Annotated in this window: 56 protein-coding genes and 1 tRNA gene (2 of these 57 only partly in view); 29 read left to right on the plus strand and 28 right to left on the minus strand. The window is 72.1% G+C overall.

The genetic code is table 11. From position 1 onward, the window contains the following. Nucleotides 1-612: the final stretch of an APC family permease gene (locus ACULK4_RS02130; RefSeq protein ID WP_445964810.1), read on the plus strand. Its footprint begins 939 nt before the window's first position; the window shows 612 of its 1,551 coding nt (coding positions 940-1,551); its start codon lies beyond the left edge, outside the window; its stop codon occupies nt 610-612. Nucleotides 613-756: 144 nt separating this feature from the next. Here the strand turns inward: ACULK4_RS02130 and ACULK4_RS02135 are convergent, their stop codons facing one another. After that, nucleotides 757-1,407, minus strand: a complete 651-nt coding sequence (locus tag ACULK4_RS02135; protein WP_445964811.1) for an SRPBCC family protein — start codon at nt 1,405-1,407, stop codon at nt 757-759. A 1-nt stretch (nt 1,408) separates the two neighbouring features. Next, entirely contained in the window at nt 1,409-1,768 is a 360-nt protein-coding gene (locus ACULK4_RS02140; protein WP_445964812.1) for an ArsR/SmtB family transcription factor, read from the minus strand. 366 nt (nt 1,769-2,134) lie between these two features. On the opposite strand from ACULK4_RS02140, the gene ACULK4_RS02145 reads away from it, so the two are divergent. The 5 genes from ACULK4_RS02145 to ACULK4_RS02165 all read left to right on the plus strand — a co-directional run bounded on the left by ACULK4_RS02145 (nt 2,135) and on the right by ACULK4_RS02165 (nt 5,352). After that, nucleotides 2,135-2,509, plus strand: coding sequence for a hypothetical protein (locus ACULK4_RS02145; protein WP_445964813.1), 375 nt, complete (start codon nt 2,135-2,137; stop codon nt 2,507-2,509). 103 nt (nt 2,510-2,612) lie between these two features. Further along, nucleotides 2,613-3,185 (plus strand): DUF937 domain-containing protein, encoded by a 573-nt coding sequence (locus ACULK4_RS02150; protein ID WP_445964814.1) that lies wholly within the window; start codon nt 2,613-2,615, stop codon nt 3,183-3,185. 70 nt (nt 3,186-3,255) lie between these two features. Beyond that, a complete protein-coding gene (locus ACULK4_RS02155; RefSeq protein WP_445964815.1) occupies nt 3,256-3,702 on the plus strand; it encodes an FAS1-like dehydratase domain-containing protein in 447 nt (148 codons plus the stop codon). Next, nucleotides 3,702-4,139, plus strand: coding sequence for a MaoC family dehydratase (locus tag ACULK4_RS02160; protein WP_445964816.1), 438 nt, complete (start codon nt 3,702-3,704; stop codon nt 4,137-4,139). The genes ACULK4_RS02155 and ACULK4_RS02160 overlap by 1 nt, the downstream gene beginning before the upstream one ends. 1 nt (nt 4,140) lies before the next feature. Beyond that, on the plus strand, nt 4,141-5,352 hold the full coding sequence (locus tag ACULK4_RS02165) for a UDP-N-acetylmuramate dehydrogenase (protein WP_445964817.1): 1,212 nt from the start codon (nt 4,141-4,143) through the stop codon (nt 5,350-5,352). 37 nt (nt 5,353-5,389) lie between these two features. On the opposite strand, the gene ACULK4_RS02170 is transcribed toward ACULK4_RS02165, so the two are convergent. The 6 genes from ACULK4_RS02170 to ACULK4_RS02195 all read right to left on the minus strand — a co-directional run bounded on the left by ACULK4_RS02170 (nt 5,390) and on the right by ACULK4_RS02195 (nt 12,552). After that, nucleotides 5,390-7,096 carry a long-chain-fatty-acid--CoA ligase gene (locus ACULK4_RS02170; protein ID WP_445964818.1) on the minus strand — a complete coding sequence of 569 codons (1,707 nt, stop codon included), beginning with the start codon at nt 7,094-7,096 and terminating at the stop codon, nt 5,390-5,392. After that, on the minus strand, nt 7,093-8,709 hold the full coding sequence (locus ACULK4_RS02175; RefSeq protein WP_445964819.1) for a bifunctional phosphatase PAP2/diacylglycerol kinase family protein: 1,617 nt from the start codon (nt 8,707-8,709) through the stop codon (nt 7,093-7,095). Before ACULK4_RS02175 ends, ACULK4_RS02170 begins: the two co-directional genes overlap by 4 nt. Before the next feature lie 95 nt (nt 8,710-8,804). Continuing rightward, nucleotides 8,805-9,548, minus strand: coding sequence for a response regulator (locus ACULK4_RS02180; protein WP_445964820.1), 744 nt, complete (start codon nt 9,546-9,548; stop codon nt 8,805-8,807). After that, complete coding sequence (locus tag ACULK4_RS02185; RefSeq protein ID WP_445964821.1) at nt 9,545-10,741, minus strand: sensor histidine kinase; 1,197 nt, start codon at nt 10,739-10,741, stop codon at nt 9,545-9,547. The genes ACULK4_RS02180 and ACULK4_RS02185 overlap by 4 nt, the downstream gene beginning before the upstream one ends. A gap of 21 nt (nt 10,742-10,762) precedes the next feature. Next, the gene (locus tag ACULK4_RS02190) at nt 10,763-11,656 is read right to left on the minus strand and encodes an ABC transporter permease (protein ID WP_445964822.1); all 894 of its coding nucleotides are present in this window, start codon (nt 11,654-11,656) and stop codon (nt 10,763-10,765) included. Beyond that, nucleotides 11,653-12,552, minus strand: a complete 900-nt coding sequence (locus tag ACULK4_RS02195) for an ABC transporter ATP-binding protein (RefSeq protein ID WP_445964823.1) — start codon at nt 12,550-12,552, stop codon at nt 11,653-11,655. The genes ACULK4_RS02190 and ACULK4_RS02195 overlap by 4 nt, the downstream gene beginning before the upstream one ends. 131 nt (nt 12,553-12,683) lie before the next feature. On the opposite strand from ACULK4_RS02195, the gene ACULK4_RS02200 reads away from it, so the two are divergent. The 7 genes from ACULK4_RS02200 to ACULK4_RS02230 all read left to right on the plus strand — a co-directional run bounded on the left by ACULK4_RS02200 (nt 12,684) and on the right by ACULK4_RS02230 (nt 20,752). Continuing rightward, complete coding sequence (locus ACULK4_RS02200) at nt 12,684-13,559, plus strand: PaaX family transcriptional regulator (protein ID WP_445964824.1); 876 nt, start codon at nt 12,684-12,686, stop codon at nt 13,557-13,559. A gap of 108 nt (nt 13,560-13,667) precedes the next feature. Beyond that, nucleotides 13,668-16,040, plus strand: a complete 2,373-nt coding sequence (locus ACULK4_RS02205; RefSeq protein ID WP_445964825.1) for a DUF6351 family protein — start codon at nt 13,668-13,670, stop codon at nt 16,038-16,040. Nucleotides 16,041-16,316: 276 nt separating this feature from the next. Next, complete coding sequence (locus tag ACULK4_RS02210; protein ID WP_445964826.1) at nt 16,317-17,300, plus strand: ABC transporter substrate-binding protein; 984 nt, start codon at nt 16,317-16,319, stop codon at nt 17,298-17,300. A gap of 93 nt (nt 17,301-17,393) precedes the next feature. Then, nucleotides 17,394-18,281, plus strand: coding sequence for an ABC transporter permease (locus ACULK4_RS02215; protein WP_445964827.1), 888 nt, complete (start codon nt 17,394-17,396; stop codon nt 18,279-18,281). Beyond that, on the plus strand, nt 18,278-19,102 hold the full coding sequence (locus ACULK4_RS02220) for an ABC transporter permease (protein ID WP_445964828.1): 825 nt from the start codon (nt 18,278-18,280) through the stop codon (nt 19,100-19,102). Before ACULK4_RS02215 ends, ACULK4_RS02220 begins: the two co-directional genes overlap by 4 nt. Then, on the plus strand, nt 19,095-19,904 hold the full coding sequence (locus tag ACULK4_RS02225; protein ID WP_445964829.1) for an ABC transporter ATP-binding protein: 810 nt from the start codon (nt 19,095-19,097) through the stop codon (nt 19,902-19,904). The genes ACULK4_RS02220 and ACULK4_RS02225 overlap by 8 nt, the downstream gene beginning before the upstream one ends. After that, on the plus strand, nt 19,904-20,752 hold the full coding sequence (locus tag ACULK4_RS02230) for a PaaX family transcriptional regulator (protein WP_445964830.1): 849 nt from the start codon (nt 19,904-19,906) through the stop codon (nt 20,750-20,752). The genes ACULK4_RS02225 and ACULK4_RS02230 overlap by 1 nt, the downstream gene beginning before the upstream one ends. Nucleotides 20,753-20,773: 21 nt before the next feature. Here the strand turns inward: ACULK4_RS02230 and menE are convergent, their stop codons facing one another. The 5 genes from menE to ACULK4_RS02255 are packed head-to-tail and all read right to left on the minus strand — an operon-like array spanning nt 20,774 to nt 25,861. After that, complete coding sequence (menE, locus tag ACULK4_RS02235) at nt 20,774-22,294, minus strand: o-succinylbenzoate--CoA ligase (RefSeq protein ID WP_445964831.1); 1,521 nt, start codon at nt 22,292-22,294, stop codon at nt 20,774-20,776. Nucleotides 22,295-22,353: 59 nt separating this feature from the next. Beyond that, the gene (locus tag ACULK4_RS02240) at nt 22,354-22,806 is read right to left on the minus strand and encodes a MaoC family dehydratase (protein ID WP_445964832.1); all 453 of its coding nucleotides are present in this window, start codon (nt 22,804-22,806) and stop codon (nt 22,354-22,356) included. Between the two features lie 29 nt (nt 22,807-22,835). After that, nucleotides 22,836-24,032: an acyl-CoA dehydrogenase family protein gene (locus ACULK4_RS02245; RefSeq protein WP_445964833.1), complete on the minus strand. Its 1,197-nt coding sequence runs from the start codon at nt 24,030-24,032 to the stop codon at nt 22,836-22,838. Beyond that, nucleotides 24,029-24,916, minus strand: coding sequence for an amidohydrolase family protein (locus ACULK4_RS02250; RefSeq protein WP_445964834.1), 888 nt, complete (start codon nt 24,914-24,916; stop codon nt 24,029-24,031). The genes ACULK4_RS02245 and ACULK4_RS02250 overlap by 4 nt, the downstream gene beginning before the upstream one ends. A gap of 15 nt (nt 24,917-24,931) precedes the next feature. Continuing rightward, nucleotides 24,932-25,861: an SDR family oxidoreductase gene (locus ACULK4_RS02255; RefSeq protein ID WP_445964835.1), complete on the minus strand. Its 930-nt coding sequence runs from the start codon at nt 25,859-25,861 to the stop codon at nt 24,932-24,934. A gap of 94 nt (nt 25,862-25,955) precedes the next feature. Between ACULK4_RS02255 and ACULK4_RS02260 the strand changes: the two genes are divergently transcribed. Continuing rightward, entirely contained in the window at nt 25,956-26,423 is a 468-nt protein-coding gene (locus ACULK4_RS02260; RefSeq protein ID WP_445964836.1) for a MarR family winged helix-turn-helix transcriptional regulator, read from the plus strand. Here the strand turns inward: ACULK4_RS02260 and ACULK4_RS02265 are convergent. From ACULK4_RS02265 to ACULK4_RS02295, 7 genes are all read right to left on the minus strand, one after another. Next, entirely contained in the window at nt 26,383-27,672 is a 1,290-nt protein-coding gene (locus ACULK4_RS02265; RefSeq protein WP_445964837.1) for an RNA polymerase sigma factor, read from the minus strand. The genes ACULK4_RS02260 and ACULK4_RS02265 overlap by 41 nt on opposite strands. A gap of 68 nt (nt 27,673-27,740) precedes the next feature. Next, nucleotides 27,741-28,574, minus strand: a complete 834-nt coding sequence (locus ACULK4_RS02270) for a YciI family protein (RefSeq protein WP_445964838.1) — start codon at nt 28,572-28,574, stop codon at nt 27,741-27,743. An 89-nt stretch (nt 28,575-28,663) separates the two neighbouring features. Continuing rightward, nucleotides 28,664-29,185 (minus strand): DUF488 domain-containing protein, encoded by a 522-nt coding sequence (locus ACULK4_RS02275; RefSeq protein ID WP_445964839.1) that lies wholly within the window; start codon nt 29,183-29,185, stop codon nt 28,664-28,666. 184 nt (nt 29,186-29,369) lie between these two features. Further along, the gene (locus ACULK4_RS02280) at nt 29,370-29,939 is read right to left on the minus strand and encodes a dihydrofolate reductase family protein (RefSeq protein ID WP_445964840.1); all 570 of its coding nucleotides are present in this window, start codon (nt 29,937-29,939) and stop codon (nt 29,370-29,372) included. Between the two features lie 169 nt (nt 29,940-30,108). Next, nucleotides 30,109-31,113 carry an isopenicillin N synthase family dioxygenase gene (locus tag ACULK4_RS02285; RefSeq protein WP_445964841.1) on the minus strand — a complete coding sequence of 335 codons (1,005 nt, stop codon included), beginning with the start codon at nt 31,111-31,113 and terminating at the stop codon, nt 30,109-30,111. Between the two features lie 314 nt (nt 31,114-31,427). Beyond that, nucleotides 31,428-31,994 carry an SRPBCC family protein gene (locus ACULK4_RS02290; RefSeq protein ID WP_445964842.1) on the minus strand — a complete coding sequence of 189 codons (567 nt, stop codon included), beginning with the start codon at nt 31,992-31,994 and terminating at the stop codon, nt 31,428-31,430. A gap of 108 nt (nt 31,995-32,102) precedes the next feature. Then, the gene (locus tag ACULK4_RS02295; protein WP_445964843.1) at nt 32,103-32,840 is read right to left on the minus strand and encodes a LysE/ArgO family amino acid transporter; all 738 of its coding nucleotides are present in this window, start codon (nt 32,838-32,840) and stop codon (nt 32,103-32,105) included. Between the two features lie 70 nt (nt 32,841-32,910). Here ACULK4_RS02295 and ACULK4_RS02300 point away from each other — a divergent pair, with 70 nt between their 5' ends. After that, the gene (locus ACULK4_RS02300; RefSeq protein ID WP_445964844.1) at nt 32,911-33,801 is read left to right on the plus strand and encodes a LysR family transcriptional regulator ArgP; all 891 of its coding nucleotides are present in this window, start codon (nt 32,911-32,913) and stop codon (nt 33,799-33,801) included. A 57-nt stretch (nt 33,802-33,858) separates the two neighbouring features. On the opposite strand, the gene ACULK4_RS02305 is transcribed toward ACULK4_RS02300, so the two are convergent. The 3 genes from ACULK4_RS02305 to ACULK4_RS02315 all read right to left on the minus strand — a co-directional run bounded on the left by ACULK4_RS02305 (nt 33,859) and on the right by ACULK4_RS02315 (nt 37,130). Continuing rightward, nucleotides 33,859-35,373, minus strand: a complete 1,515-nt coding sequence (locus tag ACULK4_RS02305; RefSeq protein WP_445964845.1) for a deoxyguanosinetriphosphate triphosphohydrolase family protein — start codon at nt 35,371-35,373, stop codon at nt 33,859-33,861. Nucleotides 35,374-35,387: 14 nt separating this feature from the next. Then, nucleotides 35,388-36,605, minus strand: coding sequence for a pyridoxal phosphate-dependent aminotransferase (locus ACULK4_RS02310; RefSeq protein ID WP_445964846.1), 1,218 nt, complete (start codon nt 36,603-36,605; stop codon nt 35,388-35,390). A 99-nt stretch (nt 36,606-36,704) separates the two neighbouring features. Beyond that, nucleotides 36,705-37,130: a DUF7144 family membrane protein gene (locus tag ACULK4_RS02315; RefSeq protein WP_445964847.1), complete on the minus strand. Its 426-nt coding sequence runs from the start codon at nt 37,128-37,130 to the stop codon at nt 36,705-36,707. 279 nt (nt 37,131-37,409) lie between these two features. Here ACULK4_RS02315 and ACULK4_RS02320 point away from each other — a divergent pair. From ACULK4_RS02320 to ACULK4_RS02360, 9 genes are all read left to right on the plus strand, one after another. Beyond that, a tRNA-Trp gene (locus ACULK4_RS02320) sits at nt 37,410-37,482 on the plus strand. A gap of 40 nt (nt 37,483-37,522) precedes the next feature. Further along, entirely contained in the window at nt 37,523-37,798 is a 276-nt protein-coding gene (secE, locus tag ACULK4_RS02325; RefSeq protein WP_445964848.1) for a preprotein translocase subunit SecE, read from the plus strand. A gap of 70 nt (nt 37,799-37,868) precedes the next feature. Continuing rightward, nucleotides 37,869-38,792: a transcription termination/antitermination protein NusG gene (gene nusG / locus ACULK4_RS02330; RefSeq protein ID WP_445964849.1), complete on the plus strand. Its 924-nt coding sequence runs from the start codon at nt 37,869-37,871 to the stop codon at nt 38,790-38,792. A 224-nt stretch (nt 38,793-39,016) separates the two neighbouring features. Beyond that, nucleotides 39,017-39,445, plus strand: a complete 429-nt coding sequence (rplK, locus tag ACULK4_RS02335; RefSeq protein ID WP_445964850.1) for a 50S ribosomal protein L11 — start codon at nt 39,017-39,019, stop codon at nt 39,443-39,445. Nucleotides 39,446-39,591: 146 nt separating this feature from the next. After that, nucleotides 39,592-40,281, plus strand: coding sequence for a 50S ribosomal protein L1 (rplA, locus tag ACULK4_RS02340; protein WP_445964851.1), 690 nt, complete (start codon nt 39,592-39,594; stop codon nt 40,279-40,281). Nucleotides 40,282-40,464: 183 nt separating this feature from the next. Beyond that, on the plus strand, nt 40,465-42,096 hold the full coding sequence (locus ACULK4_RS02345; RefSeq protein ID WP_445964852.1) for a helix-turn-helix transcriptional regulator: 1,632 nt from the start codon (nt 40,465-40,467) through the stop codon (nt 42,094-42,096). A gap of 110 nt (nt 42,097-42,206) precedes the next feature. Continuing rightward, nucleotides 42,207-43,454, plus strand: a complete 1,248-nt coding sequence (locus ACULK4_RS02350; protein WP_501043352.1) for an NAD(P)-binding domain-containing protein — start codon at nt 42,207-42,209, stop codon at nt 43,452-43,454. Between the two features lie 120 nt (nt 43,455-43,574). After that, nucleotides 43,575-45,206: a helix-turn-helix transcriptional regulator gene (locus ACULK4_RS02355; protein WP_445964854.1), complete on the plus strand. Its 1,632-nt coding sequence runs from the start codon at nt 43,575-43,577 to the stop codon at nt 45,204-45,206. Nucleotides 45,207-45,311: 105 nt separating this feature from the next. Further along, nucleotides 45,312-45,713, plus strand: coding sequence for a hypothetical protein (locus ACULK4_RS02360; protein WP_445964855.1), 402 nt, complete (start codon nt 45,312-45,314; stop codon nt 45,711-45,713). On the opposite strand, the gene ACULK4_RS02365 is transcribed toward ACULK4_RS02360, so the two are convergent. Further along, nucleotides 45,706-45,975 carry an acylphosphatase gene (locus ACULK4_RS02365; RefSeq protein WP_445964856.1) on the minus strand — a complete coding sequence of 90 codons (270 nt, stop codon included), beginning with the start codon at nt 45,973-45,975 and terminating at the stop codon, nt 45,706-45,708. The two genes, ACULK4_RS02360 and ACULK4_RS02365, sit on opposite strands and share 8 nt — an antisense overlap. Nucleotides 45,976-46,060: 85 nt before the next feature. Here ACULK4_RS02365 and ACULK4_RS02370 point away from each other — a divergent pair, with 85 nt between their 5' ends. Both ACULK4_RS02370 and glsA read left to right on the plus strand, forming a co-directional pair. Next, on the plus strand, nt 46,061-46,423 hold the full coding sequence (locus ACULK4_RS02370) for an iron chaperone (protein WP_445964857.1): 363 nt from the start codon (nt 46,061-46,063) through the stop codon (nt 46,421-46,423). Then, nucleotides 46,420-47,667 carry a glutaminase A gene (gene glsA / locus ACULK4_RS02375; protein WP_445964858.1) on the plus strand — a complete coding sequence of 416 codons (1,248 nt, stop codon included), beginning with the start codon at nt 46,420-46,422 and terminating at the stop codon, nt 47,665-47,667. The genes ACULK4_RS02370 and glsA overlap by 4 nt, the downstream gene beginning before the upstream one ends. Nucleotides 47,668-47,753: 86 nt before the next feature. Here glsA and ACULK4_RS02380 read toward each other — a convergent pair whose 3' ends face one another. Continuing rightward, nucleotides 47,754-49,121, minus strand: coding sequence for an NAD-dependent succinate-semialdehyde dehydrogenase (locus tag ACULK4_RS02380; RefSeq protein ID WP_445964859.1), 1,368 nt, complete (start codon nt 49,119-49,121; stop codon nt 47,754-47,756). Between the two features lie 218 nt (nt 49,122-49,339). Between ACULK4_RS02380 and ACULK4_RS02385 the strand changes: the two genes are divergently transcribed. Then, nucleotides 49,340-50,539 carry a CaiB/BaiF CoA transferase family protein gene (locus tag ACULK4_RS02385; protein WP_445964860.1) on the plus strand — a complete coding sequence of 400 codons (1,200 nt, stop codon included), beginning with the start codon at nt 49,340-49,342 and terminating at the stop codon, nt 50,537-50,539. Nucleotides 50,540-50,590: 51 nt separating this feature from the next. Then, a complete protein-coding gene (locus ACULK4_RS02390) occupies nt 50,591-51,796 on the plus strand; it encodes an acyl-CoA dehydrogenase family protein (protein ID WP_445964861.1) in 1,206 nt (401 codons plus the stop codon). Nucleotides 51,797-51,904: 108 nt separating this feature from the next. On the opposite strand, the gene ACULK4_RS02395 is transcribed toward ACULK4_RS02390, so the two are convergent. Continuing rightward, nucleotides 51,905-52,240, minus strand: coding sequence for a hypothetical protein (locus tag ACULK4_RS02395; protein ID WP_445964862.1), 336 nt, complete (start codon nt 52,238-52,240; stop codon nt 51,905-51,907). 214 nt (nt 52,241-52,454) lie between these two features. On the opposite strand from ACULK4_RS02395, the gene ACULK4_RS02400 reads away from it, so the two are divergent. Continuing rightward, on the plus strand, nt 52,455-53,249 hold the full coding sequence (locus tag ACULK4_RS02400) for a Pr6Pr family membrane protein (RefSeq protein ID WP_445964863.1): 795 nt from the start codon (nt 52,455-52,457) through the stop codon (nt 53,247-53,249). Here the strand turns inward: ACULK4_RS02400 and ACULK4_RS02405 are convergent. Continuing rightward, nucleotides 53,246-54,733: a flavin monoamine oxidase family protein gene (locus tag ACULK4_RS02405; protein WP_445964864.1), complete on the minus strand. Its 1,488-nt coding sequence runs from the start codon at nt 54,731-54,733 to the stop codon at nt 53,246-53,248. The genes ACULK4_RS02400 and ACULK4_RS02405 overlap by 4 nt on opposite strands. 376 nt (nt 54,734-55,109) lie before the next feature. Further along, nucleotides 55,110-55,320: the end of an aspartate aminotransferase family protein gene (locus ACULK4_RS02410; protein ID WP_445964865.1), read on the minus strand. Its footprint extends 1,241 nt past the window's final position; the window shows 211 of its 1,452 coding nt (coding positions 1,242-1,452); its start codon lies off the right edge, out of view; the stop codon is at nt 55,110-55,112.

Raw genomic sequence — 55,320 nt, forward strand, 5'->3', positions numbered from 1 at the left:
TTCGCGCTCGCCGGTCCCGTGCTCGGCCCGCTCGCGATCCTCGTGTCGCTCGCGGTGCTCACGAGCTCCGCGTCCAGCCTGCAGTCGACGTTCGTGTCGCCCGCGCGCACGCTCCTCGCGATGGGCCACTACGGCGCGCTGCCGAAGAGGTTCGCGCAGGTGAGCCCGCGGTTCTTCACGCCCGGGTACGCGACGATCGTGTCCGCGGTCGTGGCATCCGCCTTCTACGCGGTCATGCGCTTCGTGAGCGAGAACGTCCTGTGGGACACCATCACCGCGCTGGGCATGATGATCTGCTTCTACTACGGCATCACGGCGTTCGCGGCGGTGTGGTTCTTCCGGAAGACCTGGTTCCGCACGGTGCGGGAGTTCTTCTTCACCCTGCTGTTCCCGCTCGTCGGCGGCGTCATCCTGTCGGTGCTGTTCGTCACGACATTGGTCGACAGCATGGACCCGGACTACGGCAGCGGCTCGAACGTCTTCGGCCTCGGCCTCGTGTTCATCCTCGGCATGGTCGTGCTGCTCACGGGCGTCGTGATCATGATCTGGCAGGCGATCACGCGGCCCGCGTTCTTCCGCGGCGAGACCCTCTCGCGCGCAGCGGCCGACTGAGACCGCCCGGGCCGTGCGGCGTACCGCGCGGACCCGGTGCGACACCGCGAACCGCCCCGCCGGCGACACCCGGCGGGGCGGTTCCGCGTCTTCGTCCCTCTGTGCGGGTCGAGGCGCCTCGAGACCACGGATGCCGCGGACGCGTCAGCCGTCGGCGTGTTCCGGAGCCCCGGTGTATGCCGCATACGTGGTGTCGGCCGCACGGCGGGCGGTCGCGGCATCCGCCCCGCTCGCCTCGTGCGCCTCGGCCCACCGGTCGGCGCTCATGCGCTGGAACCGCCGGCCCTCGTCGGTCTGCAGCCACTCGGCGGAGTTGTCGGGGCGCACCTCGCGCGTGGTGAAGTGCAGGGCGAGGCCGAGCAGCGCACCGTCCCAGCCCATGCCGGTCGCGGCGGGGCCGAACTGCTCCCACATCTCGGCGCCGATGTCGTCGGCGAGCGCGACGTGCTCGAGTTCGACACGGGTGTGCACGTCGTCGACCGCGGCGAGGCGCACGGTGAGCCAGGTGACGCCGCCGCCGAACTCCCACGTCACGCCGTACGAGGCGGGCGGGTCGCACGACTCGATCGTGCCGCTCGCGTTGCCCTCCACCTGGTACCGCCCGCCGAGCCGGAGGTCGCCGCTGACCGGCAGGAACCAGCGGGGGATCCGCTCGGCCGAGGTGAGCGCGTCCCACACGTCGCCGATCGGGGCGGGGTAGGTCTGGGCGAGTGTCTGCACGTGGGTGGCGGCGCCGTCGCGGGTGCCGCCCGTGAGGCCGCGGTCGACCGCGTCGATCTGGGCGTCGATGTCCATGTCAGGTCTCCTTCGTCGGTGAAGCGGATGCCGCGAGCCGGCGCGCCCGCGCCGAACGGGCGAGCTCGGTGCCGAGCGCGTCGAGTCGCGGGCGCCAGAACCGCTCGAACGGCGTGAACCACTCGGCGGCCTCGGCGATCGGCTCGGGGTCGAGCGCGTACAGGCGCCGCGTGCCCTCGGCGCGCACGGTCGCGAACCCGGACTCGCGCAGCACCCGCAGGTGCTGCGACACGGCGGGCTGGCTGATGCCGAACTCGCCCTGCACGACGCGCCCGACCTCGCCGGCGGCGAGCTCCCCGTCGGCGAGCAGTTCGACGATCCGGCGTCGGACCGGGTCGCCGAGGATGTCGAGCGCGTGCATGTCTCCATCATTCACTCAAGACTTATATAAGTCAAGACTAAATCTGCTGAGGCACGGCGGCCATGGGCCGAGCGTCCGCGGCGCGAGCCGCTTCCCGGGAATTCCCCGATCGATGCGGGCGCGCGGCTCGCCCGCCCGCACGACTCACGCCATACGGCCCCGACGGGGGCGAAATCGCGTGAGTCGCTGGCCCGCCCGCACGACTCACGCCATACGGCCCCGACGGGGGCGAATTCGCGTGAGTCGCTGGCCCGCCGGCGCGACTCACGCCATACGGCCCCGACGGGGGCGAAATCGCGTGAGTCGTGCGAACGGATGCCGCAGCGCGGGGGTACCGTGACGGCAGGCCGATCACCGGGAGGGCGCATGTCCGAGCACGATCTCATCGCGGCGTGGCGGGCGAGTCGCTGGCACATCATCGCATCGCAGCTGGGGCCGACGTTCCTGCTCACGCTCACGATCTGGTTCCTGCTGCTCGGGCTGGGCGACGCCGAGCCGCCCGTGAAGGTCGCCGCCGCCGGCATCCTGCTCGCGTCGGGCATCCTCGGGGCGGTCGCGCAGGTCAGCGCCGCCGACGAGGGCCTCGCGATCATCGAGGAGTTGCAGGCGCTGCCGGCGGCGACGCCGCTCGGGCGCAGGATCGCGGCATCCGCCAACTGGATGCAGGTCGTGAAGTGGGTGACGCCCACGATCTTCGTGCTGATCTACCTGGCGCTGCTCTGGGCGATCTTCCTCGGCTGACGGCCGCCGCTGGATGTTCGCCGAATGCGCCTTCCGCGGCCGTGACCCGCCCGATAGCGTGAGCCTGGGCGCCCGACGGCGGGCGCGAAGGGGGACCGCACCAATGGCCGCGTACGACGACATCATCGCCAACATCCCGATCTCCGACCTCGCGAGGCGCCTCGGCGTCGACGAGGGCACTGCCCGGCAGGCGGTCGACGAGGCACTGCCGGCCCTGCTCGGCGGCATGGGCGCGAACGCCCAGGACCCGGCCGGCGCCGCGTCGCTCGAGCGCGCGGTCCAGCATCATCCGCCGCAGCTGTTCGAGGGCGGGGTCGACCTCGACGAGGTCGACGAGCAGGACGGCGACAAGATCGTGCACAACGTGTTCGGCTCCAACACCGACCAGGTCGTGCAGAAGCTGGGCGCGTCGGGCGGCGCCGACCAGGGCCTGATCCAGAAGCTCCTGCCGATCCTCGCGCCGATCGTGCTCAGCTTCCTCGCGAGCCAGTTCACCAAGCGCCAGCAGAACCCGGCGCAGGCGGATGCCGGGCCCACGGGCGGCGGCGGCATCGGCGACATCCTCGGCGGACTGCTCGGCGGCGGCGGCGGTGGCGGTGCAGGTGGCGGTGGCGGTGGCATGTTCGGCGGCATCGGCGACGTCCTCGGCGGCCTGCTCGGCGGCGGCAAGCGCTGACCTCGGCGGTCGGCCGGGCGAGCGGATGCGTCATCCGCTCGGCGGACGGACGCCTGCGTAGACTGGCACGGTGCCAGTGAACCCCGAGCTGCAGGGGCGCGACTTCGCGCCCGCCGCGCCGTACCTCGTCGGCCGCGAGAAGGTGCGCGAATTCGCGCGCGCCGTGTTCGCGACCAACCCGATCAACCTCGACGTCGAGGCCGCGCGCGCCGCGGGCCACTCCGACGTCGTCGCGCCGCCGACCTTCGCGGTGGTCGTGCAGGAGCACACGCTCGCGCAGCTGCTCGCCGAGCCCGACGCGGGCATCGACTTCTCCCGGGTCGTGCACGGCGACCAGCGCTTCACCTCGTCGCGCCCCATCGTCGCGGGCGACGAGCTGACCGCGAAGCTGACCGTGTCGAGCGTGAAGACCCTCGGCGCGCATTCGATGGTGACCGCCGAGTCGGTGATCACGGATGCCGCGGGCGCGCACGTCGTGACCGCCATCTCCACCCTCGTCGTGCGAGGAGACGACTGATGCCCGCCGCCACCCTCGCCCCCGACTTCGACGCGCTCGCCGTCGGCGACGTGGTCGCCGAGCGCGAGTTCCACCTCACGCGCGACTCGCTCGTCCGCTACGCGGGCGCATCGGGCGACTTCAACCCGATCCACTACCGCGACGACGTCGCCGCGTCGGTGGGGCTGCCGGGCGTGCTCGCGCACGGCATGCTCACGATGGGCCTCGCCGTGCAGCCCGTCGTCGACTGGGCCGGCGACCCCGGCCGCGTCGCCGACTACCAGGTGCGCTTCACGCGTCCCGTCGTCGTCGACCCGGAGACCGGCGCCGACGTCGCCGTCGTCGCGAAGGTCGGGCAGCTCGACGCCGAGGCGCGCACGGCGCGCGTCGACCTCACCGTGACCTTCGAGGGCGCGACCGTGCTCGGCAAGGCCCAGGTGCGGGTGGTGCTCGCCTGACATGAGCGATCCCGCCACCACGGAGGAGCGCGGCATCCGCTTCGCCGACCTCACCACGCTGCGCGTCGGCGGCCCCGTCGACCGTCTCGTGACCGCCACCACGCCGGCCGAGCTCGTCGGCCTCGTCCGCGAGGCGGAGGCGTCGGGCGAGCCGTGGATGGTGCTCGGCGGCGGATCGAACCTGCTCGTCGCCGACGACGGATTCCCCGGCACGGTCGTGCGCATCGCGACGAGGGGCATCGACGTGCTGCCCGGCGCCGAGGAGGGCACGGTCCACCTCCGCGTGCAGGCCGGTGAGAACTGGGACGATCTCGTTGCCTACACGGTCGAGCACGGCTACTCGGGGCTCGAGGCGCTGTCGGGAATCCCCGGTTCGGTCGGCGCGTCGCCCGTGCAGAACATCGGCGCGTACGGGCAGGAGCTCGCCGACGTCCTCGTCGGGATCGAGTTCCTCGACGAGGGGGCAGACGAGCCGCGCACCATGTCCGCAGACGAGCTCGGGCTGGGCTACCGCACATCGGTGCTGAAGCAGGGGCTTCGCGGCGTGGTGGTCTCGGTCGAGCTCGCGCTGCACGACACGGCCGCCGAGCGCGAGGTGCTCGGCGAGGCGGTGGGTCGCCCGGTCGCGTACGCGCAGCTGGCGCAGGCGCTCGGCGTCCAGCTGGGCGATCGCGTGCCCGTCGCGCGCGTGCGCGAGGCGGTGCTCGCGCTCCGCTCGGGCAAGGGCATGGTGCTCGACCCCGGCGACGCCGACTCGGTGAGCGCCGGCTCGTTCTTCACCAACCCGATCGTCACCGAGCACGTCGCGCGCACCCTGCCCGGCGACGCGCCGCGCTGGTACGTCGAGCCCGACGAGCCCGACGAGGTGATCCCGCTCGCGGAGCTCGAGGCGGCCTCGCCGCTCGATGCCTTCCTCGCGCACCAGGCCGAGCTCGAGCGCGCCGAGCAGCAGGCGACGGATGCAACGCCGGGGGAGCCGCTCGTGAAGCTCTCGGCCGCGTGGCTGATCGAGCACAGCGGCATCCGACGCGGGTTCGCCCTGCCCGGCTCGCGGGCCGGCATCTCGACGAAGCACACCCTCGCGCTCACCAACCGGGGCGGCGCCTCGGCCGAGGAGGTCGCGCAGCTGGCGCGCTTCGTGCAGGGTCGCGTGCAGGCCGAGTTCGGCATCACGCTGCATCCCGAGCCGATGCTCGTCGGCCTCGAGCTCTAGGAGGCCGGCTCCGCCGCGGACTCGATCGCGTCGACGGTCAGCCCGCGTCGCGCTGCGCCAGGAGCTCGTCGCGCACCTGTCGCCGCAGCACCTTGCCGATGAGCGAGCGCGGCAGCTCGTCGACCTGCACGACGCTCCTCGGCACCTTGTAGGGGGTGAGGCTCTCGCGGCAGAAGTCGCGCATCGCGCCGGCGTCGAACACGGCGCCCTCGCGCAGCTCCACGGCCGCCGTGACCTCCTCGCCGCCCGATTCCCGCGGCAGGCCGACGACGGCGGCGCCGCGCACGTCCGGGTGGCCGAGCAGCACGCCCTCGACCTCCGACGGCGAGACGTTGAAGCCGCCCGTGATGATGAGCTCCTTGAGCCGGTCGACGATCGTGACGAACCCGTCGTCGGAGACCCGCACGATGTCGCCCGTGCGAAGCCATCCGCCCGGCAGCAGCGTCTCGGCCGTCTCGGAGGGTCGCCGCCAGTAGCCCTCGAACACCTGCGGACCGCGGAGGAGGAGCTCGCCCTCCTCGCCCATCGGCCGGTCCTCGGTCGGCTGCTCGGGATCCACGACGCGGATCTCGGTGCTGGGGAACGGCACGCCCACCGTGCCGGGCCGGCGGGTCGGCCCCATGGGGTTGCCGATCGCGACCGGTGAGGATTCGGTCATGCCGTAGCCCTCGACGAGGAGGCCGCCGGTCACCCCCTCCCAGCGGTCGACCGTCGCGGTGGGCAGCGCCATCGCACCGGAGATCGCGAACCGGATGCTCCGCAGCGGCGCCGTCCCCCGCTCCTCGGCGGCGCGAGCCAGCGCATCGTAGATGGGCGGCACCGCCGGAAGGAACGTCGGCGGCGAGTGCTTCGCCGCACCGAAGACGAGGTCGACGTCGAACTTGGGGAAGAGCACGAGGCGTGCGCCGATGCTCATCGCGAACGTGAGGCAGAGGGTCATTCCGTAGGCATGGAAGAGCGGCAGCACCCCGTAGAACACCTCGTCGCCCTCCCGGAGGCCGGGCACCCATGCGCGCCCCTGCATGGCGTTGGCCCGCAGGTTGCGATGGGTGAGCACGGCGCCCTTCGGCACGCCCGTGGTGCCGCTCGTGTACTGCAGCAGGGCGGTATCGGTGAGCGCGGGCCGCGGATGCCGCTTCGAGAGCGGGCGCGAGTCCTGCACGTCGTCCCACTCGAGGACCCCCCGTGCGGTCGGCCTGGTCGTGAGCGCTGCACGCGACGCGCGCGCCTTCGGGATCGGCAGCCGCAGCGCGATCCGCTTCGCGAGGGGCAGCGCGCGGGTGAGGTCGACCGCGATGATGCGAGCCGGGCGGATGTCGCGGGGGAAGTCGGCGACCGTGTCGGCGACCGCGTCCCACACGATCGCCACCGTCGCGCCGTGGTCCTCGAACTGGTGGCGGAGCTCGCGCGCCGTGTACAGCGGGTTGTGCTCCACGACGACGGCCCCGAGCCGGAGCACGGCGTAGAACGCGACGACGTGCTGCGGGCAGTTCGGCAGCACGATGCCGACCCGGTCGCCGGCGGCGACGCCGAGGCGACGGAGCCCCTCGGCGGCCCTGGCGATCTGCTCGCCGAGCTCCCGGTAGCTCGTCTCGGCACCGAAGAACTCGAGCGCCGTGCGTCGTCCGAACCGGGCGATCGCGTCGTCGATCAGGTCGACGAGCGTCTGCGTCGGCTCCTCGATCTCGTGCGGAACGCCCGTGGCGTAGTGCTCGAGCCACGGCCGCTGCTCGTACGGGTTCATCGGGTTCCTCCCATCGGCTGGGCCGCGGTTCGCACCGCCGGCCGGTAGACGTCGACCGCGCCGGGCACGATCCGCACCGTCGTGCGGTAGCCGGGGGCCGACAGGTCGGCGGATGCCGCCGTCGGGCCCTCCAGCGCGACCTCGCCGTCGTGCGCGAACCCGGGCGCCTGGCCCCGGCGGGGCCGCACGTCGACGCTGAGCTCGGTCGCGGTGAACGCCTCGACGCGCTCGGGGATGAGCCGCAGGCGCCGGAGCAGTCCGGCCGATCGACGGCCGAACGCCAGCGACGCGACCGCCCGGATGTGCGACCCGGCGTGGAGCACCCGCACCTCGAGCAGTCCGTCGTCGAGGTACTGGCGCTGCAGCGGCGCAGGGGTGTCGTGGTCGTTGCGCCCGACGCCGACGAAGAGCGTCCACACCTGCGTGCGGCGTCCGTCGATCACCACGGCGGTCGGAGCGGCCCGGCGCAGCACGCCCTCTGCGGCGACCACGCCCGCGAGCCACTTGTTCCGCAGGCGCCGCTGCAGCGCATCGCGCGCGGCGACGAAGTCGGGGTAGACGCCGACGGATGCCGCGTTGATGACCGTGATCGGCTCGGCGTCGCCGAAGACGAGCTCCGCGACATCCGCGCGCACGCCCTCGCCTCGCTGCAGCGCCTCGACGGCGACCTCGGGGGAGGAGATGCCCGCCGTGCGGGCGAAGTGGTTGAACGTGCCGCCGGGCACGATCAGCAGCGGCAGGCCCGCGCGCCGTGCCTCGTGCGCGACGGACGCGACCGATCCGTCTCCGCCGCAGACGCCGAGGATACGCGGCGGAACGGGACGGGCGAGCGCCTCGCGCACGACCGCGCCGAGGTCCTCGCCGTCGTCGAGGATGCGGACCTCGGCGCGTGGCAGCCGCTGCTCGATCACCTCGATCGGGTCGGCGCGCACGACGCTGGTGCCCGAGGAGCGGTTGACGACGACGAACGCACCCTCGCCGTCGGGTGATGCCGGCAACTGCCGGTCCGAGCCCGCGGGCAGCGGCGGAGGCGGAGGGCCGGGTCGTGGGCGCACCGCCGCGGCCCCGACGGCCGCGACGCCCGCGCCGAGCGCGAGCCCGCCGAGGACGTCGGAGAGCCAGTGGGCGCCGACGTGCAGGCGCGAGTAGGCGACCCCGACTGCGACGGGCGCGATCGCGGCGCCCAGGCGCGGCGCCTCGAAGGCGACGCCGGTCGCGAAGGCCGCGGCGCTCGCGGAGTGCCCCGACGGGAACGTGCGGCTCGACGGCTGCACCGGCAGGCGCCGCCCGATCGGGACGTCCTCGAGCGTCGGCCGGTCGCCGCCGAACACGCGCTTGGCGATGAGGTTGGTGAGCGCGCTCGCCGCGACGAGCGAGAGGATGCCGCGTGCCGCAGCCCGGCGACGCCCGACCACCGCGAGCACGCCCGCGATCGTGAACCACAGCACGCCCTTGTCGGCGAATCCGGTGAGCCGCGACCAGAACCGGTCGACGTTGGGATGCGAGTGCCATCCGTTCACGCGACGCGCGGCCGCGGCATCCGCTCGCTGCGCCCATGCCGGCAGCAGGCGCGCGCGGCGAACGGCGACGCGTACGCCGGTGACGACCCCCATCAGCCCAGCGTACGACCCATGGTCGAGGCTCGCCGCAGGCGCGGCTCGCGACCGCGGTCTCGAGACGGCGGTCGCGCCTCCTCGCCCACCGGGTGTCAGAGCAGCCCGAGTTCCATCGCGCGGGTGACCGCGCGAGTACGGTCGCTCACCTCGAGCTTCGCGAACGCGTTGATGAGGTGCGTCTTCACGGTCGCCTCGCCGATGTGCAGCAGCCGTGCGATCTCGGGGTTGGAGCGTCCGTCGGCGACGAGTCGCAGCACGTCGAGCTCGCGGGGCGACAACGCCGGCGCAGGCCGGGCCGCGGCTGCCGCGCCCCGACGCACCCGCGAGACGAGCTTCGCCGCGATCGACGGCGCGAGCACGGTCTCGCCCGCGGCGACCGAGCGGATGCCGGCGAGGATCTCCTCCTGCGGCGCCGCCTTGAGGAGGTAGCCGCTCGCGCCGGCCTCGATCGCGGCGAGGATGTGGTCGTCGGTCTCGTACGTCGTCAGCACGAGCACCCGGGTGGTGCCGCCCGCGTCCGCGAGGATCCGCTCGGTCGCGGCCGCGCCGTCGAGCACGGGCATGCGGAGGTCCATGAGCACGAGGTCGGGCCGCAGCTCGACGGCGAGCGCGACCGCCTCGGCTCCGTCGACGGCCTCGCCGACGACCTCGATTCCCGGCTCGGACTCGAGCAGCCCGACGATGCCCGAGCGGACGATGGGGTGGTCGTCCGCGACCACGACGCGGATCGGCAGGGCGCCGTCCTGAGGCTCTCGAAGGGCGCCGTCCTGAGGCTCTCGAAGGGCGCCGTCCTGAGGTTCTCGAAGGGCGCCGTCCTGAGGTTCTCGAAGGGTCATGCGCGCGCCTCCTCCTCGCCGGCCGAGGCCTCGGCCGCGGCATCCGCTCTCGGCACCGTCACGCGGAGCACCGTGCCGCCGCCCTCACCCGGGCCGAAGTCGACGCGGCCCCCGACGAGCGCGACCCGGTCCCGCATGCCGGCGAGGCCGAAGCCGACGTCGCCCGCGACGGCGTCGCCCGGACCGACGCCGTCGTCGCGCACCTCGAGCGTCACCTCGTCGGCATCGGTCGCGACGGTCACCTGTGCGGCGGCGGCCCTGGCGTGCTTCCGCACGTTCGCGAGCCCCTCCTGCGCGCAGCGCAGCAGCACGACCTCGAGTTCGCGGTCCAGGTCCGCGGCATCCGTGGTCGCCGACACCCGCACGCCGGTCTCGCGCTCGAACGAGGACGCGAGCCGCCGGAGCGCCTCGGCGAGCCCGGCCCCGGGATCGACCGGTGCGAGCGAGGCGACGAGCCCGCGCGCCTCGGTGAGCGCCTCGCGGGCCATCTGCTCCATGAGCTCGAGGTCGCTGCGAGCGGATGCGACGGTCGCGCCGTCGACGACGGCGAGCCGGCGCTCGGTGCGCTGGGCGACCATCACGAGCCCGGTGAGGCTCTGCGCGATCGTGTCGTGGATCTCGCGCGCGAGCCGCGCCCGCTCATCCGCAACTCCCGCGTCGCGGTGCATCGCCGCGAGCTGGCCCTGCGCGGACTGCAGCTCGTGGAGCAGGCGTGCGCGTTCCTCGCCGTACATCGCGATCCGGGTGACCCAGAGCCCGAGTGCGATGCTGAAGCCGACCGACAGCGCGGCGACCGCGGTCCCGGTGATCAGGCCACCGGGCCAGGATCGCACCGCGTAGCCGACGACGATCGCGACGGCGATGAGCAGGTTCGCGACGATCGCGCTGCGCGTCGACGGCGAGGTCGACCAGACGAACGGGTAGAGGAAGGCCTGCAGGATCGCGAACGACGGCTCGATCGAGGTGCCGATCCCGAGCAGCACCGCGTAGGCGATGGCGACCGCCAGGTGCAGGCGGGGCGACGCCACCGGCACGCATCGGCGGCCCCACGCGAGGTGGACGAGCAGGAACGCCCCCGCAGTCGCCCAGGTCGCCGCGTCGTCGGCTCCGAACGGCGGGTCGAGCAGGCTGATCGCGACGATGACCACCGCGACCGCGACCGCCGCGGCATCCCACCACCGCACGTTCTGCATGAGATCAGGCTCCCACAGGCGTCACGCGTCGCGCCGGATCCACCGGAAGGTCAGCTTGCTCGCGACGAGGCCGATGACGAGCCAGAGGAGCAGCGCGACGGCGACCCAGCCGAGGTCCCAGACCTCGTTCTGCTCGAGCACCGCGAAGTCCTCGGGCAGGAAGACCGCGCGCATCCCCTGCGCCATCCACTTGAGCGGGAACAGGCTCGCGACGTTCTGCATCCACTCGGGCAGCACGTAGAACTGCAGGTAGACGCCTGAGATGAACTGCAGCACGAGCAGGATGGGGATGACGACGGCGGCCGCCGACTTGCCCGACCGCGGCACGGCCGACAGTGCGATGCCGAGCAGCGCCGACGTGCCGACGCCGAGCACGAACACCCACGCGAACGTGAGCCACTTCTCCGGCTCGGTCGGCAGCGCGATGCCGAACACGGTGGCGGCCGCGAGGAGCAGCAGCGCGGCCTGCAGCACGCCGGTCACGAAGACCTGGCCGATCTTGCCCAGGAAGTACGACACCGGCGAGAGCGGTGTGCCGCCGAGGCGCTTCAGGGTGCCGTCCGACTTCTCCATCGCGATGTCGATCGCGAGGTTCTGCACGCCGGAGAGCAGCATGCCCGCGGCGAGCAGGCCCGGCAGGTAGTACGCGCCGACCGAGATGCCCTCGCTTCCGGGCCCCGCCTGGATGTCGCCCGAGGAGCTGAACGCGGCCGTGAAGATGCCGAGCATGATGAGCGGGAACAGGAATGTGAAGAACACGGCGTCGGGCGTGCGGAAGTAGCCGCGCACCTCGTGCCCGATGCGGGTGATTCCGACGGCGAGCCGGCTCGGCCGGCCACCCGCGCCGTCGCCGACGCGGGTCGGGCGGGCGCCGCGGGCCGGTCCCGCCGCGGTGGTGCTGGTCTGGGTGCTCATGCGAGCGTCTCCTCATCGTCGAGGGCGATGGCTCCGGCCACGCCCACCAGGTCCAGGTAGATGTCCTCGAGGCTCGGGCGGATGACCTCGAGCCGGTCGGGTTCGCCGCCGAGGTCGCGGGTGACGGATGCCACGAGCTCGCCCGGCCGCTCGGTGCGCACCTCGTGCGGGGTGCCGTCGCGGTCGCGCCACCGGACGAGCGGGACGCGTGCCCCGGCGCCGCCGAGCTCATGGATCGGGGCGACGTCGACGAGCTTCCCGCCGACGATCACGCCGGCGCGGTCGCCGAGCTGCGCGGCCTCGTCGAGGTAGTGCGTCGTGAGCAGGATCGTCGTGCCCTCCTGCTTGAGCCTGCGGATCAGGTTCCAGAACTCGCGACGTGCCTCGGGGTCGAACCCGGTCGTCGGCTCGTCGAGGAACAGCAGCTCTGGCCGGCCGATGATGCCGAGCGCGACATCCACTCGCCGCCGTTGCCCGCCCGACAGCTTCGAGATGCGCGTGCGCGCCTTCGCCTCGAGGCCCACCGCGGCGATGACCTCGTCGACGCTGCGAGGGTTCGGGTAGAACCGCGCGAAGTGGGCGAGCTGCTCGCGCACGGTGTACTGCCCCGGCTCGCTGGCCGACTGCAGCACGATGCCGAGCCGGGACTTCCAGTCGAGGCCGCCGTGCGCGGGATCGACGCCGAGCACGCTCACCTCACCGGCCGTTCGCAGCCGGTACCCCTCGAGGATCTCGATCGTGGTCGACTTGCCTGCGCCGTTGGGGCCGAGCAGCGCGAACGTCTCGCCCCGGGCGATGTCGAGGTCGATCCCGTCGACCGCGGGGGCGCCGCCGTAGTCCTTGCGGAGGCCGCGCACCCGTACCGCGGGCGCCTCCGGTGATGTGGTCTGGTCCATGCTTCCGAGACTGCCCGTACCCGGACCGTGCCGGTAGCCGTGGAGCGGTCGATTTCCGCCTCCACCGATCGGTGGAGGGTGCCGTGCTTCGGTCGCCGGTCGAGGTCGCGCGTTCCTGCGAAGATTGCCGCATGACTCTCGCCGACGACGGCCGCAACGGCCTCGGCATCCGTCGCGCGTCGCCGGTCCGACAGGTGCTGACGATCTTCGGCGACTACTGGTGGCACGTGGATGAGCCGATGCCGACCGGGGCGCTCGTCTGCGCGCTCGACGACCTGGGTGTCAAGGAGGCGGCCGCGAGGGCGACCCTCACCCGGATGACGCGGAACGGGCTCCTGTCGCTCGGCCGAGCGGGACGGCGGACCGTGCACCGGCTCACCGAGCGGGCCATCGCGATCGTGGACGAGGAGGCGGCGTGGCTCGACACCTTCGGCGTGGTGGAGCCGCGCTGGGACGGGCTCTGGAGCGTGCTCGCGTTCTCCATCCCCGAGTCGCAGCGCGCGCAGCGCCACCTCGCGCGCTCGCGCCTGAAGTGGCTGGGATTCGCGCCGCTGTACGACGGGCTGTGGATCTCGCCTCGCGACCGGGCATCGGAGGCGATGGCGCAGCTGCGCGAACTCGATGTCACGGATGTCACCTCGATGCGCGCGAGTCTCGAGACCTCCATCGAGGGCGGACCGCAGTCGGCGTGGGATCTCGAGGCGGTGGCCGAGCAGTATCGCAGCTTGATCGACGCGCTCGGCGCCGCTCAGCCTCCGGCGAGCAGCGTCGATGCGTTCGCGGAGCGGACGCGGCTGATGCTGGCCTGGCAGGCCTTCCGCGAGCTGGACACCGGGATGCCGGCCGAACTCGTCCCCGATGGCTGGCCTCGGGCGGCTGCCCGGCGAGCATGGGCACGGCGGTTCAACGAGCTCGGGGAGCCCGCCGAGGAGCGCGTGCGGGAGCACGTCGGAGCGATCGCCGACGACCTCTCGCGGCTGGTGACCAGCCGCCGGCTAAAGGATTGAGCTTTAATTCGACTTTTCGTTGACGACCGTTACGAGTAGTTCTAGCCTGTCCGCAGGACGGCGGCAAGGACGCTCCGTCCCGTGACGACGACGTCGACGGAGGATTCGATGAAGAGTTCCAGGACAGGTCCCGTCGCGATGGGGGTGCTCGCCACTGGCGGCGCGCTCATCGCCGGGCTGCTCATGCCGATCGCGAGCCAGGCGGCGCAACCGGTGACGATCGACGTGGTGTCGGGGCGCTCCGACACCGTGTCGGGCGGGGATGCCCTCGTCTCCGTGGCAGGGGCGAGGAGCGACTTCCGCATCCTCGCCGCCGGCGTGGACGTCACGGAAGCCTTCGAGCCGCTCGGGGACGCACTCGTCGGGATGGTGGACGGCCTCCCGCTCGGTGCGAGCGACATCCAGGTGATCAAGAAGAACGGACAGGTGCAGGCCGAGCTCGAGGTCGAGAACCACCCGATCACCGGTCCGGTGTTCTCCGGGCCGCAGCATCCCATGTACTGCACGGCGTCCGGAGCGCCGTGGAACCTGGGCCCGGTCGATGAGGACTGCCACGTCGAGGGCCCCGTCGTGAGCTACCGGTACCGGACGACGGGCGGACAGTTCGCGAACTACCCGACCGACGGCTCCACGCCCGCCGACGTGGCGAGCGCCACCGTCGACGGTGTCGCGGTGCCCTACGTGGTCCGGATCGAACGCGGCACCATCAACCGCGCGGTCTACGAGACGGCGATCCTGCACGAGCCGGGCTCGCCCGAGCCGACGCCCTGGCAGCCCTCGCCGGGGTGGAACGGCAAGCTCGCCTACACCTTCGGCGGCGCGTGCGGCGTCGGGTACTGGCAGGGCAGGTCGACGGGCGGGGTGCAGAACGACCTGCTCCTCAGCCGCGGGTACGCCGTGGCATCCGCGACCCTGAACGTGTACGCGCAGAACTGCAACGACGTCACGAGCGCCGAGACCGCGATGATGGTCAAGGAGCACGTGATCGAGCAGCTCGGACCCGTGGCCTACACGATCGGCTCGGGCGGGTCCGCCGGCACGATGCAGCAACTGCTCCTGTCGAACAACTACCCGGGCATCATCGACGGCGTGCTCGGCGAGATCGGGTACCCCGACGAGCGCTCCACGACGATCGGGGGCCATGACTGCCGTGGGCTGCTGAACTACTGGAACTCGGCCGCCGGCTCCGGATGGACCGAGGCGCAGAAGGTCGCGGTCACCGGACACGCCGTGTCGGGCACCTGCTTCGGGTTCACCTTCTTCGACGGCGTCGACGACCCCAACCGCGGCTGCAACGCCGCGATCCCGGTCGCCGACCGGTGGTCGCCGAGCAACCCCGACGGGCTGCGGTGCACGATCGCCGACATGGTGCAGAACGTGTACGGCACGGATGCCGAGGGCCGCGGACTCCGCGTCGAGCCCGACAACGTCGGACTCCAGTACGGATTGAACGCCCTGCGGGACGGCGTGATCAGCGTCGAGCAGTTCCTGGCGCTGAACGAGGGCGTCGGCGGCATGGACATCGACGGCAACCGCACCGCCGAGCGGTCCGAGGCGAGCGTCGAGGCGCTCGAGCGGGCGTACGCCACCGGTCGCATCAACATGATGACGGGTGGGCTGGAATCGATCCCGGTCATCGAGATCCGCAACTACACGGATCCGACGGGCGACTTCCACGAGCGGTACCGGTCGGCGATCATCCGCGAGCGGATGCTCGAGGCGCACGGCAACGCGGACACCCACGTCAGCTGGACGGGGGCGAACCTGTCCGCGAACACCGCGCAGATGCGCGAGACCGCCCTCGAGCAGCTCGAGGCGTGGCTCGACGCGATCGAGGCGGCCGGTGGGCCCGGCGACCGCGCCCGCACCGTCGAGGCGCGCCCGGCGAGCCTCGTCGACGGATGCTTCGACGCCCAGATGACCTTCATCCCGGAGGTGCTGGACTACGACGACCCGTCGACGACGTGCAACCAGCTCTACCCGTTCCACTCGCAGCCGCGCGCGGAGGCGGGGATGCCGCTCATCGCGGACGGGCTGAAGTGCGAGCTCGCCGAGCCGGTGCGCGACGACTACCCGGAGATGAGCGACGACCAGTGGGATCGCCTGACGGCGGTCTTCCCGACCGGCGTCTGCGACTGGTCGCAGCGTCCCCAGGGCGTGACCGAGCTCGAGGGCACGTGGCTCGACTTCGGCGCGACCGACCTGGTGGACGCCTCGACGCCGGTGGTGGAGGGGAAGCCCCGAGTGGGTGAGACCCTCACGGCGCGGATCGACCTCCCGGACGGGGCGACGGTCGCGTACCAGTGGATCGCGGACGGCACGCCCGTCGACGGAGCGGTCGACGCGACCTTCGCACCCTCGGCCGACCTCGTGGGGGCCGAGCTGCGGGTCCGTGCGACCGTGTCGGCCGACGGCGTGGTCAGCCGGACGCTCCTCTCCGACGGGACGACCAGGGTCGTGCAGACCGGGGGCACGAGCTAGCCCGGGAACGCCGAGACCATCCGCCGCGGATGCACGTCGCGAACCGCGCGACCGTGCATCCGCGGCGGACGCGTGCCCGCGGGCGGCGGGCCACGTCGTCTCGTTATTGCATCTATTCGTGACGCGCGTCACGAATCTCTTGACAATGGTGATCGGCGTGCCGGACGATGAAACTGTCAACGCAATGGCGCTGCGACCCCCGCAGGCGACGTCTCGTCGCCTGAAGGCGCCGGCACCCGTTGACCTCCTGCCCGCATTCCGAAGAGAGGCCCGTCAATGAAGAAGGCTCTTACCGTCGTCGCGCTCGGCGCGGCGGCCGCGCTCGCCCTGAGCGGCTGCACCGACAGCGGTGCCGCCCCGACCTCCGCCCCGACCGAGGACGCCGGTTCCGGCGAGCTCCGCTCGGTCCGTGTCGCCGCCCTTCCCATCGCCGAGACCGGCGCGCTGTGGGCGGCGATGGAGGAGGGGATCTTCGAGGACCAGAACATCGAGGTCGAGGTCGTCCCGGCTCAGGGCGGCGCCCAGGCGATCCCCGCGCTGCTGAGCGGCGACATCCAGTTCGCCATCGGCCAGCCGTTCGGACCGTTCCGCGCCGACCTGCAGGACCTGGGCGTGGTCATCATCGGCGACTACGCCGACAGCCTCGCCGAGGGCAAGGACGTGAACGCGGTCGTCTCGCTCGGCGACTCGGGCATCGCGGGCCCCGCCGACCTCGCGGGCAAGCGCGTGGCGGTCAACAGCCTCGGCGCCGCGGGTGACGTCACGATCATGAAGGCGGTGGAGGATGCCGGCGGCGACCCGACCACCATCGAGTTCGTCGAGGTCGCGTTCCCCGACGCGCAGGCGCAGCTCGAGGCCGGCAACATCGACGCCGCGTGGGTTCCGGACCCGTTCATGTCGAACGTCGTGAACGCCGGAGGCAACATCGTCGTGCACCCGTACCAGGCCACGATCCCGGGGCTGACCGTGCTCACGACGATCACCACGCAGGAGCTCATGGACTCCGACCCCGAACTGGTCGCGGACTTCGCCGCCGCCATGGCAGAGGCGCTCGAGTGGGCATCGGGCAACGAGGAGGCCGTGCGCGCAGCCATCTCCACCAACATGGAGATCCCGGAGGAGGCCGCAGCCGGCATCACGCTGCCGACCTTCACCTCCGAGATCAAGGTGGCGGACCTCGAGGAACTCGCCGCCCTCGCCGTGGAGTTCGGCGTCCTCGACGCCGAGCCCGACTTCGACCGGCTCGTCCAGCCGCAGTAGGCGTCCGCCGCGCCGCAGCACCCCGACACCGAGCGGGGGTGGGATGCCTCGACGCGAGGCGTCCCGCCCCTCCTCGTCTCACGGAAGAGACCCATGCACCCTGTCGCCACCCCGGTCGACCCCGCCGCGGTCGAGCCCGCGTCGCCGGCCGATCCGCCGCCGCCCGTCGATCCCGCCCGAGGCCGGTACCGCCGGGCCCGCGGGCGGCGCACGATGCGGAGGACGCTGCTCGGCGTCGCCGGCATCCTCGGCTTCCTCATCACATGGCAGCTCATCCCGACCCTCGGGATCCTCGATCCGCGGTTCTTCCCGACCGCGACCGACACCCTCGCACGCCTCGCCGAGGACCTCAGGGATCTCGAGTTCTGGCGCAACGTCGGCCGGACCATGACCGCCTGGGCGATCGGCCTGGCCATCGCGACGGTGCTCGCGACCGTGCTCGGCACGATCATCGGAATGGTCCCGTTCCTGCGGCGTGCCACCCACACCACGGTGGAGTTCCTCCGCCCCATCCCGTCCGTCGCACTGATCCCGCTCGCGATCCTGATGTTCGGCATCCAGCTGCAGGCGGCACTCCTGATCATCGTGTTCGCGAGCTTCTGGCAGGTCTTCGTCCAGGTGCTCTACGGAGTGGCGGACGTGGACGCCGTCGCGCGCGACACCGCACGCAGCTTCGGCCTCTCGCGGGGCTCGCGCGTCGTGAACCTCGTGTTCCCCACGGCGCTGCCATATCTCATGACCGGGGTCCGCCTCGCGGCGGCGGTCGCGCTGATCCTCGCCGTGACGGCGGAGATGTTCATCGGAACCCCCGGCCTCGGCCGCGAGATCATCTTCGCCCAGTCCGCCGGCGACTACGTCCACGTCTACTCGCTCGTGATCACGACCGGACTCCTCGGCCTGCTCGTCAACATGGTCTTCCGCTTCATCGAGCGCCGCTCACTGTCGTGGCACCAGTCGGTACGAGGGGAGGAGGTCCTGTGACCCTGCACACCAGCACCATCGTCGTGCCGCGCCCCAAGTCGCGCGCCTGGGCGAAGTTCGGTGAGAACATCGCCTACGCCCTCGGCCTGCCCATCCTCCTGCTCGTCATCTGGGGCGTCTGGGCGTCGGCCTCGCCCGCACCCTTCTTCCCCAGTCCGCTCGTCATCTTCGAGGCCTTCGTCGACACCTGGATCGGGCCGGCGTTCGTGACCGACGTGCTGCCCAGCCTCGGGCGGCTGGCCATCGGCATCGTGCTCTCGGTCCTCGTCGGCGTCGTCGCCGGCACCCTGATCGGGCTCATCCGCTGGCTGCGGGAGCTGCTCGAACCGATGCTCGAGTTCTTCCGCGCGATCCCGCCGCCCGTCCTGATCCCCGTCGTCGCCGTCCTGCTCGGACCGACCGACAGCATGAAGATCACCGTGATCGTCGCGGGGTCGGTGTGGCCCGTGCTGCTGAACACGATCGACGGCGTGCGCGCCACCGACAGCATCATGACCGAGACGGCGCGATCGTTCGCGCTCACCCCGGCCGAGCGCATCCGCTACCTCGTGCTGCCGGCCGCGAGCCCGCGCATCATGGCGGGCACACGGCAGTCCCTGTCGATCGCACTGATCCTGATGGTCATCTCCGAGATGTTCTACTCGTCCTCGGGGCTCGGCTATCGCATCGTCTACTTCCAGCGGAACTACCTCATCGCCGAGATGTGGGGCGGCATCCTGCTCCTCGGACTCATCGGCGTGCTGCTCGCGGTGATCTTCGGATTCGTCGAGCGGCGAGTGCTGCGCTGGTACCACGGAATCAAGGAGGTGGAGCGTGCCTGACACGCTGCTGAAGGTCGAGCACCTGAAGAAGGTCTACGAGTCCACGACGGGCGACGTCGAGGCGATCGGCGACATCAGCTTCGAGATGGCCTCGGGAGAGCTCGTGTGCATCGTCGGTCCGTCCGGGTGCGGGAAGACCACGCTGCTCAAGTGCATCGCGGGGCTCCTCAAGCCGACGGCCGGACGCGTCGAGCTCGACGGCGAGGCGGTCACCGCTCCGCCGCCCAGCATGGCGCTGGTGTTCCAGGAGTACGGCCGGAGCCTGTACCCCTGGCTCACCGTGCGAGGGAACGTCGAGCTGCCGCTCAAGCACAAGAAGCTCTCGCGTGCCGAGCGCGACCGGCTCATCGACGACGCCCTCCTCGCGGTCGGCCTCGAGCACTCCGCGAAGAGCTACCCGTGGCAGCTCTCGGGCGGCATGCAGCAGCGCGTGGCGATCGCCCGCGCGGTGGCGTACCAGCCGGAGGTGCTCATCATGGACGAGCCGTTCGCCGCGGTCGACGCCCAGACGCGCGCCGACCTCGAGGACCTCGTGCGCGCCCTGCACCGGGAGCGCGGGATGTCGATCCTGTTCGTGACCCACGACATCGACGAATCGGTGTACCTCGGGGAACGCGTCGTCGTGCTGTCGAAGTCGCCGACGTGGGTGCAGGAGGACCTCGCGATCGACCTGGCTCCCGAGCGGGACCAGATCACGACGCGCGCGCTGCCGCGGTTCACCGAGCTGCGCACGCACGTGTACGAGCAGATCCAGCGCGCGAAGCGCGGGGAGGCCGTGCGGCCGGGGAACGCGGCGGCGTGATGACCGCGGCGCAGCTGATGGCGCTCGGAGGCGCGCCCGCGGAGGCGTCCGTGCTGAACCGCAAGCCGCGTCAGCTGCTGCTCGCCTTCTTCGGCGAGTACGTCTGCGATCGCTACTTCGAGCCGCTGCGCGCCGGCGTGCTGCTCGGCGTGCTCGAGGGCGCCGGCGTCGCGGCACCGGCCGTGCGGACCAACCTCGACCGGATGGTCCACAGCGGGCTGCTCGAGCGACGGCGCCTCGGACGGGAGATCGCATTCGAGCTCACCCCGCACGGCAACGAGGTCCTCCGCGACGCATCCCGTCGCGTCAACGGGCCGGCTCCGTTCGAGCCGCAGGGTGAGGGATGGACGCTCGTCACCTTCTCGGTGCCGGAGCACATGCGGACCCTGCGCCACCGTCTTCGCGCCGCGCTCACGTGGTCCGGATTCGCGCTGCTGCGCGACGGGCTGTGGATCGCGCCGGGAGCGGTCGACCTCGCGTCGGTGCTCGACGCGGCGATTCCAGACCTTCCCCCGGGGTCGGTCAACGCCTTCGCCGCGTCCGAGCTCGACGGCTTCCCGATGGCCGAGGTCGTTCGCGCGGCGTGGGATGTCGAGCGCATCCGATCCGCGCACGACGAGTTCATCGCGCACTGGCAGCGTGACGACGAGGCGGCCGGCCTCCCGCCACTGACCGCCCGGACGATGCTCGTCGCGGACTGGCTGGCGCTGCTGCGCATCGATCCTCGGCTCCCGCGCCAGTACATGGGAGGCGACTGGCCGGCGGACCGGTCCACCGAGGTGTACACCAGCCGGCACCGCGAGCTCGCCTTCCCGGCGGTGCGGGAGTTCGCGCGCCTCGTCGGATAGCCGTCATCGGATCCGACGGCGCTACCCCCGGAACCGCGCCCGCAGGTCGGCCTTGCGCACCTTGCCGGACGCGGTGCGCGGCAGCTCGTCGACCACCACGACGCGCTTCGGCAGCTTGTAGCGAGCCAGTCGGCCCTCCAGGTGCGCCCGGACCGCGTCGGTGTCGACGGATGCGTCGTCGCGCACCGTGACCGCGGCCCACGGCACCTCGCCCCAGCGATCGTCCGGCACGCCGAACACGGCCACCCCGGTGACGCCGTCGATGTCGCTGATGAGGTTCTCGACCTCCGCCGGGTAGATGTTCTCGCCGCCGGAGATGATCATGTCCTTGAGCCGGTCGGCGATGTAGAGGTACCCGTCGGGGTCGAGGTACCCGAGGTCGCCGGAGCGGAACCAGCCGTCGGCGGTGAAGGCCGTCGCCGTGGCATCCGGGTTCGCGTGGTACCCGAGGAAGACGTTCGGCCCGGAGATCTCGATCTCCCCGACGGTGCCGCGCGGCACCATCGCACCGTCCTCGTCCGCGATGCGGACGTCGGTGAAGAAGTGCGGCAGGCCGACGCTGCCCTGCTTCTCGCGCGTCATCGCGGGTGACAGGGAGGTCGCGCCGGGCGAGGTCTCGGTCATCCCGTATCCCTGCGTGAACGACAGTCCGCGCTCCTCGTACGCGTTGAGGATGCGCGTGGGCACCGCCGAGCCGCCGCAGGTCAGGGTCCGCAGGCTCGAGAGGTCGGTGCCGGTCCAGTCGGGATGGTCGGCCATCAGCTGGTAGGTGGTCGGTACACCGGAGAGCATCGTGACGCCGTGACGTTCGACCTGTGCGAGCGCGCGTCCCGGGTCGAAGCCCTTCTCGAGCACCATCGTGGCGCCCTTGAGGATCACCGGCAGCGCGCCCATGCCCAGGGAGGCGACGTGGAACAGCGGCGAGATCATGAGGGCGATGTCGGTCGAGACCACGTCGTAGTCGACGATGCAGTTGAGCGCGACCCACGTCAGGTTGCCGTGCGTGAGCACGGCGCCCTTCGCCTTGCCGGTCGTCCCCGAGGTGTAGATGATCGCCGCCGGGTCGTCGAGCGCGACGTCGGCGTCGGCGTGGCCGGCGCGGGTGGTGCGCAGCATCTGCGCGAGCCCCGGGCGGTCGGAGGTGCCTTCGCCCGTCTCGATGCGGTGGGCGATGCCGCCCTCGTCGACGACGGCGGCGATGCGCTCCGCGAACTCGGTGTCGTGGATGAGCGCACGCGTACCCGAGTCGACGAGCACGTGCGCGATCTCGGGTGCGGCCAGCCGGGTGTTCACCGGCACGAAGACCGCCCCGAGCTGCATGACGCCGAACATCACCTGGATGAACTGCGGGCTGTTCTCGCCGAGGTAGGCGACGGTGTCGCCCTTGCGGATGCCGCGCTGCCAGAGGAGCGCCGAGACCCGGTCGGCCGCGTCGGCCAGCTCGCGGTACGTGATCACCTCCCCGTCGAAGACGAGCGCGGCCGCGTCGGGCGACTTGAGCCGGCGCTTGGCCATCCAGGAGCCGAGTCCGTGGTTGTGCATCGTTGCGGTCTCCTCTTCGTCGAGGGAGGGGTGGCGGGGGGAGGGAGGAGCCGGGTGGCTCAGGCGTAGAAGCGGTACAGGCCCCGGGCGACGACGGCGGGCTTGTCGGCGCCCTCGATCTCGATGGTCTGGTCGACGGCGAACTGGTAGCCGCCGCGCACCTCGGTGACCTCGTCGATGACCGCGTTCATCCGCACGCGTGCGCCGACCTTGACCGGCGAGACGAACCGCACCTTGTCGAGGCCGTAGTTGACCCTCGTGCTGACGCCGGTGACGTCGAACAGCTCCGACCAGAACTTCACGGTCAGCGACAGCGAGAGGAACCCGTGCGCGATGGCCCCGCCGAACGGGCCGTCCTTGGCGCGATCGGGGTCGACGTGGATCCACTGGTGGTCGTCGGTGGCGTCGGCGAAGCGGTTCACGCGGTCCTGCGTGACCTCCAGCCAGTCCGTCCAGCCGAGGTCGGTGCCGCCGAGGCCGGCGACGTCGTCGTACGCGACGGTGGTGGTCATGATGGTGCCCTTTCGATCGGGTGTGCGGTTCAGGTGAAGGCCGACGAGCCGGTGACGGCGCGGCCGACGATGAGGGAGTTGATGTCGTGGGTGCCCTCGTACGAGTACACGGCCTCGGCGTCGGCGAAGAACCGCGCGACGTCGTGCTCGAGGAGGATGCCGTTGCCGCCGACCGTCTCGCGGGCGAGCGCGACGGTCTCGCGTGCCATCCGCGCCGTGTGCATCTTGGCGAGGGCGGAGTTCGCGTCGGCCCACTCGCCCCGGTCCTGCCGAAGCGACAGCTGCACGACCATCCCGAGCGACGACGTGAGGTTCCCGAGCATCCGGGCGATCCGCTCCTGCACCAGCTGGAAGCCGCTGATCGGCCGGCCGAACTGCTGCCGCTCGTCCGCGTAGCCGACCGCCGCCTCCAGGGCTCCGGCCTGGAGCCCGGTCGCGATCCACGCGACGTCCGAGCGCATGGCGCGCAGGATCCGGGACACGTCGCGCCATCCCTCGACCCGCTGCAGGCGGGCGGACTCCTCCACGCGCACCCCGTCGAGCCGGATGAGCGCGTTCTGCATGGGGCGGAGCGAGACCTTGCCGCCGATGGTCTCGATCGCGACGCCGGCCGCGTCGGTCGGGACGAGGAAGGCCTTGACCGCGCCGTCCCCGACGTCGCGCGCGAAGACCGCGAGGACATCGGATGCCGCGGCGCCGCCGATCCACTTCTTCTCGCCGTCGATGATCCACGCGTCGCCGTCGCGGCGTGCCGTCGTGGCGAGTCCCCGGGCGATGTCGGAGCCGTGCTCCGGCTCGGTCAGGGCGAACACGCCGCGCAGGTCGAACGAGGCGATGCGGGGATCGAGCTCGGCGGCCTGGGCAGGCGAACCGCCGAGGGCGACGGTGGTGCGGAACAGCCCCGACTGCGCGTTGTAGAGGGTCGCGACGGAGACGTCGGTGCGCGCGAGCACGTAGTTGCGGAAGCCCGAGAACAGGCTCGAGCCCGCCTCGGAGGCATCCGCACCCTCGGGCCGCATCAGGTCGAGGGCGATGAGCGCCTCGAGGATCTCGGACGGCATCGACGCGGTCTCCCACGCGTCGGCGAGCAGCGGGCGGATGTCGCGGTCGAGCACGGCCTGCAGACGACCGAGCGCTGCGCGCGCCGGGTCGCTCAGGTGCGTCTCGGCGAACGCGTAGGGGTCGAGGCCGAAGGTCGCGTCGGCGGTCAGCGTCGGCGCGCTCATCCGCCGAGCCCCAGCAGTCGAGCGGCGTTGTCCTTGAGGATCCCGGGCATGACCTCGGGCTTGAGCGCGGTCTGCTCGACGTCGCGCAGCCAGCGCTCGGGGGTCAGCAGCGGGAAGTCCGAGCCGAAGAGCACGCGCCGCTTCAGGATCGAGTTCGCGTAGCGGACCAGTTCGGCGGGGAAGTACCTCGGACTCCAGCCGGACAGGTCGATCCAGGTGTTGTGCTTGTGCGTCGCCACCGAGAGCGCCTCGTCCTGCCAGGGGACCGACGGGTGCGCCATGATGATCTGCAGGTCGGGGAACCGGGCGGCGACCGGGTCGAGGAGCATGGGGTTCGACAGGCCGAGGAGCAGTCCGCGGCCCCCGGGCAGCCCCGCGCCGATGCCCGTCTGGCCCGTGTGGAACAGCGCCACCACGCCGGCGTCCTGCAGCACCTCGTAGAGGGGCCGGTGCGCCTCGTCGGACGGATCGAACCCCTGCACGGTCGGGTGGAACTTGAAGCCGCGAACGCCGTGGTCCTCGATCAGTCGTCGTGCGAGGTCGACCGCCTCGGCGCCGCGGTTCGGGTCGACCGAGCCGAACGGGATGAGCACGTCGTTGTTGCGCGCGGCGCCCTCGGCGATCTCGGCGCTCGAGAGCGGCGGGTGCCCGAGCTGCGTCTGCGCGTCGACCGTGAACACGACCGCCGCCATTCGCCGCTCCCGGTAGTACTCCGCGATGGAGTCGAGGTCCGGTCGCGGGCCGTCGGTGCTGAAGTACTTCGACGCGGCCTCGACGAGGTCGGGCGGCAGCGACGCGTGGCCGTGGCCGTCGACCTCGATGTGCACGTGGACGTCGATCGCGGTGATCGCGTCGAGGTCGATCGCGGGTTCGTAGCGGGTCATGGGCGGAGGTCTCGGTCAGGAGGTCGGGGCGGGCCGCTGCAGGTCCTCGGGCAGCGGCGGGAACTCCTCGCCGACCGACTGCAGGTCGCCGACCGCCTCGGCGAAGCCGGCCTCGAGCGCCTCGTACGACCAGCCGCTCTGGTGGTAGGCGGTGGCGACCGGTTGGGGGTGCGACCACAGCTGGATGCGGTCGCCGCCCACGCCGATGGCCTGGCCGGTCACGTTCGCTGCAGCGTCCGAGGCGAGGTAGGCGACGAGCCCCGCGACGTCGTCGGACGTGCCGAAGCCGAGGTCGTGGCGGAAGAAGTCGGGCATCGGCTCGCCGCGCTCCTCGGCCTCGACCGCGGCGGCGAAGTACGGCACGGTGGCGGTCATCGCGGTCGCGGCGACCGGGATGACCGCGTTGGCGGTGATGCCGGCGCGCTTCAGCTCCATCGCCCAGGTCCGGACCATGCCGACGATGCCGGCCTTGGCGGCGGCGTAGTTGGTCTGGCCGAAATTGCCGCGCTGACCGGTCGGCGAACCGATGCAGACGATGCGCCCGCCCTCGCCCGCCTCGCGCATGTGGATCGCCGCCTCGCGGACGCAGGTGAAGGTGCCGCGGAGGTGCACGTCGATGACGGTGTCGAAATCGTCGTCGCTCATCTTCCAGAGCACGGTGTCGCGCAGGACTCCGGCGTTCGTGACCAGGACGTCGAGCCGGCCGTAGGCGTCGAGCGCGGCCTGCACGAGCTGCTTCGCGGTCTCCGTCGGGCCGACCGGCGCGACGACGGCGACCGCCCTGCCGCCCTCGGCCTCGATCGACGCGACCGCCTCGGCGGCCGTCGCCGCGTCGACGTCGTTCACGACCACTGCGGCGCCGCGACGAGCCAGCTCCTGCGCGTAGGCGAGCCCGAGCCCGCGCCCGGAACCGGTGACGATGGCGACTTTGCCTTCGAGTGACATGCCTGACTCCTTCGTGTCTCCTCCCATTGAACGCGAAGACCGTTGAGATTGTCAATCGTTCCTTTCGTCCATGGAATCGGCTACCATCGACGCCATGCCGAAGCCCGCCGACGCCGTCGCCTCGACCGCCGCGTCGCGCACGCCCGCGCTGACCGACGACCTGAGCTTCCTGCTCGCCAGGGCCAACGCCATCTCGCTCGCCGCGGGCAACGCGGCGCTCGCCGAGCACGGCCTCAAGGCGAGGTCGTACTCCGTGCTCCTCCTCACGACCGATGACGCTCGGCCCTCCCAGCGCGAGATCGCCGAGTTCCTGCGGCTCGACCCGAGCCAGGTGGTGAGCCTGGTCGACGACCTGCAGTCGCGCGGCCTCGTCGAGCGCCGGACCGACCCCGCCGACCGGCGCGCGAACGTGGTGGTCGCGACCGACGCCGGCCGACGGCTCGCCGCTGCCGCGCGCGAGACGGCGCGAAGCGCCGAGGAGCACGTCCACGGGCAGCTCACCCGGGAAGAGCGGCAGAGGCTCACCGAGCTGCTTCGGGTCCTCGCCTTTCCCGAGCGCTGAGCTTCGCGTCCAGCCCGGCGAGGCGTCGTTCGAGGAAGCGGCGCTCGGGGCCGGTACGGGCGAGCTCGATCGCCTGACGGTAGCGGGTGGCCGCGGCAGCCGTCTCGCCCAGGCGGTGGAGCAGGTCGGCCTGCGCGGCCGGCAGCAGGTGGTAGCCGTCGAGCCGGCCGGATGCCTCGAGCAGGGCGAGATCGTCGAGGCCCCGCTGCGGCCCGAACGCCAGGCCGCGTGCGATCGCCCGGTTGAGGGCGACGAACGGCGAGTCGGCGAGCATCGCGAGTGCATCGTAGTGTCCGACGATGACGGGCCAGTCGGTCGCGTCGGCGGAGCGCGCGCGGGCGTGGACTGCCTGGATCTCGGCCTGCAGGCGGTATGGGCCCGGTGGGTCCTCTGCTCCGGGCGAGTTCGTCCGCTCGAGCAGCGCGAGTCCCTCGGCGATCTCGGCGGCGTCCCACCGCGAGCGGTCCTGGTCGGGGAGCGGCACGAGTTCGCCCGCGGCATCCGTTCGGGCGGCCGACCGGGCGTGCTGCAGCAGCATGAGCGCGAGCAGGGCGCGCGCCTCGTCTGCGTCCGGCAGCAGCGCGACGACGAGCCGCGTGAGCCGGAGCGCCTCGGCGGAGAGGTCGAGCCGCTGGAGGGACTCGCCGTGCGAGGCGAGGTAGCCCTCGTTCGCGATCAGGTAGAGCACCGCGAGCACGCCGCCGAGCCGCTCCGGGAGGACGTCGGCGGTCGGCACGCGGTAGGGGATGCCGGCGTTGCGGATCTTCCGCTTGGCACGGGAGATGCGCTGGCCCATCGTCGCCTCGGGCACGTGGAACGCGCGGGCGATCTCCGCGGTGTCGAGGCCGCCCACCGTGCGGAGCGTGAGCGCGACCCGCGACTCCATCGGCAGCGCCGGGTGCGCGCACGTGAAGACGAGGCGCAGCCGGTCATCCCACTCGTCCTCGGCGGCGACGAGGTCGGCCGGGTCCGGCGAGCCGTCCGCTCGACCGTCGAACCGCTCCATCTCGATCCACTCCCTGACCTTCTCGGCTTCGACGCCCTGGCGGCGAAGTCGGTCCAGCGCGAGGTTGCGCGCGGCGGTCGTGAGCCACGCGCCGGGGTTCCGCGGCACGCCGTCGCGCGGCCAGGTCTGCGCGGCGCGCTCGAACGCACCGGCCGCGGCGTCCTCGGCGACGTCCCAGTCGCCGGTGCGACGGATGAGCGTCGCGACGACCCGCGACCAGTCGGAGCGGTAGGCCTCCGCCAAGGCGGCCGCCACGCCGGGTGCGGGGGAGTGGGCCTCCTCCGCACCCGGCGCATCATCGCGGCCGTCGTTCAGCGCTGCGCTCCCGCGAGCGCCTCGGCAGCGGTCGGCTCGATCCGTCGGTCGCGGTCGGGGGTCTCGCGCTCCGTGCGCGCGACGCTGTCCTCCCGGTCGTCGAGCGGCCACAGCGGGCGGAGCTCGATCGCACCACCGCGCGCCATGGGGTGCTTCGACGCGACATCGATCGCCTCGGCGAGGTCGCGGACCTCGATCAGGTCGAAGCCGGCGATCCATTCCTTCGCCTCCGCGAAGCCGCCGTCGGTCACGAGCACCTCGCCGTGCCGACGCCGCACGAACGTGGCGTCCCCGGGCCTCCGCAGCACTTCGCCGAAGAGACGGATGCCGCGGCCGTCCATCTCGCGCACCCACGCCTCGGGGTCGTCGTCGCCGGCATCGCTGCCGGCCGCGGCATCCGCTCGGCCCGGCTCGACGACCACCTGGAGGAGGTATCGACGACCGCGCACGGGCCGATCGTGGAAGCCGTCCGGCACGACCCGTGCGTCCGGCGCCGCGTCGGGCCATCGCACGAACGGCCGGACCTCGACCTGCCCGAAGGAGGCGACGGGGTGCTTCGAGGCGATCTCGATCGCCTCGTCGAGGTCGCGCACGTCGATCACGTCGAACCCGCCGATCGTCTCCTTGGCCTCGCTGAACGGCCCGTCGGAGACGAGCACCTCGCCCGCGCGGACCCGGACGACGGTCGCGTCCTGTCCGGGACGCAGGCGCTCGCCGTACTCCGAGACGCCGCGCGCCACGACCTCGTCGACCCACTCGCCGATGTTGTCCTCGGCGGGCACGTAGGGCAGCGGGTCGGTGCCCTCGGTGTAGAACAGTGCGTACTCCATGACGGTCTCTCCTTCTCTCGGTCACGCTACGCAGGTACGACGAACGGGGGAACCCGGTTTCGACACCTCCCGGACCTCTCCGCTGGCTCTCAGCGGTCCCACGCCACCGCGCCGTCCGGTCTGATCCGCGCGCCCTCCGCCGGCGGATGCGGCACGAGTCGGCCGTCGTGCATGAGATGCCGAACTTCGCCGAGCCCTCGCAGCACGACGACGTCGGCCACGAGGCGGCGGTGGCACCGCCACCACACGCTCTCGCTGCACATCATCGCCGTGCGCGTTCGCGCGGCCTGCTCGACCAGCTCGGCGAGCGCGTCGCCGAACTCGGGAGTCCGCGTGTGCGCGGCGTAGGCGGCGAACTGCTCGACGTGCCACCACGGATCCTCGACCGCCCCGTCGGCCGGCAGGCGGCGCCGCCCGCCGAGCCGCGGCTCGGCCCGGTAGGCGATGCCCGCGGCCGGCAGCCACTCCGCCAGCGTCTCCGATGCGACATCCGGGTTGCGACGGCTGCCCGGATAGCGGCGGATGTCGACGAGGGCGTCGACCTCGGCACCGTGCAGCAGCTCGGCGAACCCCCGCCGGTCGAGGCGGCCGTTGCCGACGGAGAGGAGCATGCCGCGATTCTGCCCGATGCGGCATCCGCCCGGCCGCCGTCGTGCTCACCGCCGGTTCGTTATGCGGAACACTTCCGAGCCGACAGGTGCGTGGAGTTGACCGCTCGGCGGAGTTCGGTGATCGCTGCATCGTGCGAGTTGCCGATGAGACGGAGGTTGCCGCGAATGATGCGTTCGATCGCCGCTACGACGTTCCTCGCGTGGGCCGGTATCGCACGGCGACCGCCCCCGACCGGAACTCATGGCGATCCACGAGCTCAAGCTGAATGCGCTCGCGCAGACCGGCGAGCAACGTCGGCCCGTGTCCGGCAAGGACCGGCTGCACAACGAACTCGTACTCGTCGATGAGTCCCAGATCTGCCAACGCCAGGGGGAGCGTCACGCCACCGACCCACAGGCCCTCGCCTGGCTCCTGCTTGAGCCGCTGTACCGCTTGCCCCAATCCGCCGTGCACCAGCTCGGCATTCCAGTCGACCCCGTCCAGCGTGCTCGAGACGACGTACTTCTTCGCCCTGTCGATCGCCTCGGCGAACGGGATCTCCCACTCATCCATCCAGTCAGGCCACGTGCCCGTGGCCGGCTTCCGCCACGCCGACTCCATCATTTCGTAGGTCACCCGGCCGAACAGCAACGCATCGGCTCGCTCCATCTCCGCGGTCCAGTAGCGCATCGACTCCTCGTCCGGAGGGAGCCCTGCCTCGTGATGGCAGCAGCCGTCGAGTGTCACATTGATCGAGTATCGAAGTGGTCTCATCTCTGCTCTCCTCTGACCTCGCCCATCGTGCGTTCGCAGGACTGCCCTCCGCAAGCACGGTGGAAGAGTATCCGGCCGGATCATTCCACTGCGATCGACGACCTCGCGCGGCGTTCCCTCGAGGCCGGGCACGGTCGATGCGCCGGCGCGAGCCGCGGCATCCGCTCGCTCAGGCGCCGACGAGCAGGTGCGGGTGCTGCGCCTCGACCACGTTGGGGTGCGCGCGCAGGCGGCTCTTCAGCCAGTTCTCGCCGAAGACGGCGTGGAGCGGGTTCGCCGGGTCCTCGGTCACGCCCCGCGCCTCGGCGGCGAGCGCCGGGGGCAGATCGATGGTCGGGATGGTGGCATCCAGCGACGGACCGTGGAAGTAGGGGATCGAGATGCGCTCGGTGCCCGGCGCGGGGGAGACCACGCGGTGCAGGGTCGCCTTGAGGTAGCCGCCCGTGGCGATCTCGAGCAGCTCGCCGATGTTGACGACGAACGCGCCCGCGGGCGGGGTGACGTCGATCCACTCGCCGTCCTTCTCGACCTGCAGGCCCGCCTTGCCCTCCTCGACCGAGAGCAGCGTGAGCACGCCGAGGTCCTTGTGCGCACCGACGCCCTGCGCGGGCTGCTCGGCCTCGACGCCGGGGTACCGGGCGATCTTCATGTAGGGCGACGGCGTCGCGAAGGCCGCGTCGAACGTGTCGGCCGGCGCGCCGAGCGCCTCGGCCCACGCCCGCAGCAGTCGCGCGCTGACTTCGTCGAGGCGGGCGATCCACTCCTCGGCGACCTCGCGCAGCTCGGGCAGCGCCTCGGGCCACAGGTTGGGGCCCTGCAGGATCCAGTAGTCGGGGGTGTCGGGACCGGCGGGCACGGCGGGCCGCTCGGCGCCGATGTCGATCTGCTCGCGGATGTCGACGCGGCCGAGCGTGCGCTCGCCGCCCATGCGCGTGTAGCCGCGGAAGTGCGGGCTGTTGACGTTCTCGATCGCGAGCTTGTGCGACTCGGGCAGCGCGAAGAACGCGCGGGCGACCTCGTAGGCGCGGTCGATGAGCTCGCCGGGCACGCCGTGGCCGACGAGCGAGAAGAAGCCGACCTCGTGCGTCGCGCGGCGCAGGTCGTCGCGGAACTGCGCCTGCTGCTCGGGCGAGCCGTTGAGGAGGGAGAGGTCGATGACGGGGATGCCGGACATGTGCTGGTCCTTTCGAGGTGCCGGGGTGGGTGCGCCGACGGCGGTGCGGCCCCGGCATCCTTCGACGTCGGCTCGTGGCATCCGTTTCGAGTGACGTGCCTCGAAGAGCGGATGCCGCGGAGCTGACGCGGACGCGTCGGATGCGGCGTGAGCACGGGGGCTGCGGTCGGCGGCGCGGAGGAATCGCGCCCTGGGATCGTCTGGGAGACGATCGCCTAGCGGCGACAGCAGCGACAGGTGAAGGTGCTCACGATGACGCACACGGTAGCACGCGTCGGCGGAATCCGCGCAACCGCCGGCTCGGGATGCCGGCGTCAGTGCCGCGGCGCACGCTCCGCCCGGTCCCGGATGCCGCGCAGCATGCGCTCCGACATGAGGAAGCTGATGAACTCGACGGGCTCGACCATGGCGGCCGCCCACGGCGTGAGGTAGGCGTAGCGTTCGCGCACCACGAGCCGGGTCCCGCCGCCGGTTTCGTCGACCAGCGCGAACGCCCAGGTGAAGTCGTACGGCGCACCTTGAGCCCGTCCGTCCGGACCGACGCCACCCCGGAGGACGAGGTGGTCGCCCTCCTCGAAGGCCGCGACGTCGAGTGCCACCGGCGGAGCGAGGTTCACCGCCTCGCCCACGCCCCGGATCCGCAGTTCCGGCATCAGCCGGTCGGCGCTGTGGATGTCGATGCCGACCAGGTTCTCCATCCAGTCGTAGCTGTAGAAGCCCGCCCGGTTCTGGCCGATCTGCGCGATCCACGGCCAGACCTCCGCGCGCGGGGCATCGATCGAAATGGCGCGGGTCGCCTGCAGGTCGGCGATCGGGAGGATGTCGTCTCCCGGGAGCGACCTCGTCGCCTCGTCGCCCCTGGTGCCCCAGCGCAACGACACCGGCGCACCGCTCCGAGCGTCGCGGCGGCTGCCGCGACGACGCCGAGGGCGATGCCGATCGAACCTGCCCGGCTCATGGGACCAGTATCCTCCTCCGGCGCGACGCGCTCAGGCGGGCAGGACGAGCGAGACCGCGATCGCGAGCATCACGACCGCGATGACGCCGTCGAGGATGCGCCACGCCCGCGGGCTCGCGAGCACTCGGCCGAGGAGCCGCGCGCCGTACGCGAGCGAGAAGAACCACGCGACGCTCGCGAGCATCGCGCCCGTCGCGAAGATCCAGCGCTGGTCGCCGTAGGTCGCGCCGACGGAGCCGAGCAGGATGACCGTGTCGAGGTACACGTGCGGGTTCAACCAGGTGAGGGCGAGGCAGGTGAACACGACGCCGAGGAGTGCCGGTCGAGGAACTCCTCGGCCCGCAGGCATCGGCACGGGAGTCCCGACACGCGCCTCCGGCACTCCTCGACCCGCAGGCATCGGCACGGGAGTCTCGAGACGCGCCTCCGTCGCCCCTCGGTCCGCCGAGGCACCGTCCTCATCGACCACGAGTCCCGTCTCCGTGCCGCGCCACGCACGCCGCGCCGCGAGCACCGCGTACCCGACGAGGAACGCGGCGCCCGCCCAGCGCGCGACGCCGACGAGCCACGGCGCCGCCTGCAGCGCCGCGCCCATGCCCCCCACGCCGGCCGCGATCAGCACCGCATCCGACACCGCGCAGATCGTCGCGACCACGAACACGTGCTGGCGCCGGATGCCCTGGCGCAGCACGAACACGTTCTGCGCGCCGATCGCGACGATCAGCGAGAGGCCGAGCCCGAGGCCGGCCGCAAGCACGGTGAGGTCCATGTCGACGAGGCTAGGCAGCGATTCCCATGAAATCCAGCTCAGGATTCTTCAGAGGCATTAGCATCGCTTCATGCAGATCCCCCTCGACCTTGCTCGCACGCTCGCCGCGGTCGTGGATGCCGGCACGCTCGAGGCCGCCGCCGCCGACCTCAGCATCACGCCGTCCGCCGTCTCGCAGCGGGTGAAGCAGCTCGAGCAGCGGCTCGGGCGCGTGCTCGTCGTGCGGTCGAAGCCCGTCCGCACCACCGAGGCGGGCGCCGCCGTGGTGCGGCTCGCCCGCCAGCTCGCCCTGCTCGAGCACGACGCGCTCGCCGCGTTCGGCGCCGGCGACGCGGCATCCGCTCGGCCCACGAACGTGCCGCTCGCGGTCAACGCCGACTCGCTCGGCACGTGGTTCCTGCCCGCGCTCGCGCGCATCGCCGAGCAGCATCCCGTGGTCTTCGACCTGCACCGCGACGACCAGGACTTCACCGCCGACCTGCTCGAGTCGGGCACCGTCATGGGCGCCGTGACGTCGCGGGCGGCCCCGGTCGCCGGGTGCCTCGTGCGCCCGCTGGGAGTCATGCGGTACACCGCCGTCGCGACGCCCGGCTGGCTCGCGCGGTGGTGCCCGGGCGGGGCGGATGCCGCGGCGCTCGCCGAGGCGCCCCGGGTCGACTTCGACCGCCGCGACGACCTGCAGGCCGAATACCTCCGGCTCATCGGCACGGATGCCGCGGAGCCGCCGCGCCACTACGTCCCCGCGTCGAACGACTTCGCGACCGCGGTCAAGCTCGGGCTCGGATGGGGGCTGCTGCCCGGCTTCCAGTCCGACGACGAACTCGCCGACGGCCGGCTCGTCGCGCTCGGCGGACCGCCCGTCGACGTGCCGCTGTACTGGCAGCAGTGGAATCTGGGATCGCCGCTGCTCGACGCGATCGCCGAGGGCATCACGCGCGAGGCGCGCACGGCGCTGCGCTGACCACCGGTGGCGACTGCCTCGAGACGCCGCTTCGCGGCTCCTCGACCCGCAGGTGCGTCAGAGGTTCTGGCCGATGTCCCACAGCCGGTCGGGGCGGCCGTCGATCGCCTCGGACACCGCGAGCGCCTGGTCGTCGGACAGCGAGGCGACGTAGTCGATCACGCCGCGACCCACGCCCAGGCGGTGCACCTCCGACGCATCCGGGACCGGCACGTCGGCCGGTCGCGTCTCGCCCAGCCGTGCGTACCCGTCGGTGGCGATCTCGACGAGTTCCCGCAGGCGCTGCGGCACGCGGTCGCGGTCGTCCTCGTCGTGGATCCACGCGGTGAGTCCGTTGACCGCCCGCGTGAGCACGCGGCTGAGCCCGCGCTGGTACATCACGATGTCGGACCGGTCCAGGATGAAGTGCCGGTGCACGAACTTCAGGATCTCGACCTCGTGCCACGCCCGCACGTCGAGCGTGACGAGCCCCGCCCGCACGACGCCCGCGGGCGCCGGCACCACCGAGGACTGCAGGTGGTCGATCCACCGGTTCGTGAACGACGACAGGGCCCGCTCCGACGCGATCGAGCCGTCGAAGGGACTCGCGAGCAGGCCGTCGACGAGATCGTCGGCGACGACGCCCACCGCGTCGCGGAACGCGTCGTCGGCGGCGATCCACGGATCGCTCGCGTGGAGCTTGCGTCGCAGCGCCTCGAGCGCGCTCCCGGGCGGCGCAGAGCGACGCGCGAGCCCGTCGGCGTCGAGTCCGCGCAGCTCGGCGCCGGACTCGATCCAGCCGCGGAACTCGCGTGCGACGGCGCCCTGGCTCAGCAGGCCGGCCCGGTAGAAGTCGTCGACATCGTGGATGGAGTACGCGATGTCGTCGGCGATGTCCATGATCGAGCACTCGAGCGACTGCGCCAGCGGCGGATGGCCGGCGCGCGCCTCCTCGAAGTCGGCGGCGTCGATGCCGTACGCCGAGAACTTCAGCACCTCGACTCCGTCGGGGGTGCGCCGGAGTCCACGCGGGAGCGGCCCGTCGCCCAGGGCGGCGACATCCAGGTACCGGGTCCACGGGTACTTCGCCACCGCCGAGCGCACCGCCGCCGTGAGGTTGAGCCCGAGCGGGGCGACCTCGCTGACGTCGAGCGTCGCGATGATGCGGTAGCTCTGGGCGTTGCCCTCGAAGCCGTCGGAGAGCCCGAGTCGCTCGCGCGCCAGGCGATCCAGCACCCGCTCGCCGAGGTGCCCGAACGGCGGATGGCCGAGGTCGTGCGCGCTCGCCGCGGCCTGCACGACGACGGCGTCGCAGCCGTACTCGTGCGCGAGCGCGCGGGCGGGCGACGCGGCATCCGTCAGCTTGATCGCGATCGCGCGCGCGACCGCGGTGACCTTGATCGAGTGCGTCAGCCGATTGTGGATGAGCGGACCCGCACCCGGCTGCGCGATCACCTGCGTCACCGCGGACAGGCGCGAGAAGTACGGCGAGAACCGGATCCGCTCGAGGTCGAGGCGGAACTGCGAGTGCTCGCCGACCACGTCGGCGCTGCTGCGCGGCTCGTGGACGTGGCGCGCCGCGCGATCGGTCATCGGCACGCCCTCGCTCAGCCGAACAGGCGCTGCAGCCGCTGCACGCCCTCGAGCAGCGCCTCGTCGCCCAGCGCGTAGCTGAAGCGCAGGAACCCGCTCGGGCCGAACGCCTCGCCGGGCACCGCCGCGACCTCCGCCTTCTCGAGCATCAGGTCGGCGAGCTCGAGCGACGTGGTCGGCGTGGCCCCGTCCCAGTCGCGGCCCAGCAGGCCCGTGACATCCGGATACACGTAGAACGCGCCCCGCGGCACCGGCACCGACATCCCGTCGATCTTCGACAGCTCCGCCACGATCAGCCGGCGACGACGGTCGAACGCGCGCCGCATCTCCTCGACGGGCTCCTGCGGTCCGGTGAGCGCGGCGATCGCCGCGCGCTGCGAGATGTTCGACACGTTCGACGTGAGGTGCGACTGCAGGTTCGCGGCGCCCTTGATGACGTCGACCGGGCCCACCATCCAGCCCACGCGCCATCCGGTCATGGCGTACGTCTTCGCGACGCCGTTGACGAGGATGGTGCGGTCGGCGAGCCCCGGCACGGCCTCGACGATCGACACCGCGCGCGGCGGGGTGCCGCCCTCGTCGTCGGCGTAGGTGAGGTTCTGGTAGATCTCGTCGGAGACCACCCAGATGCCGTGCTCGAGCGCCCATTCGCCGATCTCGCGCACCTGCTCCGCCGAGTGCACCGCGCCCGTCGGGTTCGACGGCGACACGAACAGCAGCACCTTCGTGCGATCGGTGCGGGCCGCCTCGAGCTGGTCGACCGTGACGAGGTAGCCCTGGTCGCTGCCCGCGAACACGTCGACCTGGCGGCCGCCCGCGAGCTTGATCGCCTCGGGGTAGGTGGTCCAGTACGGCGTGGGCACGAGCACCTCGTCGCCTTCGTCGAGCAGCACCTGGAAGGCCTGGTAGACGGCCTGCTTGCCGCCGTTGGTGACGACCACCTGGTTCGCTCCGACCTCGAGTCCCGAATCGCGGAGCGTCTTCGCGGCGACCGCCTCGCGGAGGTCGGGAAGACCGGCGGCGGGCGTGTAGCGGTGGTTGCGCGGGTCGCGCACGGCCTCGAGCGCCGCCTCGACGATGTGCGCGGGCGTGGCGAAGTCGGGCTCGCCGGCGGCGTACGAGATCACCGGGCGGCCCTCGGCCTGCAGGGCTTTCGCCTTCGCATCGACCTTGAGGGTCGCGGACTCGGCGATGGCGGCGATGCGGGCTGAGAGACGGCGCTGTTCGTTCACGCGACCAGCCTAGGCCGCGGCGCCCCGCGCGCAGAAGGGCGCCGCGGCAGTGCCCCCAGCCGCGGCGCCGGCGCCCGCCCCCACGGGCGCGCCCTCTGCTCAGTCGCGCACGGCCAACTCCCTGCCGTGCACGGTGAGCGCGTAGATGACGAAGATGTTCAGCGCGATGACGATGAGCGACCACCACGGCTGCGCCGGGAGGACGAACAGGTGGCCGATCGCGCTGATCGACGCGAGGATGACCGCCACCACGCGTGCCCAGGTCTGCCCCGCGAACAGGGCGATCGCGGTGAGGATCAGCAGCGCACCGATGAGCAGGTGCCACCAGCCCCATCCCGCGACGTCGAAGAGGAACAGCGTCCCCTCGGTGACCACGAAGTACGTGCTGGCCGGCTGCAGGATCGCGATGAGGCCGTAGATGGCGTCGATCGCGCCGGCGATCAGCAGGATGGTTCCGGCGAACCAGCCCCAGCCGACCCATCCGGTGACCTGGGTTCCTGCGGCGTCCGTGCGAGTGGTGCTCATCTGGTCGTGCTCCCTTCCCCACGGTGTCCGTGGTCCCGTCGACCCGGCATCTCCGTACGCGCGACACGCTAGTCCGGTGACGGATGCCGCGGCCGGGACGTTCGTCCCACGGCGGCCGGGCCGCGTCCCGGCGCGGTTTGGTGCCGCTCCCGGCGTCGCATACACTTGGTGAGGTTGTTGAAGTCAGCCAAGATCTTCTGCGCCTTCTTCCGGGTCGATCCCGGGGGGCGGGCGCCGGGTCGGCGGCTTCGACGCACGTGATCCGGATCCGGATCGCATAGGGCGGTGGCTCAATTGGTAGAGCAGCGGTCTCCAAAACCGCAGGTTGCAGGTTCGAGTCCTGTCCGCCCTGCAAGCCGGCCGGCGTCGGCCGGCCCATGAAAGGTGTACGAGTGGCCCGGAAAGTGATCGACGAACCCAGCGAGGAGATCGTCGCCGACGCCAAGCGCGAGCGCGCGGCACGGCGCAACCCCTTCGCCCGGATCGCCCTGTTCATCCGGCAGGTCATCGGCGAGCTGAAGAAGGTCGTCACCCCGACGCGCAAGGAACTGTTCACCTTCACCGGCGTGGTGCTGGTGTTCGTGGTGATCATGATGGCGATCGTCTGGGGGATGGACCAGGTGTTCAGCTGGCTGGTGATTTTCGTCTTCGGACAGCCGGGGGTCTGATCGGGCCGTCGGCCCGATACCCCGCAGTCGCCGGAAGGGCGGCACGGCAGAAGAGAAGGATTGGAACACAGTGTCGAGGAACGAGCGCGAAGACGTCGACTGGGCCACGGCCGCTGAGCAGTCGTCGGAGGTCGAGGAGACCCAGGAGGGCGCGACCCAGGAGCACGACGAGGACGCGGTGGAGCCGGCCGAGCACCGTGCCGTGCACGTCGTGGACGACGAGGGCAATTCGGTCGACCTCGACGCGGTGCTCGACTCGCTCGCCGAGGCGACCGACCCCGAGGCCGACGCCGTCGTCGACGACGCCCTCGACATCGACTCCGCCGACGAGGCCGAGGCCGCGTTCGAGGCCGTGACGGAAGAGGACGAGGAGCACGACCCGTACGAGGCGTTCCGCAACGAGCTGCGCTTCCTGCCGGGCAAGTGGTACGTCGTGCACTCCTACGCGGGCTTCGAGCGCCGCGTGAAGGCGAACATCGAGCAGCGTCGCGAGACGATGGCGATGGCCGACTACATCCACCAGGTCGAAGTGCCGATGGAGGATGTCGTCGAGATCAAGAACGGCCAGCGCAAGATGGTCACGCGCGTCCGCGTGCCCGGCTACGTGCTCGTCCGCATGGACCTCAACGAGGAGAGCTGGTCGGTCATCCGCCACACTCCGGGGGTGACCGGCTTCGTGGGCAACGCCCACAACCCGACCCCCCTCCGCTTCGAGGAGGCCTTCAACATGCTGAAGAGCCTCGTCGAGCTGAAGGACGTCGCGCCCGCGAAGGGTGCGAAGGGCGCAGCCTCGGGCGGCGCCGCGCGCCAGATCCCCGCCGAGGTCGACTTCGAGGTCGGCGAGACCATCACGATCAAGGACGGCTCGTTCGCGGGCCTGCCCGGCACGATCAACGAGATCAAGCCCGAGAGCGGCAAGCTCACGGTGCTCGTCTCGCTGTTCGAGCGTGAGACCCCCGTCGAGCTCAGCTTCGACCAGGTCACCAAGCTGTAGCGCGCCGCGACTCCGGCGGTCGAGTCGGCGCGCCAGCGCCGTATCGAGACCCTCATCACGCGGTCTCGATACGCTTCGCCACCCGACCACCAGAGTTCCGTTATCATTGACAGGTTGTGCGCTCGCGCACGGCTCCCCAGATCACCGCAACCCGGAACCGCCGGGACCTGCGGGAGAGTGCCCCGGCCGAGTCGGTCGGGCGTTCGAACAGGAAGAGAGAAATCATGGCACCGAAGAAGAAGGTCACGGGTCTGATCAAGCTTCAGATCAAGGCCGGCGCCGCCAACCCCGCACCGCCGATCGGTCCGGCGCTGGGTCAGCACGGCGTCAACATCATGGAGTTCTGCAAGGCGTACAACGCCGCGACCGAGTCGCAGCGCGGCAACGTCATCCCCGTCGAGATCACCGTCTACGAGGACCGCTCCTTCACCTTCATCCTCAAGACCCCGCCCGCCGCCGAGCTCATCAAGAAGGCCGCCGGCGTGCCCAAGGGCTCGGGCGTCCCGCACACCACCAAGGTGGGCAAGATCACGCCCGACCAGGTCCGCGAGATCGCCGAGGCGAAGATGGTCGACCTCAACGCCAACGACATCGACGCCGCGTCGAAGATCATCGCCGGCACCGCCCGCTCGATGGGCATCACGGTCGAATAAGGCCGGTGGTCCCGGTGATCGAGTAGCGCGGAGCGCCGACCGAGATCCGAGACCAGCGGATGCCGCGGCATCCGTCACCACAGAACTCTCATTCCGTGGCAGCGCCCGCCAGGCGCGATGACCACACTCTCGCAAGGAGAACCAACATGGCACAGAAGTCCAAGGCCTACCGGGCCGCGGCCGAGAAGATCGAGGCCGGCAAGTACTACACCCCGACCGACGCCGTCGCCCTCGCGAAGGAGACCGGCTCGGCGAAGTTCGACTCGACCGTCGAGGTCGCGCTGAAGCTCGGCGTCGACCCCCGCAAGGCCGACCAGATGGTGCGCGGCACCGTCATCCTCCCGCACGGCACCGGCAAGACCGCCCGCGTCATCGTCTTCGCGACCGGCCCCGCGGCCGAGGCCGCGATCGCCGCGGGCGCCGACGAGGTCGGCGGCGCCGAGCTCATCGAGAAGGTCGCCGGCGGCTACACCGCGTTCGACGCGGCCGTCGCCACCCCCGAGCTCATGGGCCAGGTCGGCCGCCTCGGCAAGGTGCTCGGCCCCCGCGGTCTCATGCCGAACCCCAAGACCGGCACCGTGACCCCGAACCCGGCCAAGGCCGTCGAAGACATCAAGGGCGGCAAGATCGAGTTCCGCGTCGACAAGCACGCCAACGTGCACTTCGTCGTCGGCAAGGCCTCGTTCTCGCAGGAGCAACTGAACGAGAACATCACGACCGCCCTCGAGGAGATCGTGCGCCTCAAGCCGTCGAGCGCCAAGGGCCGCTACATCCAGAAGGGCGCCGTGTCGACCACGTTCGGCCCCGGCATCCCGCTGGACGTCAACGCCATCTGAGTCGCCTGACTCGTCACGAAGGGCCCGCCGTCTCGGCGGGCCCTTCGTCGTACCGCGGCGGCGTGGCAGGCGGGGTCGTGTGCGCAGTCGTCCGGCGGTTGCGTGGGACAGCACGTCGGGTCTAGCGTTCGGACCGGGGCGGGTGAGGTCCACCGGGCGATCGCGTCCGCCGGGTGGAGCGACATGAACTCGCCGGACGCATCCGACGCCGGCCGCCGTGCGGCCGCCGAACTCCGCTGGGCCGATGCCTTCGAGTCGCTCGCGCGCGTCGATGCGACCGTCGGGCTGCCGCCGCACGATCTCGAGACGCTGTCGACCGCGGCGCTGCTGCGAGGCGAGCCGACCGCGGCGGTCGACGCGAGATCTCGTGCGTTCGACGCGTATCTCTCCGAGGGCGACGCGTCCGGCGCCTGGCGGTGCGCCGGCTGGATCGCGTTGAACAGCATCGAGCTCGGCGACTTCTCGCAGTCGCTCGCCTGGGCGGCCAAGGGCATGCGCGTCGCGGACATGGCGGGGGCCTCGATGTCGGAAGCCGGGGTCGTGCGACTCGCGCCCGCACTCGCCCAGCTGGTCAGCGGGGACCCGGCGAGCGCGGTGCCGAAGCTCCGCGAGGCGCTCGACCTCGCGGACCGGATCGGCAACCACGACCTCGGCGCAGCGGCAGCGCTCGCCCTCGGCAAATGCGTGATCCAGGTCGACGGACCGGCGGCGGCGTTCCCCGCATACGACCGGGCGATGGCGTCCGTCGCCGCCGGGACGGTCGCCCCGGACTTCGCCGGAGTGATCGCCTCCGCCGTGATCGGGGACGCCTTCATGGCCTTCGACCTCGATCGGGCCGTGACGTGGATCGGGACGTTCGAGCGCTGGTGCGGCGCGCAGCCCCAGCTCCTCACCTTCACGGGTGAACTCCACGCACACCGGTCGGCGCTCCTCCAGCTCCGTGGCGACTGGGCGCAGGCCTCCGCCGCCGCTGAGCTCGCCATGGCCCGGCACCGCGCCGGCGACTTCCGCGCGGTGTACGGCGCTCCGTACCAGTTCGCCGAGCTCGCACGACTTCGGGGCGCGTTCCACTCGGCCGAGGAATCGTACCGTCGCGCCGGCGCGTCGGGCTGGGCGCCGCAGCCCGGACGCGCCCTCCTGCATGTGGCGATGGGTCGGATCGCCGAGGCGCAGGTCGAGATCCGCCGTGACAGTGCGTCGGCCGACCCGTTCATCCGTCGGTTCCTGCTTCCCTCGGTCGTCGAGGTCGAGGCGGCCGCGGGGGATGCCGCGGCGGCGCGGCGTGCGGCCGAGGAGTTCCGGGCCGGGGCTGCGAGCGCGGGCGCGATGGACACGACCATGGATGCTGCGGTCGCAGCGACCGCCGACGCGCGTGCCCACCTCGCCGGCGGTGCGCTGGACGACGCGCTGGCGGCGGGGCGCGCGGCGATCGAGGCGTGGACGGGCATCGGTGCGCCGTACGAGCGGGCGCGGGCGCGCGTCGTCGTCGGTCGAACCCTCGTCGCGCTCGGCGATGCCCCGGCCGCGGACGAGGAGTTCGCTGCCGCGCGCGCGGCGTTCCTCGCCCTGGACGCCGAACCGGACCTGGCCGCCCTCGCCGAGCTGGCGGACCCGGGGCGTGGAGGCGTGCTCACCGCCCGGGAGGTCGAGGTGCTGCGGCTCGTCTCGACCGGACTCACGAATCGCGGGATCGCGGAGCGGCTGACGCTCAGCGAGAAGACCGTGGCGCGTCACCTGAGCAACATCTTCGGCAAGCTCGGGTTGGCCTCGAGGGCCGCTGCGACGGCGTACGCCTACGAGCACGGGCTCGTCTGACGCGGTCGACGCCCGGTGGGATCCGGTCGGCTCGCGTCGGCTCGGATGTTCGTCGTCCGTGCGTCGTTCGACCCATGCCGGATGGCGGGAATGGGTGATCCGGCCGACGCGTGAAGCGTGTCCTGATCCGTAGCGTGATCGCCGAGGGGTCGCCTCCGAGACGGCCCGGGACGGAGCGGATCATGGATGCCGCGAGCCTGCCGCGTCGCGTAGCGGACGTGGCGGAATACGGGACCGAGGAGCACGAGACCGTCGTGGTGGGCGGCGGCCAAGCAGGCCTCACGATCGGATACGAGCTGGTCCGGCGCGGACGGGACGTGGTGATCCTGGACGCCCACGAACGCGTCGGCGACGCGTGGCGGCGGCGATGGGACTCGCTGCGGCTGAACACGCCCGCCAAGTACGACGGCCTGCCGGGCATCGCGTTCGGCCCGGACGGGCTCGCGTTCCCCACGAAGGACGAGTTCGCCGACTACCTCGAGCGCTACGCCTCTGCGAACGCGCTCCCCGTGGTGACCGATGCGCGTGCGGTCGACCTTGAGCACGCGGACGGACGCTACGTGGTGAGCACGGCCGACGGCCGACGGTTCGCGTCGGCGAACGTCGTCCTTGCGACCGGGCCGCAGCAGGTGCCGCGCGTGCCGGCGTTCGCCGATCGGCTCGCGCCCGGCATCGTCGGCCTGCACTCCGACGAGTATCGCAACCCTCGTCAGCTCGCGGACGGCCCGGTGCTCGTCGTCGGGTTCGGGAATTCCGCCTCGGAGATCGCGCTCGACGTATCGAGGACGCACGAGACCTGGATCTCGGGCCACCCGAGCGGACAGATCCCGCTGCGCCATGGTCGCGCGGCCGCGCGCTTCGCCTTCCCTCTGGTCCGGTTCTTCGGCCTGTACGTGGCCACGGCCGATCAGGCGCTCGGGCGGATGATGCTCGAGCGGAGTCGAGGGCGTGCCGAACCGCTCGTCCGGGTCCGACGGCAGGAGCTGGCGGCCGCCGGCGTGCGCATGGTTCCGCGAACCACTGGCGTCGAGCGTGGCCGGCCGGTCGTCGACGGTGAGCGCCTCGACGTCGCGAACGTCATCTGGTGCACCGGGTACGACGAGGACTTCGGCTGGGTGCACCTGCCTGCGTTCGACGGCGGGAATCGACCCGTGCACCGTCACGGAGCCGTCACGGGTGCCCCGGGTGTCTACCTGCTGGGACAGCACCTGCTGCACGCGGCGGGCTCGGGGACGCTCGTGGGGGTCGGTCGCGACGCACGATGGATCGCGCAGCGGATCGCGACGACCCCGGGGCCCGTGCCCACCGCGGACCGTGGATCGGTGCCGCTCCGGGCGGGCGTGCGGTCAGCGCGGTGAGGACCGCATCCACCCGTCGGCGATCGCCCGGTGCGGCCTTGCCGCTGCCGGGCGGGCGCGGTACCGTTCGCAGGAGGGCCCGGACGGCGTCCGATCGGTCGGCCGCCGGGCCGCAGCGCGATGGCCGCTTCGACGAGTCTCGAGCAGGCGCGCACCGCATACGCGGAGCGCCGGTGGAGCGACGCCCTCGACGCCTTCGAACGCGCCTTCGACGGTCCCGGGTCGCTGTCCGGCGACGACCTCGACCGGTTCGCGACGGTCGCCGGTCTCGTCGGCCTCGACGACCGCGCGATCGAACTGTGCACGCTCGCGCACGAGGCCCATCTCGCGGTCGAGCGGCCCGATCGGGCGGCGCGCAGCGCGACCTGGATCAGCCTGCTGTCGATCACCTCTGGCAACCCGGCGCAGGGCATGGGCTGGCTCGCGCGAGCCAAACGGCTCGTCGAGGGGCTCGACGAGCCGGGGGCCGTCGCCGGGTTCGCGCTCATTCCCGAGGGCCTCGCCGCGCTCTACGCCGGCGATCCTCATCGGGCGCTCGAGCTCTTCGGGCGTGCGGCCGAGATCGGTGATCGCGCCGGCGACCCCGACGTCGCGGCGTTCGGGCTGCTGGGCAGCGGCCAGGCCACCATCATGGCCGGCGACTCGCCGAGCGGGGTTCGGCTCCTCGACGAGGTGATGGTCTCGGTCACGGCGGGCGAGGTCGGCCCGGTGCCGTCCGGGATCGTCTACTGCGCGGTGATCGGCTACTGCCACCTCGCGTTCGAGTTGCGACGCGCGATCGAGTGGACGCGCGCGCTCGACCGATGGTGCCGCGACCAACCATCCCTCGTGGCGTTCAGCGGACAGTGCCATGCGCACCGCGCTGAGCTGTTCCGCCTGCACGGAGCCTGGTCGGACGCGATGTCGACGGCGAAGCTCGCCGAGGAGCGGCTGCTCGCGGGCGACTTCGGGGCCGCGTTCGGCGCCCACTACCAGCAGGCGGAGGTGCTGCGACTGAGGGGTGAGTTCGCCGAGGCGGAGGCGCAGTACCTGCTGGCGGCCGAATCAGGTTGGGACCCGGAGCCGGGGCTGGCGCTGCTGCGGCTGGACGAGGGCCGCGCTGCACTCGCTCAGAGCCTCATCCGGCGGAGTGCCGAGGGCGCCGACCCCGCCACCCGGTGCCACATGCTTCCCGCGCTCGTGAGCATCGAGGTCGCCGCCGGCGACCTGGCGGCGGCGACGAGCGCCGCGGACGAGCTGGCCGCGATGGAACGCGCGAGCGGCTCGGTCATGCTCCGGGCGATCGCGGCGTTCGCCGACGGGGAGGTCCGGCTGGCCGGCGGCGACCCGGCCGGCGCGTTCGCGCGCCTGCGCACCGCGCGCGAGGCGTGGGTCGAGACGGGCGCGCCGTACGAGGTCGCACGATGCCGGGTCCTGATGGCGAGGGCCTGGCGCGAACTGGGCGAGGACGAGGCCGCGGAGCTCGAGGAAGGCCTGGCTGAGGCGGCGTTCGCCGAACTCGGCGCCGCCGTGGCGCTGGCGGCGCTCTCGCGCGAGCGCGGTGCCGGTCGCCATGGCGACGGATCGCTGACCGGTCGCGAGGTCGAGGTGCTACGGCTGGTCGCACGCGGGATCACGAACCGGGAGATCGCGGCGGAGCTCCACCTCAGCGAGAAGACGGTCGCCCGGCACCTCAGCAACATCTTCACCAAGATCGACGTCTCGAGCCGTGCCGCGGCGACGGCGTACGCGTTCGAACGCGGGCTCGTCTGACGCCGGGTGCGCGGCCGGATGGGTAGAACGACCCATGCGTGCGCCGCGCGAGGTTGCGTGCTTCTCCCGAGGCGGGCCGGCACCGCCATCCGTAGCGTCGACGACATGGATGTTCCGGTGTTCGCAGGGATGATCGCAGCCGTCGTGTTCGCGATCGCGAACCTGCCGATGGTGGTGAAGGCACTCCGCACGCACGACGTGGGGTCCTACAGCCTCGGAAGCATCGCGATGATCAATGCCGCCAACGTGGTCTACTCGCTGTACGTGTTCAGCCTGCCGATCGGACCCATCTGGCTGCTGCATTCCTTCTACCTGATCGCGTCCGCGATCATGCTCGTGCTCTGCCTGCGACAGGTGCGAACCCGTCACGGCGCCCTGACGTCGGGCACGGCGGAACCCCGCAGGCCGGCGGAGCCGATCCACGACGTCCGCGCACGGCCGAATGCCCGGGTCTCGACGCAGCGCCCGACGCATCGGAGTCGCCGTGCGGCGGCATCCGTCAGCTGACGACGCGGAAGCCCCGCTCGCCCGTGGGATCGGCATCGGCCGTGCTGAGCGAGGAGACCTCGGCACCCGGCGGACCCTCGTCGAGCCAGGAGAGCATCGCGTCGACCGCCGCCGGTTCACCCTCGATCTCCGCCTCGACGGCGCCGTCGGAGCGGTTCCTGATCCAGCCCGAGACGCCCAGTCGCTGCGCCTCGACGCGCGCGCTGAACCGGAATCCGACGGCCTGCACGCGGCCGTGCACGATGACGCGCTGTCGGATCATGCGACCCCCTCGCTCCGAGGGTAGACCTCGGCCCGACCGAGCGCACGGATGCCGCGGGCGCGCCCTCGCGCGTAGCATGACCGCCATGGGCGAGGTCGGCGAGTACGTGGACGGATTGGATGAACCGGCGCGATCGACGATCCGCGGGATCTACGGGATCGCCCGCGAGACGGTGCCCGATGCGGTCGAGGGCGTCGGCTACGGCATGCCCGCCCTGCGCTACCGGGACAAGCCGCTGCTGTCGGTCATGCAGGCGAAGGCGCACCTCGGACTGTACCCGTTCAGCCCCGCGGTGATCGAGTCGGTCGCCGACCGGCTCGCAGGGTTCGACACGGCCAAGGGCACGATCCGGTTCACGGCGGAGCATCCGCTGCCCGACGACGTCGTGGCCGACCTCGTCCGGGCGAGGCGCGCCGAGATCGACGCCGGGGCGGGCGGGCGCCGGTGAGCGGCGACGAGCGATCGCGCCTGCTCGGCGCGGCCGTCGACGACGCGCTCGCGGACGCGCTCGGCGAGGTCGCGGCATCCGTTCGCGGCGGCCGGGTCGCCGACTACATCCCCGAACTGGCCGACGCGGACCCCGACGGGTTCGGGGTGTCCATCGCGAGCGTGCTCGGGCGCGTGTACGGCGCGGGCGACGTCGCCGCGGAGTTCACGATCCAGTCGGCGTCGAAGCCGTTCGTCTACGCGTTCGCGTCCGACGAACTCGGCGGTGAGGCGGTCCACCGGCGTGTCGGTGTCGAGCCCAGTGGCGAGCCGTTCAATGCGATCAGCCTCGATGCGCAGGGCCGCCCGGAGAACCCGTTCATCAACGCCGGCGCGATCGTGACCACGTCGCTCGTGCCCGCGGCCGACGCCGACGAGCGGTTCGCGCGCATCCGCGATGCGCTGTCGCGCTTCGCCGGGCGCGAGCTCGACCTCGACGACGAGGTGTACCGGTCGGAAGCGGTCACCGGCCATCGCAACCGCGCGCTGGCAGGCCTCGCGCTCGCGGTGGGCTCGCTCGCGACCGCCGATGTCGACTCGGCCACCGATCCGTACTTCCGACAGTGCTCGCTCGTCGTGACCACCGAGGACCTCGCGCTCATGGGCGCGACGCTCGCGAACGGCGGCGTGCACCCCCTCACGCGGGACCGCGTCGTGAGCGAGCGCGCGGCGCGCGACACGCTCTCGGTGATGGCGACCTGCGGGATGTACGACCGGTCGGGCGCATGGGCGTTCCGGGTGGGGATGCCCGCGAAATCGGGGGTCGGCGGCGGCATCGTCGCGGTGCGTCCCGGCGAGTTCGGCGTCGGGGTGTACAGCCCGCCGCTCGACGAGGCCGGCAACAGCCTGCGCGGCGTGGCGATGCTGGAGGCGCTCTCCGACCGGTTCGGACTGCACATGTTCGACCACACCCGGGTGCCGACGTCGCCCGTCGGCGAGGCGTCGGTCGACCGGGAGACCCGGACGGTCACGCTCGCGCTGCGCGGTGAGCTCGACTTCCTCGCCGCCGAGCAGGCCGTGCACGACGCGGGCCGCCTGGTCCTGCACGTCGACGCCCGCGCGCTGCGTCTCGACTTCACGGACGTCACGCTGATCACCGCGGTCGCCGAGCAACTGCTGCGCACGACGGCCGCGGCCGCCGAGGAGGCCGGGCTCGACGTGGAGTTCCCGGGTGCGCCCCAGGGCTTCGATCGCGGCATCGGCTGAGACGACGACTCGCCCCGCAGCGGATGCCACGGGGCGCGTCGTGCGGGATGAGACGCGGTTTCGCCGCTCCTCGACCCGCAGGTGCGTCAGCCGATGCGGATGAGCTTCTTGTTCACGAACTCGTCGGCGCCGAACCGGCCGAGCTCACGGCCCGAACCGGAGCGCTTCACGCCGCCGAAGGGGAGCTCCGCGCCATCCGCCAGCACGACGTTGACGAAGACCATGCCGGCCTCGATCTGGTCGGCGACGCGCATCGCCTGCTCCTGGTCGGTCGTGTAGACGTACGAGCCGAGGCCGAACGGGATGTCGTTCGCGAGGCGGACCGCGTCCGCCTCGTCCTTCGCGCGGTACACCTGCGCGACCGGGCCGAAGAACTCCTCCTTCGACGCCGGGTTGTCGCTCGAGACCTCCGTCAGCACCGTCGTCTGGAAGAAGGCGCCGTCGCGGCCGCCGCCGTGCACGAGCTTCGCGCCGTGCGCGACCGCCTGCTCGACCTGCTTCGCGAGACCCTCGGCGGCGCGCAGCGACGACAGCGGGCCGAGCGCCGAGTCGGACGAGGTCGGGTCGGTCGCCTCGACCTCGGCGATCTTCGCGGTGAACTTCTCGAGGAACGGCTCGTAGAGCTCGTCGATCACGATGAAGCGCTTGGCGGCGTTGCACGACTGGCCGTTGTTGTCGAGCCGCGCGTCGACGGCGTTCTGCACGGCCGCGTCGAGGTCGTCGGTCGACAGCAGGACGAAGGGGTCGGAGCCGCCGAGCTCGAGCACGACCTTCTTGAGGTGCTTGCCGGCCTGCTCGGCCACCGCCGCACCCGCGCGCTCCGAGCCGGTGAGCGACACGCCCTGCACGCGGGGGTCGGCGACGACCTTCGCGATCTGGTCGTGCGAGGCGTAGATGTTCACGTACACGCCCTCGGGGGCGCCCGCGTCGCGGAAGATCCGCTCGATCGCGGCGGCCGATTCGGGGCACTGCTCCGCGTGCTTCAGCAGGATGGTGTTGCCGATGATCACGTTGGGACCCGCGAAGCGCGCGACCTGGTAGTACGGGAAGTTCCACGGCATCACGCCGAGCAACGGACCGAGCGACGAGCGGCGCACGATCGCCGAGCCCTCGCCGCCCATCAGCTCGATGGGCTCGTCCTTCAGGAACTCCGCCGCGTTGTCGGCGTAGTAGGTGTAGATGTCGCCGGCGAAGTCGGCCTCGGCCAGTGCCTGCTCGATGGGCTTGCCCATCTCGCGCACGATGATCTCCGCGAGCTCCTGGCGGCGCTCCGCGTGCAGTTCGCCGACGCGGCGGATCAGGGCGGCGCGCTCCTCGAGCGTGGTCGACTTCGACCACGTGCGGTGCGCCTCGTCGGCGGCGGCGATCGCGGCCTCCAGCTCGGCGTCGGTGATGGTCGGGTACGTCTTGACCGTCTCTCCGGTGGCCGGGTTGACGACGGCGTAGTTCGTCATGGGACTCCTCTGGGTGATGGTGCACGGGACTCGCCAACCGGTCGGCGACGACGGTGCACGCCACTGTCCAGCCTAAGCCGACATCCGCGGAGCGCGATCGACGCGGTGTCCGATCCTCGCGCGGCGTTGGACACCCTGTACAGGTGAAGGCCTCCGGAGCGGTGGGTATCGTGGCGTCCGGACCCGCATGCGCGGGCCCCGATCGCCGAGGAGGGCGGATGGCGCACACGGAGCGGGACGCGGGCGGCGTCCTCCGCGGCATCCGCGTGGCCGACTTCTCGCGCGTGCTCGCCGGGCCCTACGCGACCATGCTGCTCGCCGACTTCGGCGCCGACGTGATCAAGGTCGAGCCGCCGGCGGGCGACGACACGCGCCAGTGGCATCCGCCGGTCGGCCCCGACGGGCAGGCCACCTACTTCGGCAGCGTCAACCGCAACAAGCGCTCGGTGGCGCTCGACCTGACGGATGACGCGGGGCTGGCCGAGGCGCGACGGCTCGCCGCGACCGCCGACGTGGTCGTCGAGAACTTCCGCCCGGGCGTCATGGGCCGGTTCGGACTCGCGTACGACGACGTGCGCGCCGCGAACCCCGGGGTCGTGTACTGCTCGATCACGGGCTTCGGCGCGGGTGACGGCGCCGCGATCGCGGGGTACGACCTGCTCGTGCAGGCCGTCGGCGGTCTCATGAGCATCACGGGTGCGGCCGACGGCGACCCGACGAAGGCGGGCGTCGCCCTCGTCGACGTGCTCACCGGGCAGAACGCGGTCGCCGGCATCCTCCTCGCGCTGCGGCGGCGGGATGCCACGGGCGAGGGTTCGCTCGTCGAGGTCAACCTGCTGCAGAGCCTGCTCTCCGCACTCACGAACCAGGCCGGATCGACGCTCGCGACCGGCCGCGCGCCCGGGCGGCTCGGCAACGCGCACCCGAGCATCGCGCCGTACGCGGTGTTCCGGGCCGCCGACCGCGAGCTCGTCGTCGCCGTCGGCAACGACCGGCAGTTCCGTACGCTCGCACGCCTGCTCGGCGCTCCGGCGCTCGCCGACGACGCGCGGTTCGCGACGAACGCCGACCGCGTGGGGGACCGCGCTGCGCTGCACGAGGAGCTCGAGCGGGCGCTCGCCGCGGCATCCGCTGCCCACTGGGTCGAGGTGCTGACGGATGCCGGCGTGCCGGCCGGACTCGTCAACGACGTCGCCGAGGCGCTCCACTTCGCCGAGCGGCTGGGGCTCGAGGCGGTCGTGGAGATCCCGATCGACGAGGGTGTCGAGACGCGTGCTGCGCGCGCTCCTCGACCCGCACACCGGTCGGTGGCGAACCCGATCGGCATCGCGACAGCCCCCGCCCGCTACGTCTCGTCGCCGCCGCGACTCGACGCGGACCGCGGTGCCGACTGGCACCCCGCTCCGCTGGTCGAGTAGCGCGCAGCCCGCGTTTCGAGACCCGCACTCCGCACCGGAAGGAACCGACCGATGACCGACACCGCCAGCGCCGCGACCGCGCCGCGCATCGACGCCGTCTTCGACCTCGACGCGCTGCTCACCGACGACGAGCTCGAGTGGCGCGACCGCGCCCGCCGCTTCGCGCAGGAGCGCATCGCGCCCGTCATCGAGCAGGACTTCGAGGACAAGCGCTTCCGCCGCGAGCTCGTGCGCGAGGCGGGCGAGCTCGGGTTCCTCGGCATGCACCTGACGGGGTACGGATGCGCCGGGGCCGGCGCCGTGGCGTACGGTCTCGTGTGCCTCGAGCTCGAGTCCGCCGACTCGGGGTGGCGCACGTTCGTGTCGGTGCAGGGGTCGCTCGCGATGAGCGCGATCCACAAGTACGGCTCCGAGGCCCAGAAGGAGCGGTGGCTTCCCGGCATGGCGGCCGGCGAGCTCATCGGATGCTTCGCGCTCACCGAGCCGCAGGGCGGCAGCGACCCGGCCGCGATGACCACCGTCGCGCGCCGCGACGGCGACGAGTGGGTGCTCGACGGTGCCAAGCGCTGGATCGGCCTCGCCTCACTCGCCGACGTCGCCGTCGTGTGGGCGAAGGTGGCGGATGACACCGGCGACGACGCGGGCATGGTGCGCGGATTCCTCGTGCCGACCTCGACGGCCGGGTTCACGGCGACGCCCATCGACGGCAAGCTCTCGATGCGCGCCTCGGTGCAGTGCGACGTGACGCTCGACGGCGTACGGCTGCCGGCCGACGCCATGCTGCCCGGCGCGCGCGGGCTTTCGGGTCCGTTCGGGTGCCTCAACGAGGCGCGCTACGGCATCGTGTGGGGCGCGATGGGTGCCGCGCGGTCGTGCCTCGAGGCGGCGCTCGCGCGATCCGTCTCACGCGAGGTCTTCGGGAAGCCGATCGGCGCGAACCAGCTCATCCAGGCCAAGCTCGCCGACATGCTCGTCGAGGTCGAGAAGGGGGTGCTGCTCGCGCTGCACCTGGGCCGGCTGAAGGAGCGCGGCGCGCTCACGCCCGCGCAGATCTCGGTCGGCAAGCTCAACTCGGTACGCGAGGCGCTGAAGGTCGCGCACGAGGCGCGCGCCATCCTCGGCGGCGACGGCATCACCTCGGAGTTCCCGGTGATGCGGCACGCCGCGAACCTCGAGTCGGTGCGTACGTACGAGGGCACCGACGAGGTGCACCAGCTCGTGATCGGGCGGGCGCTCACGGGGCTCAGCGCATTCTGAGCGCCCTCGAGGTCGAGGGCGCCGCCGACGCCAGGCGCGAGGTCGGCATCGACGGCTGAGGCCGGCACCCTCGCAGGATGCCGGCCCCGGGCCATTCGGTCGCGCGCGTCAGTTCACGCCGGGGATGACGATCCACCCCTGCGACAGCACGATCCACAGCACGATCAGCACGAGCGCGATCACGGTCAGCGCGATGCCGCCCCGCCGCGTGCTGCCGCGCATGAAGAGCTGCACCGCCACGACGATCGCGAGGATGATGCCGAGGATCAGCGACCCGAACGGGATGCCGGGGAAGAACAGCGAGAGCAGGAACAGCACCGCCGCGATGATCTCGATGATGGCGACCACGTTGGAGCCGCGCCCGCGAGCGCGCATGATGCCGTCGACCAGCGCGAGGATGCCGCCGGCGAAGGCGATGACGAGCAGCCAGGACAGGGTGAGCATGGGGGGTCTCCGTTCGGTGTGGGGGCACCACGACGAGGGAACCGGTCCCTCGACGGCCGCAAGCCTAGCCACGGCGCCCGGCGAAGCGCGGCCGGTTGCGCGTGGGGCCGCCGGCCGTGTATGCCCGCGCGCGCCGGACGCGAGGGCGGTGGAAGCGGGCGCGAGCGGGCGGGGCGCCCAGCGTCCGACCCCGCCGGGCGCGTAACGTGAGGGCATGCCAGCGACCGTCACCGGCTCCGCCGCAGGGGTGACGACCGCGAGGCGCGCACTCGGGGCGTTCCGCCTCGGCATCGCGGTGCTCGAGATCGTCGCGCTCATCGGCAACTACCAGTACGTGCTGCGGTTCCCGCTGTTCGCATCCGTGAACTTCTTCAGCTACTTCACCATCCAGTCGGCCTTGCTCGCCGTCGCGACCCTCCTCATCGCCGCCTGGTTCGCGTGGTTCCGGCCGAAGGACCCGATCTGGCTCGGCGCGTTCCGCACCATGGTCACCGTGTACCTGCTCGTCTCCGGGATCGTGTTCGCGCTCATCGCCCTGCAGGCCTCGGGCCGGGACTACCGGCTCGAGGTGCCGTGGTCGGACACGCTCCTGCACTTCGTCGTGCCGGTGCTCGCGCTGATCGCGTGGACCATCGACGCGGCCCTCGCCGTGAATCCGCCCGTGCCGTGGTCGACCATCGGCTACGTGCTCATCCTGCCCTCGGCGTGGCTGGCCTACACGCTGCTGCGCGGGGCCGATATCGGCTGGTACCCCTACTTCTTCCTCGACGGGTCGCAGGTGGGCGGGTTCGGGGGCGTGCTCGCCTATTGCGCGATCGTGCTCCTCATCTTCGTGGCCATCACCTCGGTCCTCGTCGCCGTGCACCGTCGGCTCGAGCGGCGCGGGGTCCGCCGCCGGGTGCATCGCAGGCGGCTCGACGTCGAGGAAGGGGACGCCGTCGAACGTGCCGGCGCAGCCACTGCGCCGGCCTCACCCGGTGAGTGGCTGGTCGGCGCGGACCGCCGCTAGCCCACCGCGAACGGCGCGAGCGCCTCCAGGATGATCGCGAGGGCCTCGTCGTCGTCTTCGACCGCGGCGACGCGGCGGGCGTGCTCGGCGGCGAGCATGCCCACGAGCACGGGCGACCGAGGATCCTCGCCGAGCTCGAGCCAGGCCGCGACGGTCGGGGTCGCGCCGGCGAGGGTGAGCACGTTCGGCGAGTACGTGCGCGGGAGCGGGACGCCCGCGGCATCCGTCGCGCCTCGCCAGAACGGCGTGTCGAACCGGAGCCACACGAGGTCGACCGCGCCCATGCCGAGCAGCGAGATCGCGCGTTGGTGCCGCAGCGGCAGGGGCGGGTCGAACGCGATCGTGTCGGTCCGGAGCACGCCGACCGAGGCGGTGACGATCGCACGCTGCACGCGCACCGACTCGCCCGAGTCGAGGCGCAGGCCCACGCCCTCCCCGTCGACCGCGACGTCGGTGACGACGCTCCCGCCCGCGATGTCGACGCCGTCGGTGAGCAGGTCGACGAGGCCGGTCCAGCCGCTCGTCACGAGTCCGGTCGGGCGCCAGACCCGCTGCGGGTCGAAGCGCTGGGCCGAGAGGCGCGACGGCGTCGCGCCGGTCGCCGGCTCGACGCCGGTCGCGAGCGCGTGGCGGAGCCAGTCGGTCGGCGTCAGGCCGAGGGCATCCGGCTCGGGCGGCAACGGCACCACGCCCGAGTCGAGGAGCGCGGTCGTCAGCGACACGTCCGACGGCTGCGCAAGCGCCCACGCCTGGGCCGCGGCGATCGCCTCGCCGCCGGTCGCCGGCGGTTCGCCGAGGCTCACGCCGTCGGGGGTGCGCGCCTCGAGCAGCGGCGTGAACTGCCGCGTCGCCACCGCGGCCTCGCGCAGCACCGAACGCATCGAGGCCCGGTCGGACACGAACGGGCTGCCGAGCTCCACGGGACCGCTGAAGTCGTCGTCGTCGACCGAACGCAGGCGGCCGCCGAGCCGGTCGGACGCCTCGATCACGACCACGTCGAAGCCGAGGTCGACGAGCGTGCGGGCCGCGGCGAGCCCCGCGATGCCAGCGCCGACGATCGCGACGCGGTCGCCCTCGTCGGCGAGGTCGGCGATCGCGCGCCCCGCACGGAGGCCCTCGTTGTAGGCGCCGTGCACGGTGCCGGGGGCGGTCGTCGAGGTCGCCTCGCCTGCGAGCACCAGCCGGCGTTCGACCGGTTCGCCGAGTGCGGTCCGCAGCTCGGCGGACGCGCCGACGCCGTCGAAGCTGTAGGCACCGCGTACGAATGGGTCGGCGCTCCAGCGCGAGCGGTGGAACGCGACCGGCTGCGGGACGACGCCCGGGCCCGGGGCCGGTGCCGGCGTGCGGGTCGCCGTCGGCGCCGGCGAGGCGGTCGGCGCCGGACCGCCGTCCGTGCAGGCGGCCAGGGTGAGCGCGGCACCCGAGAGCGCGGCCGCGAGGAACGCACGCCGCGGCATCCCATCGGCGGGCCCCCGAGCGTCCATGTGCCTCAGGCTAGCCGCTCGGGCCGCTCGCGCCGCGTGCGCTGCAGGGGCGGCGCCCGGCCGGGGCAGCCTCCGCCGGTCCGCAACCGCAGGATGAGCCGGGCGACACGGCCCAGGCGAGCCGTATGACGCGTCTCATCCTGCGGTTGCGGGCCGAGATCGCCGGTGTTCACCGCGGAGACCGACTGATTCACGGCGGAGACGACTGATTCACCGCGGAGACGCACGAGAATCCGCGCTGGGAGGGGCGCTCGGCGGCCATCCCGCGGAAGTGCTTCACGCGGAACCGGGCGCGCGCCGGGCGCGCGCCGGCTGAACGCGCCCGGGGATCCGCCACGCGGCGTCCCGCGCGTCGGAGCCCGGAGCGCCGGCGGTGTCAGCCGAGTTCGGCGTCGGCGACCTCGAGCGCCGCGTCGATGATGTCGAGGCCGCGCACGAGCTCCTCCTCCGAGATCACGAGCGGCGGGGCCACGTGCATCCGGTTGAAGTGGACGAACGGCCAGAGACCCGCCTGCTTGCACGCCGCCGCGACCTTCGCCATCGGCGAGGCATCCGCCCCACTCGCGTTGAACGGCACGAGCGGCTCG

The organism is Agromyces selenitireducens (assembly GCF_052748465.2).

Bases quoted from the DNA above. Each gene is read 5' to 3' on its own strand.
- ACULK4_RS02135 (WP_445964811.1), bottom strand. From the start codon at position 1,407: ATGGACATCGACGCCCAGATCGACGCGGTCGACCGCGGCCTCACGGGC.
- ACULK4_RS02140 (WP_445964812.1), bottom strand. From the start codon at position 1,768: ATGCACGCGCTCGACATCCTCGGCGACCCGGTCCGACGCCGGATCGTC.
- ACULK4_RS02145 (WP_445964813.1), top strand. From the start codon at position 2,135: ATGTCCGAGCACGATCTCATCGCGGCGTGGCGGGCGAGTCGCTGGCAC.
- ACULK4_RS02150 (WP_445964814.1), top strand. From the start codon at position 2,613: ATGGCCGCGTACGACGACATCATCGCCAACATCCCGATCTCCGACCTC.
- ACULK4_RS02160 (WP_445964816.1), top strand. From the start codon at position 3,702: ATGCCCGCCGCCACCCTCGCCCCCGACTTCGACGCGCTCGCCGTCGGC.
- ACULK4_RS02165 (WP_445964817.1), top strand. From the start codon at position 4,141: ATGAGCGATCCCGCCACCACGGAGGAGCGCGGCATCCGCTTCGCCGAC.
- ACULK4_RS02170 (WP_445964818.1), bottom strand. From the start codon at position 7,096: ATGAACCCGTACGAGCAGCGGCCGTGGCTCGAGCACTACGCCACGGGC.
- ACULK4_RS02175 (WP_445964819.1), bottom strand. From the start codon at position 8,709: ATGGGGGTCGTCACCGGCGTACGCGTCGCCGTTCGCCGCGCGCGCCTG.
- ACULK4_RS02180 (WP_445964820.1), bottom strand. From the start codon at position 9,548: ATGACCCTTCGAGAACCTCAGGACGGCGCCCTTCGAGAACCTCAGGAC.
- ACULK4_RS02185 (WP_445964821.1), bottom strand. From the start codon at position 10,741: ATGCAGAACGTGCGGTGGTGGGATGCCGCGGCGGTCGCGGTCGCGGTG.
- ACULK4_RS02190 (WP_445964822.1), bottom strand. From the start codon at position 11,656: ATGAGCACCCAGACCAGCACCACCGCGGCGGGACCGGCCCGCGGCGCC.
- ACULK4_RS02195 (WP_445964823.1), bottom strand. From the start codon at position 12,552: ATGGACCAGACCACATCACCGGAGGCGCCCGCGGTACGGGTGCGCGGC.
- ACULK4_RS02200 (WP_445964824.1), top strand. From the start codon at position 12,684: ATGACTCTCGCCGACGACGGCCGCAACGGCCTCGGCATCCGTCGCGCG.
- ACULK4_RS02205 (WP_445964825.1), top strand. From the start codon at position 13,668: ATGAAGAGTTCCAGGACAGGTCCCGTCGCGATGGGGGTGCTCGCCACT.
- ACULK4_RS02210 (WP_445964826.1), top strand. From the start codon at position 16,317: ATGAAGAAGGCTCTTACCGTCGTCGCGCTCGGCGCGGCGGCCGCGCTC.
- ACULK4_RS02215 (WP_445964827.1), top strand. From the start codon at position 17,394: ATGCACCCTGTCGCCACCCCGGTCGACCCCGCCGCGGTCGAGCCCGCG.
- ACULK4_RS02230 (WP_445964830.1), top strand. From the start codon at position 19,904: ATGACCGCGGCGCAGCTGATGGCGCTCGGAGGCGCGCCCGCGGAGGCG.
- menE (WP_445964831.1), bottom strand. From the start codon at position 22,294: ATGCACAACCACGGACTCGGCTCCTGGATGGCCAAGCGCCGGCTCAAG.
- ACULK4_RS02240 (WP_445964832.1), bottom strand. From the start codon at position 22,806: ATGACCACCACCGTCGCGTACGACGACGTCGCCGGCCTCGGCGGCACC.
- ACULK4_RS02245 (WP_445964833.1), bottom strand. From the start codon at position 24,032: ATGAGCGCGCCGACGCTGACCGCCGACGCGACCTTCGGCCTCGACCCC.
- ACULK4_RS02250 (WP_445964834.1), bottom strand. From the start codon at position 24,916: ATGACCCGCTACGAACCCGCGATCGACCTCGACGCGATCACCGCGATC.
- ACULK4_RS02255 (WP_445964835.1), bottom strand. From the start codon at position 25,861: ATGTCACTCGAAGGCAAAGTCGCCATCGTCACCGGTTCCGGGCGCGGG.
- ACULK4_RS02260 (WP_445964836.1), top strand. From the start codon at position 25,956: ATGCCGAAGCCCGCCGACGCCGTCGCCTCGACCGCCGCGTCGCGCACG.
- ACULK4_RS02270 (WP_445964838.1), bottom strand. From the start codon at position 28,574: ATGGAGTACGCACTGTTCTACACCGAGGGCACCGACCCGCTGCCCTAC.
- ACULK4_RS02275 (WP_445964839.1), bottom strand. From the start codon at position 29,185: ATGCTCCTCTCCGTCGGCAACGGCCGCCTCGACCGGCGGGGGTTCGCC.
- ACULK4_RS02280 (WP_445964840.1), bottom strand. From the start codon at position 29,939: ATGAGACCACTTCGATACTCGATCAATGTGACACTCGACGGCTGCTGC.
- ACULK4_RS02285 (WP_445964841.1), bottom strand. From the start codon at position 31,113: ATGTCCGGCATCCCCGTCATCGACCTCTCCCTCCTCAACGGCTCGCCC.
- ACULK4_RS02295 (WP_445964843.1), bottom strand. From the start codon at position 32,840: ATGGACCTCACCGTGCTTGCGGCCGGCCTCGGGCTCGGCCTCTCGCTG.
- ACULK4_RS02300 (WP_445964844.1), top strand. From the start codon at position 32,911: ATGCAGATCCCCCTCGACCTTGCTCGCACGCTCGCCGCGGTCGTGGAT.
- ACULK4_RS02305 (WP_445964845.1), bottom strand. From the start codon at position 35,373: ATGACCGATCGCGCGGCGCGCCACGTCCACGAGCCGCGCAGCAGCGCC.
- ACULK4_RS02315 (WP_445964847.1), bottom strand. From the start codon at position 37,130: ATGAGCACCACTCGCACGGACGCCGCAGGAACCCAGGTCACCGGATGG.
- rplK (WP_445964850.1), top strand. From the start codon at position 39,017: ATGGCACCGAAGAAGAAGGTCACGGGTCTGATCAAGCTTCAGATCAAG.
- rplA (WP_445964851.1), top strand. From the start codon at position 39,592: ATGGCACAGAAGTCCAAGGCCTACCGGGCCGCGGCCGAGAAGATCGAG.
- ACULK4_RS02345 (WP_445964852.1), top strand. From the start codon at position 40,465: ATGAACTCGCCGGACGCATCCGACGCCGGCCGCCGTGCGGCCGCCGAA.
- ACULK4_RS02355 (WP_445964854.1), top strand. From the start codon at position 43,575: ATGGCCGCTTCGACGAGTCTCGAGCAGGCGCGCACCGCATACGCGGAG.
- ACULK4_RS02360 (WP_445964855.1), top strand. From the start codon at position 45,312: ATGGATGTTCCGGTGTTCGCAGGGATGATCGCAGCCGTCGTGTTCGCG.
- ACULK4_RS02365 (WP_445964856.1), bottom strand. From the start codon at position 45,975: ATGATCCGACAGCGCGTCATCGTGCACGGCCGCGTGCAGGCCGTCGGA.
- ACULK4_RS02370 (WP_445964857.1), top strand. From the start codon at position 46,061: ATGGGCGAGGTCGGCGAGTACGTGGACGGATTGGATGAACCGGCGCGA.
- ACULK4_RS02380 (WP_445964859.1), bottom strand. From the start codon at position 49,121: ATGACGAACTACGCCGTCGTCAACCCGGCCACCGGAGAGACGGTCAAG.
- ACULK4_RS02385 (WP_445964860.1), top strand. From the start codon at position 49,340: ATGGCGCACACGGAGCGGGACGCGGGCGGCGTCCTCCGCGGCATCCGC.
- ACULK4_RS02390 (WP_445964861.1), top strand. From the start codon at position 50,591: ATGACCGACACCGCCAGCGCCGCGACCGCGCCGCGCATCGACGCCGTC.
- ACULK4_RS02395 (WP_445964862.1), bottom strand. From the start codon at position 52,240: ATGCTCACCCTGTCCTGGCTGCTCGTCATCGCCTTCGCCGGCGGCATC.
- ACULK4_RS02400 (WP_445964863.1), top strand. From the start codon at position 52,455: ATGCCAGCGACCGTCACCGGCTCCGCCGCAGGGGTGACGACCGCGAGG.
- ACULK4_RS02405 (WP_445964864.1), bottom strand. From the start codon at position 54,733: ATGGACGCTCGGGGGCCCGCCGATGGGATGCCGCGGCGTGCGTTCCTC.